Annotated in this window: 53 protein-coding genes, 3 tRNA genes and 2 pseudogenes (2 of these 58 only partly in view); 22 read left to right on the forward strand and 36 right to left on the reverse strand. The window is 54.2% G+C overall.

Going from position 1 to position 57,105, the window contains the following annotated elements; genetic code table 11:
* Positions 1-111, forward strand: partial view of a hypothetical protein gene (locus AC4LF3_RS11705; protein ID WP_100217777.1) — the 3' end only. It extends 396 nt beyond the left edge of the window; 111 of the gene's 507 nt are visible here — the last part of the coding sequence; its start codon lies beyond the left edge, outside the window; its stop codon occupies positions 109-111.
* Positions 112-151: 40 nt separating this feature from the next.
* On the opposite strand, the gene AC4LF3_RS11710 is transcribed toward AC4LF3_RS11705, so the two are convergent.
* The 6 genes from AC4LF3_RS11710 to ttcA form a co-directional block, all read right to left on the reverse strand.
* Positions 152-472: a hypothetical protein gene (locus tag AC4LF3_RS11710; protein ID WP_019366965.1), complete on the reverse strand. Its 321-nt coding sequence runs from the start codon at positions 470-472 to the stop codon at positions 152-154.
* Between the two features lie 70 nt (positions 473-542).
* Entirely contained in the window at positions 543-1,091 is a 549-nt protein-coding gene (locus AC4LF3_RS11715) for a C40 family peptidase (RefSeq protein ID WP_150347142.1), read from the reverse strand.
* Between the two features lie 72 nt (positions 1,092-1,163).
* Entirely contained in the window at positions 1,164-1,781 is a 618-nt protein-coding gene (locus tag AC4LF3_RS11720) for a C40 family peptidase (protein ID WP_371106361.1), read from the reverse strand.
* A 97-nt stretch (positions 1,782-1,878) separates the two neighbouring features.
* The gene (locus AC4LF3_RS11725; RefSeq protein ID WP_010794749.1) at positions 1,879-2,640 is read right to left on the reverse strand and encodes an NAD-dependent protein deacylase; all 762 of its coding nucleotides are present in this window, start codon (positions 2,638-2,640) and stop codon (positions 1,879-1,881) included.
* Entirely contained in the window at positions 2,640-3,311 is a 672-nt protein-coding gene (locus AC4LF3_RS11730; protein ID WP_010794750.1) for a DNA-3-methyladenine glycosylase I, read from the reverse strand. The genes AC4LF3_RS11725 and AC4LF3_RS11730 overlap by 1 nt, the downstream gene beginning before the upstream one ends.
* Before the next feature lie 16 nt (positions 3,312-3,327).
* Positions 3,328-4,152 (reverse strand): tRNA 2-thiocytidine(32) synthetase TtcA, encoded by an 825-nt coding sequence (gene ttcA, locus AC4LF3_RS11735; RefSeq protein WP_010794751.1) that lies wholly within the window; start codon positions 4,150-4,152, stop codon positions 3,328-3,330.
* Between the two features lie 100 nt (positions 4,153-4,252).
* Here ttcA and AC4LF3_RS11740 point away from each other — a divergent pair, with 100 nt between their 5' ends.
* The gene (locus AC4LF3_RS11740; RefSeq protein WP_491835353.1) at positions 4,253-4,864 is read left to right on the forward strand and encodes a DNA-J related domain-containing protein; all 612 of its coding nucleotides are present in this window, start codon (positions 4,253-4,255) and stop codon (positions 4,862-4,864) included.
* 88 nt (positions 4,865-4,952) lie between these two features.
* Positions 4,953-5,453, forward strand: coding sequence for a SprT family zinc-dependent metalloprotease (locus tag AC4LF3_RS11745; RefSeq protein ID WP_491835354.1), 501 nt, complete (start codon positions 4,953-4,955; stop codon positions 5,451-5,453).
* A gap of 51 nt (positions 5,454-5,504) precedes the next feature.
* Here AC4LF3_RS11745 and AC4LF3_RS11750 read toward each other — a convergent pair whose 3' ends face one another.
* A complete protein-coding gene (locus AC4LF3_RS11750) occupies positions 5,505-6,836 on the reverse strand; it encodes a dicarboxylate/amino acid:cation symporter (protein ID WP_010794754.1) in 1,332 nt (443 codons plus the stop codon).
* A 385-nt stretch (positions 6,837-7,221) separates the two neighbouring features.
* Between AC4LF3_RS11750 and AC4LF3_RS11755 the strand changes: the two genes are divergently transcribed.
* Positions 7,222-7,932, forward strand: a complete 711-nt coding sequence (locus tag AC4LF3_RS11755) for a 4'-phosphopantetheinyl transferase family protein (RefSeq protein ID WP_491835355.1) — start codon at positions 7,222-7,224, stop codon at positions 7,930-7,932.
* A gap of 44 nt (positions 7,933-7,976) precedes the next feature.
* On the opposite strand, the gene AC4LF3_RS11760 is transcribed toward AC4LF3_RS11755, so the two are convergent.
* From AC4LF3_RS11760 to AC4LF3_RS11780, 5 genes and pseudogenes are all read right to left on the reverse strand, one after another.
* A complete protein-coding gene (locus AC4LF3_RS11760) occupies positions 7,977-8,273 on the reverse strand; it encodes a hypothetical protein (protein WP_491835356.1) in 297 nt (98 codons plus the stop codon).
* A gap of 111 nt (positions 8,274-8,384) precedes the next feature.
* Positions 8,385-8,996 (reverse strand): tRNA-uridine aminocarboxypropyltransferase, encoded by a 612-nt coding sequence (locus AC4LF3_RS11765; RefSeq protein ID WP_491835357.1) that lies wholly within the window; start codon positions 8,994-8,996, stop codon positions 8,385-8,387.
* A gap of 57 nt (positions 8,997-9,053) precedes the next feature.
* Positions 9,054-10,004, reverse strand: a pseudogene (locus tag AC4LF3_RS11770) (methyl-accepting chemotaxis protein); the annotation flags it as partial.
* Positions 10,005-10,337: 333 nt separating this feature from the next.
* Positions 10,338-10,619 (reverse strand): annotated as a pseudogene (locus tag AC4LF3_RS11775) (PAS domain-containing protein); the annotation flags it as partial.
* Between the two features lie 95 nt (positions 10,620-10,714).
* Complete coding sequence (locus AC4LF3_RS11780; protein WP_019365201.1) at positions 10,715-11,614, reverse strand: LysR family transcriptional regulator; 900 nt, start codon at positions 11,612-11,614, stop codon at positions 10,715-10,717.
* Positions 11,615-11,754: 140 nt separating this feature from the next.
* Here AC4LF3_RS11780 and speB point away from each other — a divergent pair, with 140 nt between their 5' ends.
* The 5 genes from speB (at position 11,755) to AC4LF3_RS11805 (ending at position 18,203) form a co-directional block, all read left to right on the forward strand.
* On the forward strand, positions 11,755-12,705 hold the full coding sequence (speB, locus tag AC4LF3_RS11785; protein WP_074824114.1) for an agmatinase: 951 nt from the start codon (positions 11,755-11,757) through the stop codon (positions 12,703-12,705).
* Between the two features lie 192 nt (positions 12,706-12,897).
* A complete protein-coding gene (locus AC4LF3_RS11790; RefSeq protein ID WP_491835358.1) occupies positions 12,898-14,406 on the forward strand; it encodes a purine-cytosine permease family protein in 1,509 nt (502 codons plus the stop codon).
* 17 nt (positions 14,407-14,423) lie between these two features.
* Positions 14,424-15,149, forward strand: a complete 726-nt coding sequence (locus AC4LF3_RS11795) for an MBL fold metallo-hydrolase (RefSeq protein ID WP_491835359.1) — start codon at positions 14,424-14,426, stop codon at positions 15,147-15,149.
* A 50-nt stretch (positions 15,150-15,199) separates the two neighbouring features.
* On the forward strand, positions 15,200-16,597 hold the full coding sequence (locus AC4LF3_RS11800; protein WP_286786870.1) for a sodium:solute symporter family protein: 1,398 nt from the start codon (positions 15,200-15,202) through the stop codon (positions 16,595-16,597).
* 1 nt (position 16,598) lies between these two features.
* Complete coding sequence (locus AC4LF3_RS11805; protein ID WP_434154654.1) at positions 16,599-18,203, forward strand: 5-guanidino-2-oxopentanoate decarboxylase; 1,605 nt, start codon at positions 16,599-16,601, stop codon at positions 18,201-18,203.
* 22 nt (positions 18,204-18,225) lie between these two features.
* On the opposite strand, the gene AC4LF3_RS11810 is transcribed toward AC4LF3_RS11805, so the two are convergent.
* Genes AC4LF3_RS11810 through AC4LF3_RS11825 form a run of 4 tightly spaced genes read right to left on the reverse strand, consistent with a single transcriptional unit; the run spans position 18,226 to position 21,793 of the window.
* The gene (locus AC4LF3_RS11810; protein ID WP_434134448.1) at positions 18,226-19,407 is read right to left on the reverse strand and encodes a vWA domain-containing protein; all 1,182 of its coding nucleotides are present in this window, start codon (positions 19,405-19,407) and stop codon (positions 18,226-18,228) included.
* Positions 19,408-19,410: 3 nt separating this feature from the next.
* Positions 19,411-19,806, reverse strand: a complete 396-nt coding sequence (locus AC4LF3_RS11815; RefSeq protein ID WP_312272450.1) for a GFA family protein — start codon at positions 19,804-19,806, stop codon at positions 19,411-19,413.
* A 13-nt stretch (positions 19,807-19,819) separates the two neighbouring features.
* Complete coding sequence (locus AC4LF3_RS11820; protein ID WP_434134449.1) at positions 19,820-20,668, reverse strand: AAA family ATPase; 849 nt, start codon at positions 20,666-20,668, stop codon at positions 19,820-19,822.
* Between the two features lie 60 nt (positions 20,669-20,728).
* Positions 20,729-21,793: an AsmA family protein gene (locus AC4LF3_RS11825; RefSeq protein WP_074824089.1), complete on the reverse strand. Its 1,065-nt coding sequence runs from the start codon at positions 21,791-21,793 to the stop codon at positions 20,729-20,731.
* A 127-nt stretch (positions 21,794-21,920) separates the two neighbouring features.
* Between AC4LF3_RS11825 and cysK the strand changes: the two genes are divergently transcribed.
* On the forward strand, positions 21,921-22,895 hold the full coding sequence (gene cysK / locus AC4LF3_RS11830; RefSeq protein WP_491835360.1) for a cysteine synthase A: 975 nt from the start codon (positions 21,921-21,923) through the stop codon (positions 22,893-22,895).
* A gap of 126 nt (positions 22,896-23,021) precedes the next feature.
* Positions 23,022-24,305, forward strand: coding sequence for an NAD(P)/FAD-dependent oxidoreductase (locus AC4LF3_RS11835; protein WP_491835361.1), 1,284 nt, complete (start codon positions 23,022-23,024; stop codon positions 24,303-24,305).
* 48 nt (positions 24,306-24,353) lie between these two features.
* Here the strand turns inward: AC4LF3_RS11835 and AC4LF3_RS11840 are convergent, their stop codons facing one another.
* The 9 genes from AC4LF3_RS11840 to AC4LF3_RS11880 all read right to left on the reverse strand — a co-directional run bounded on the left by AC4LF3_RS11840 (position 24,354) and on the right by AC4LF3_RS11880 (position 33,306).
* Positions 24,354-26,216, reverse strand: a complete 1,863-nt coding sequence (locus AC4LF3_RS11840) for a SurA N-terminal domain-containing protein (RefSeq protein ID WP_491835362.1) — start codon at positions 26,214-26,216, stop codon at positions 24,354-24,356.
* Positions 26,217-26,410: 194 nt separating this feature from the next.
* Positions 26,411-26,683 carry an HU family DNA-binding protein gene (locus AC4LF3_RS11845; protein WP_010794772.1) on the reverse strand — a complete coding sequence of 91 codons (273 nt, stop codon included), beginning with the start codon at positions 26,681-26,683 and terminating at the stop codon, positions 26,411-26,413.
* Between the two features lie 133 nt (positions 26,684-26,816).
* Positions 26,817-29,216 (reverse strand): endopeptidase La, encoded by a 2,400-nt coding sequence (gene lon / locus AC4LF3_RS11850; protein WP_239382810.1) that lies wholly within the window; start codon positions 29,214-29,216, stop codon positions 26,817-26,819.
* Positions 29,217-29,344: 128 nt separating this feature from the next.
* Positions 29,345-30,625: an ATP-dependent Clp protease ATP-binding subunit ClpX gene (gene clpX, locus AC4LF3_RS11855; protein ID WP_010794774.1), complete on the reverse strand. Its 1,281-nt coding sequence runs from the start codon at positions 30,623-30,625 to the stop codon at positions 29,345-29,347.
* Between the two features lie 104 nt (positions 30,626-30,729).
* Positions 30,730-31,371 (reverse strand): ATP-dependent Clp endopeptidase proteolytic subunit ClpP, encoded by a 642-nt coding sequence (clpP, locus tag AC4LF3_RS11860; protein WP_010794775.1) that lies wholly within the window; start codon positions 31,369-31,371, stop codon positions 30,730-30,732.
* Between the two features lie 90 nt (positions 31,372-31,461).
* Positions 31,462-32,772: a trigger factor gene (tig, locus tag AC4LF3_RS11865; protein ID WP_491835363.1), complete on the reverse strand. Its 1,311-nt coding sequence runs from the start codon at positions 32,770-32,772 to the stop codon at positions 31,462-31,464.
* Between the two features lie 215 nt (positions 32,773-32,987).
* Positions 32,988-33,072: transfer RNA gene (locus tag AC4LF3_RS11870), tRNA-Leu, on the reverse strand.
* A 51-nt stretch (positions 33,073-33,123) separates the two neighbouring features.
* Positions 33,124-33,199: transfer RNA gene (locus AC4LF3_RS11875), tRNA-His, on the reverse strand.
* A 30-nt stretch (positions 33,200-33,229) separates the two neighbouring features.
* Positions 33,230-33,306 (reverse strand) — tRNA-Arg (locus AC4LF3_RS11880).
* A gap of 251 nt (positions 33,307-33,557) precedes the next feature.
* Between AC4LF3_RS11880 and folD the strand changes: the two genes are divergently transcribed.
* Complete coding sequence (gene folD, locus AC4LF3_RS11885; protein WP_150347127.1) at positions 33,558-34,415, forward strand: bifunctional methylenetetrahydrofolate dehydrogenase/methenyltetrahydrofolate cyclohydrolase FolD; 858 nt, start codon at positions 33,558-33,560, stop codon at positions 34,413-34,415.
* A 55-nt stretch (positions 34,416-34,470) separates the two neighbouring features.
* Here folD and cysS read toward each other — a convergent pair whose 3' ends face one another.
* Positions 34,471-35,856, reverse strand: coding sequence for a cysteine--tRNA ligase (cysS, locus tag AC4LF3_RS11890; RefSeq protein ID WP_491835364.1), 1,386 nt, complete (start codon positions 35,854-35,856; stop codon positions 34,471-34,473).
* Entirely contained in the window at positions 35,856-37,526 is a 1,671-nt protein-coding gene (locus tag AC4LF3_RS11895; RefSeq protein WP_491835365.1) for a glutamine--tRNA ligase/YqeY domain fusion protein, read from the reverse strand. The genes cysS and AC4LF3_RS11895 overlap by 1 nt, the downstream gene beginning before the upstream one ends.
* Positions 37,527-37,645: 119 nt before the next feature.
* On the opposite strand from AC4LF3_RS11895, the gene AC4LF3_RS11900 reads away from it, so the two are divergent.
* Both AC4LF3_RS11900 and AC4LF3_RS11905 read left to right on the forward strand, forming a co-directional pair.
* Positions 37,646-38,140 (forward strand): peptidylprolyl isomerase, encoded by a 495-nt coding sequence (locus AC4LF3_RS11900; RefSeq protein ID WP_010794780.1) that lies wholly within the window; start codon positions 37,646-37,648, stop codon positions 38,138-38,140.
* Positions 38,137-38,859: a UDP-2,3-diacylglucosamine diphosphatase gene (locus AC4LF3_RS11905; RefSeq protein ID WP_491835366.1), complete on the forward strand. Its 723-nt coding sequence runs from the start codon at positions 38,137-38,139 to the stop codon at positions 38,857-38,859. The genes AC4LF3_RS11900 and AC4LF3_RS11905 overlap by 4 nt, the downstream gene beginning before the upstream one ends.
* Before the next feature lie 23 nt (positions 38,860-38,882).
* Here the strand turns inward: AC4LF3_RS11905 and AC4LF3_RS11910 are convergent, their stop codons facing one another.
* Together AC4LF3_RS11910 and AC4LF3_RS11915 are read right to left on the reverse strand one after the other, a co-directional pair.
* Positions 38,883-39,491: a MiaE family protein gene (locus AC4LF3_RS11910; protein WP_010794782.1), complete on the reverse strand. Its 609-nt coding sequence runs from the start codon at positions 39,489-39,491 to the stop codon at positions 38,883-38,885.
* Between the two features lie 112 nt (positions 39,492-39,603).
* Positions 39,604-40,080, reverse strand: a complete 477-nt coding sequence (locus tag AC4LF3_RS11915; protein ID WP_434134457.1) for a DUF1289 domain-containing protein — start codon at positions 40,078-40,080, stop codon at positions 39,604-39,606.
* Positions 40,081-40,474: 394 nt separating this feature from the next.
* Between AC4LF3_RS11915 and acnB the strand changes: the two genes are divergently transcribed.
* Positions 40,475-43,078 carry a bifunctional aconitate hydratase 2/2-methylisocitrate dehydratase gene (gene acnB, locus AC4LF3_RS11920; RefSeq protein ID WP_491835367.1) on the forward strand — a complete coding sequence of 868 codons (2,604 nt, stop codon included), beginning with the start codon at positions 40,475-40,477 and terminating at the stop codon, positions 43,076-43,078.
* Positions 43,079-43,131: 53 nt separating this feature from the next.
* Here the strand turns inward: acnB and AC4LF3_RS11925 are convergent, their stop codons facing one another.
* Together AC4LF3_RS11925 and AC4LF3_RS11930 are read right to left on the reverse strand one after the other, a co-directional pair.
* On the reverse strand, positions 43,132-43,740 hold the full coding sequence (locus AC4LF3_RS11925) for an START domain-containing protein (RefSeq protein ID WP_010794785.1): 609 nt from the start codon (positions 43,738-43,740) through the stop codon (positions 43,132-43,134).
* 51 nt (positions 43,741-43,791) lie between these two features.
* Positions 43,792-44,046, reverse strand: coding sequence for a YkgJ family cysteine cluster protein (locus AC4LF3_RS11930; protein WP_010794786.1), 255 nt, complete (start codon positions 44,044-44,046; stop codon positions 43,792-43,794).
* 285 nt (positions 44,047-44,331) lie between these two features.
* Here AC4LF3_RS11930 and AC4LF3_RS11935 point away from each other — a divergent pair, with 285 nt between their 5' ends.
* The 3 genes from AC4LF3_RS11935 (at position 44,332) to AC4LF3_RS11945 (ending at position 45,508) form a co-directional block, all read left to right on the forward strand.
* The gene (locus AC4LF3_RS11935) at positions 44,332-44,871 is read left to right on the forward strand and encodes a 3'-5' exonuclease (protein ID WP_491835368.1); all 540 of its coding nucleotides are present in this window, start codon (positions 44,332-44,334) and stop codon (positions 44,869-44,871) included.
* 70 nt (positions 44,872-44,941) lie between these two features.
* Positions 44,942-45,223 (forward strand): pyrimidine/purine nucleoside phosphorylase, encoded by a 282-nt coding sequence (gene ppnP / locus AC4LF3_RS11940; protein ID WP_491835369.1) that lies wholly within the window; start codon positions 44,942-44,944, stop codon positions 45,221-45,223.
* Positions 45,224-45,340: 117 nt separating this feature from the next.
* A complete protein-coding gene (locus AC4LF3_RS11945; protein WP_019365224.1) occupies positions 45,341-45,508 on the forward strand; it encodes a PA1571 family protein in 168 nt (55 codons plus the stop codon).
* On the opposite strand, the gene pdxB is transcribed toward AC4LF3_RS11945, so the two are convergent.
* On the reverse strand, positions 45,509-46,648 hold the full coding sequence (gene pdxB / locus AC4LF3_RS11950; RefSeq protein WP_491835370.1) for a 4-phosphoerythronate dehydrogenase PdxB: 1,140 nt from the start codon (positions 46,646-46,648) through the stop codon (positions 45,509-45,511).
* A gap of 50 nt (positions 46,649-46,698) precedes the next feature.
* Here pdxB and AC4LF3_RS11955 point away from each other — a divergent pair, with 50 nt between their 5' ends.
* Positions 46,699-48,141 carry an MATE family efflux transporter gene (locus AC4LF3_RS11955; protein WP_312601180.1) on the forward strand — a complete coding sequence of 481 codons (1,443 nt, stop codon included), beginning with the start codon at positions 46,699-46,701 and terminating at the stop codon, positions 48,139-48,141.
* A gap of 1 nt (position 48,142) precedes the next feature.
* On the opposite strand, the gene tusA is transcribed toward AC4LF3_RS11955, so the two are convergent.
* Together tusA and rlmM are read right to left on the reverse strand one after the other, a co-directional pair.
* Positions 48,143-48,382: a sulfurtransferase TusA gene (gene tusA / locus AC4LF3_RS11960; RefSeq protein WP_019365227.1), complete on the reverse strand. Its 240-nt coding sequence runs from the start codon at positions 48,380-48,382 to the stop codon at positions 48,143-48,145.
* A gap of 86 nt (positions 48,383-48,468) precedes the next feature.
* The gene (gene rlmM / locus AC4LF3_RS11965; protein ID WP_404627877.1) at positions 48,469-49,524 is read right to left on the reverse strand and encodes a 23S rRNA (cytidine(2498)-2'-O)-methyltransferase RlmM; all 1,056 of its coding nucleotides are present in this window, start codon (positions 49,522-49,524) and stop codon (positions 48,469-48,471) included.
* Between the two features lie 343 nt (positions 49,525-49,867).
* Here rlmM and acnA point away from each other — a divergent pair, with 343 nt between their 5' ends.
* Positions 49,868-52,606: an aconitate hydratase AcnA gene (gene acnA / locus AC4LF3_RS11970; RefSeq protein ID WP_219653569.1), complete on the forward strand. Its 2,739-nt coding sequence runs from the start codon at positions 49,868-49,870 to the stop codon at positions 52,604-52,606.
* A 38-nt stretch (positions 52,607-52,644) separates the two neighbouring features.
* On the opposite strand, the gene AC4LF3_RS11975 is transcribed toward acnA, so the two are convergent.
* Complete coding sequence (locus AC4LF3_RS11975) at positions 52,645-53,301, reverse strand: alpha/beta family hydrolase (protein ID WP_434134465.1); 657 nt, start codon at positions 53,299-53,301, stop codon at positions 52,645-52,647.
* A gap of 185 nt (positions 53,302-53,486) precedes the next feature.
* On the opposite strand from AC4LF3_RS11975, the gene hemN reads away from it, so the two are divergent.
* Entirely contained in the window at positions 53,487-54,869 is a 1,383-nt protein-coding gene (gene hemN, locus AC4LF3_RS11980) for an oxygen-independent coproporphyrinogen III oxidase (protein ID WP_491835371.1), read from the forward strand.
* A gap of 74 nt (positions 54,870-54,943) precedes the next feature.
* Positions 54,944-55,681, forward strand: a complete 738-nt coding sequence (gene fnr / locus AC4LF3_RS11985; protein ID WP_026003866.1) for a fumarate/nitrate reduction transcriptional regulator Fnr — start codon at positions 54,944-54,946, stop codon at positions 55,679-55,681.
* Positions 55,682-55,742: 61 nt separating this feature from the next.
* Here the strand turns inward: fnr and AC4LF3_RS11990 are convergent, their stop codons facing one another.
* On the reverse strand, positions 55,743-57,105 hold the 3' portion of the coding sequence (locus tag AC4LF3_RS11990) for a TonB-dependent siderophore receptor (RefSeq protein WP_491835372.1). Its footprint extends 1,097 nt past the window's final position; only the last 1,363 of its 2,460 coding nucleotides appear in the window; its start codon lies off the right edge, out of view — the gene reads right to left on this strand; its stop codon occupies positions 55,743-55,745.

Here is a 57,105-nt window from a genome sequence, read left to right on the forward strand (position 1 = left end):
AGTGGCTTTGATCCAGCCACCGCAACGGCAGCACCGCCAAGCGCAACTACGGATTATTATCGTCGCGCATTGACAGCCTGTCTGGCTGGACGTGGTTATAGCGTCAATTAAAAGAAGGGAAACAAACTATTCTAGCTAACCCGCCCAAGCGTTACCGTTTGGGTACAAAGCCGTCCGGCTTTCGTGACAGCCACTCCACGAATGCTCGTATCCGCTCATCCTCCATGAGGCGCTCACGGCTGTTGTAGGTGAGTGCTAACGCTTTCTCGTCAAACGTGGCATGAATGTGGTTATGGCATGGACGACATACCCACAGCGTTGCCGTAATACGCTCTATACGATCAAAGCGCTTTTGCACGTAGGGCTTGTCATGCAGAGACTTAGGAATCAGATGATGCCGAGTGAGCGGAGCCTTTCGTCCGCAAAGTTCGCAGGCGTCAGGCTGAGGCGGCAGTCGAATCGCGTCTGGCATGAAAGGGAAGGAAAATGTGTGTTTCCATCAGATTCAACCGATCCACCTAGAGTTCAAAGCGCCTCTGGTATCAGAGGCGCCCGCCAGCGGCACTGCTGGCCAGGTTAGGTGTAACCAGTACACGTTTGGCATCCAGATAGGACTTCTGCCAGTAACGGGTACTAAGGCTGTCTAGTCTTACCGTTCCGCCAGTACTGGGCGCGTGTACGAAGCGCCCTTCACCCACATAGATTCCCGCATGACTGACCTGCTTGCCTCCAGCCGTTGCAAAGAAGACCAGGTCACCGGGCTGCAAGGCCGATTGAGAGATAGAAGGCGCGTTGAGAGTGATCATTTCCCGCGTGGAGCGCGGCAAGCGAATCCCCATGACGTCGCGGTATACGAAATTGATCAGGCCACTGCAATCAAAACCGCTGTCGGGCGTGTTCCCTCCGTAACGGTAAGGCGTCCCAACCAGCCCTATTGCGCGAAACAGAACGTCATCGGCGGCCTGTGAATGGGTATCAAGCTGAACCCTGGAAACAGGCGTTGGCGCAGGAGGAGAAGGCGGCGGAGTGCCAGCACAGGCGGCCAGCAGAATGGTCAGAGCAGTCAGTGCGATACGAGCCAAAGCAGGCATAGGACAATCCATTCACTCTTGCATTCCACCTTGATCGCGCAGCGTTGAACGCGCTACGCGATCAAAGCCTTGTTAGCGCAATATGCGCTTTCCTTCGAGGAAGCTGACCTTCCAGTAATGGTCTTCAAGACTGTCTACACGAACACCGCCACTGCGATGGCTCGAGGAATGAATGAACTTCCCCTCGCCCATGTAAATGGCTGCATGACTGACACGACCGCGGCCGTTGTGATTGAACAGCAGAATGTCGCCTGGCTGCAGGTCGTTCTTGCTGACAACAGGTACATCAAGATTGATGATCTGGCGGGTTGAGCGTGGCAACTGGATACCGGCTTCCTCACGGAAGACATAATTGACGAAGCCACTGCAGTCAAAACCCTTGAGCGAGCTTCCGCCAGTGCGATAAGGCGTACCGACAAGCTCTTCGGCGCGGGTCAGGATGCTATCGGCCAGAGTCGGCATCGGCTGCGTGGAGCCAACCTCATGCTCCCAGCTCAAAGGCTGACGGGAGGCATGACCACCCCCACGGGTAGCTTTGCTGGAAAGCCAATGAATTGGCTGAGCCGATTGCTTGCTTTCAACAGCGGCCGATTGTTCCCGGGTCGGCTTTGAAAGCTGTGCCTGTTCAGGCTTTTGTTGTTGTGGAGCGTTGGCGCAAGCCGCCAACAAAGCAATAAAACTTAGGGGCACGAGGGGTGCTAAGCGAGTCCGTAGCATGGGCACGACCGTGTCGAAATTCAAAAGTTGCGACACTTTGCCGTTTACCCAACGAACAGGCAAGAATTTTTTAATCGGACATGTGACTTAAAATAATCGATAAAACGTCTACGGCCCTTTTTTGGAGCCTGACTGTCACCGATGCACTCAAATCAGTCATGGTTGGATTGATCTCGGCAACAAAACCCCCGTTGTTGAGGGTCTGCAAGGCTGGCTCGATGACATACGGGAAACTGGCGGTAGTGCCTATGAGGAGCACAACGTCATAACCGGTAGCATTCTGCTGCATCAGAGTAGATACCGCTCTGGCAGGTAAGGCCTCCTCAAACAGCACGACGGGCGGTCGTAAAACACCCCCGCAACGGTCACACCGTGGCGGCAGGGAATGACCAATTTTATCAGCAACAGGGATATTGCCTGCCTCGCAGGCCGAGCAAAACAGTGGCCCCATCTCACCATGGATCTCTATGACTCTGTCCATGGGCGACCCGGCTCGCCGGTGAAAACCATCGATATTCTGGGTCAGCACCCAACACTCAGACTTGCGCCGCTGTAACTCGGCTATGGCCTCGTGACCTGCATTGGGTTGAGCGCTAAGACAAGCCCTGCCCAACTCCGCCAGATACTTCCAGCAGACATCCGGACGGTGTCGAAACATCGTACCGGAGAGCGCAGCCTCGATAGGAATACCCTCTTCGGTTTTTCCGTTATACAGCCCATTGAGACCACGATAGGTAGGCAGACCAGAGTCTGCCGAAAGCCCAGCACCTGTTATCACAAGAATCCGCTGAGCGCTTTCAAGCGCCTGGGCCACCTGCCGTATCGTGTCCATCAATGATTTACCGTATGCGCGAGCATGACCGAAAGCTGACACAACGGCCGCTTGCTTTCCGCCTGCCATTGATTGAAGGCGGCCTGCATGGCAGCCCGATCACGCTGACTGGTCGGCTCCTTGTCGATAACGTTTTGAGCCTTGAGCGCAGCCACAACGTCCTGCGTGGCAACGAAAGTGTCCTTGCCCGCCATTCTCAAAAAACGCGGTGCCGAAAGCCCTCCCATCTGGCTACCTCGCCGAGATAAAAGCTGCCAGAGTCCCACAATATCCTCTGAGGGCCAATTCGCCAGAAATTGGCCAAAGTCACCCTGTTCCCGTTGGATATCCAGGATGAACTGCGCATTACGGGGAACGCTTTTCAGCTTCCCCAGATGCCGGATTAGACGCGTGTCCTGCATGAGCCGCTCCAGCCATTCGCCGCCCATCAGGACGACCTTTTCTGGATCAAAGCCAAAGAAAACCTCTTCGAACGCAGGCCACTTGGCGTCTACCAGGCTGTGCTTGAGACCCGCACGAAATATTCGCCGCGTCATCAAGGACAAATAGCGGTCAGCAGTCACTTGGGCGAGCGCTTCGGCTGATGCGGGCTGGGGTAATACCGCTTCAAGGGCTTTGGAAGAGCCGAAGCGGTTCAGGCAAAACTCATGGAGCCAGGCATAGTCACGCATTGGAGAACACAATACCTCAGAGATTCATAACATCCAGAAAACGCGGTGTAGCGTCCTCATCGATGCGCAGGTTCACAAAATCGAACAAATTACGGTCGGCCAGCTGCGAAGGAACTACATTTTGCAGAGCCCTGAACATAATTTCGGTGCGCCCTGGGGTCTTGCGATCCCACTCCTGAAGCATCTCCTTGACTACCTTGCGCTGCAGGTTTTCTTGGGAGCCGCACAGGTTGCATGGAATGATCGGGAACTGCTTGAGCTCTGCGTAGGCTTCGATGTCCTTTTCGCTGCAATACGCGAGCGGACGGATTACGACATTGCGTCCATCGTCTGCCAAAAGTTTAGGCGGCATTGCCTTGAGGGTTCCGCCATGGAACAAATTAAGGAAAAAGGTCTCTACTATGTCGTCCCTGTGATGGCCAAGCGCCATCTTGGTCGCTCCAATTTCGTCGGCATAGGTATAAAGCGTTCCGCGGCGCAGACGCGAGCAAAGCGAGCATGTCGTTTTGCCTTCGGGAATCTTTTCCTTGACGATCGAATAGGTGTCCTTTTCGATAATGTGGTAAGCCACACCGATGGATTCGAGATAGGCCGGCAGTACGTGCTCGGGAAAGCCTGGTTGCTTCTGGTCCATATTGACCGCAACGATCTCGAATTTGATAGGCGCGACCTTTTGCAGGTACAGCAACACATCAAGCATGGTATAGCTGTCTTTACCACCAGACAGGCAGACCATGACCTTGTCGCCATCTTCGATCATGTTGAAATCGGCGATGGCTTCGCCAGCCAGACGTCGCAAACGTTTCTGGAGCTTGTTCTGATTGACAGAAAGGGTGCTCATGGATGAATCCAAATCAGGAAATGCACGAAAAGGACTATTTTACGCGTAAAGCACGGTTTCCCCTACCCTGCTCTGTACAACCCGCTTATCGGTATGGGCTATGACTGCTTTTCAACCAGCCCCGAATGAAACGCTCATTCATCAATTGCATGCATTGCTCAAGGCGGCCCCTGCAGGGTTATCGGAATACGATGTGATCCAGCGCCTCAGGGCGGACCGGTCACCTTTTGTGCCTCAAGAGCCGCTGTTGGATAAACTGGTACTGTTTCGCACGCACTTCGTCTTGTTCAATGCCTTGTATACCCTGCGCGATCGATTATGGGCCAATGCCAGTGCGCACCTTGAGATCCATGCCCTGCGCATTCAGCTACAGGATTATCGCCGAGCAAAACCCGGCCTGATCGTAGCGGATCCTTTGCGCAGCTATTATCTGGATCTCGAACAGCTCGACACGACCACGCTGGAAGACATAGAGGCGCTGCTGGAGAGCTTCTGGACTCGCCAGAATGATGAAGGTGGCATCAAGTCTGCCTTTGCATTGCTGGATCTGGACGAGTCTGCTTCATACTCAGCCATTCGCCATCGGTACCGACAGCTGGTTAGCCGTAACCATCCGGATCGTGGAGGCTGTACCGCAACTCTGCAGTCACTGAATGGGGCAATGGAAGCACTCAGGCGGCATCATTTGCGTAATGAGAGCATCAATCAGTAATTAGCTGTCCGGGCTGCTTGCCGGTAAGCGGCCCACTTAGGCAGCCGATGCGCTTTGACGCATAATAGGCTCGATACGGAGAAAGCGAATGCCTCAAGCCTTACTCGCTCGTGTCGAAGACTGCTATCAGCTGGCCGAGCAATTTTTCAAAAAACCGTTTATTCGCCCCGACGTGAGCCTTCGCCTACGAGGACAGAAAGCCGGGGTTGCCCATCTGCAGGAGAACCGCCTGCGCTTTAACGAGGTGCTCTACAGGCAGAATCAGGAGCATTTTTTAAAGCATACCGTTGCCCACGAAGTGGCCCATCTGGTAGCTCACCAACTATTTGGCAGTCGAATAAGTCCGCACGGCAAAGAGTGGCAACTCATCATGCAGGGGGTATACGGTCTGCCACCAAGCAGATGCCATACCTATACAATTGAGCGTCCGGCACGGAAGGTCTACCTCTATCGGTGCGGCTGTTCGGAAAGCCCTTTTTCCTTTACCGCGCGCCGACATGGACTGGTCAAGAAAGGGTATCGCTACTCCTGCCGTCGCTGTCAGAGTCCGCTGACTTACACAGGGCAAACACGGCTCGACAATGAATGACGAACAAGCAATAAAAAGCCCCGTCTAGGCGGAGCTTTTTATTGGGAGAGATCAAGCCACCTTGTGGGCTTCTTCTTCCTCTATACGCGTCGGGCCATTGGCCAGCTCACGGTGCAGTTGGCCCTCATCCAGCTGGTTACACCATTTGGCAACCACAATGGAGGCGACACCATTACCTACCAGGTTGGTCAGTGCACGAGCTTCGGACATGAAGCGATCGATACCTAGAATCAGGGCCAAACCCGCAACAGGCAAGTGACCTACCGCGGACAAGGTTGCAGCCAGGACGATGAAACCACTACCCGTTACACCTGCCGCACCCTTGGAGGAGATCAGCAGCACGAGCAACAGCGTGATCTGATGCGTGATATCCATATGGGTGTTAGTTGCCTGAGCAATAAACACAGCCGCCATGGTCAGGTAGATGGATGTGCCGTCCAGGTTGAACGAGTAACCGGTGGGAATTACCAGGCCAACCACTGACTTCTGAGCGCCCAGTTTTTCCATCTTGGTCAACATGCGTGGCAGTGCAGACTCGGAGGAAGACGTACCCAGCACGATCAGCAGTTCTTCACGGATGTACTTGATGAACTTGAGAATGCTGAAACCATGGGCACGGCAAATGGCGCCTAGCACGATAAGCACGAACAACACGCAGGTTATGTAGAAGCACAGCATCAACTGGCCGAGCTGAACCAGCGACCCCACACCGTATTTGCCAATCGTGAAGGCCATGGCACCAAAGGCACCGATTGGAGCCAGCTTCATGATGACATTGATGATATTGAAGAATACGTGAGAGATGCGATCGATGAAGTTGAAGATCAGCTCGCCCTTCTCGCCCAAACGATGCAGGGCATAGCCGAACAAGACAGCAAAGAACAGCACCTGAAGAATTTCACCCTGGGCGAACGCATTAACCACCGTCGACGGGATGATGTTCATCAGGAACTCAATGGTGCTCTGCTTTTCACCAGCAGCCGCGTAAGCAGCGATACCCTTGGTATCCAGAGTGGCAGGGTCAACGTTCATGCCAGCGCCCGGCTGGACAACGTTTACAACAATCAGACCAATGATCAGGGCAATGGTCGACACGATTTCAAAATACAGCAGCGCATAACCGCCGGTCTTGCCGACGGCCTTCATGCTCTGCATGCCGGCAATCCCTGTTACAACGGTACAGAAGATGATCGGCGCGATCACCATCTTGATCAGCTTGACGAAACCATCACCTAGCGGCTTCAGGGCAGCACCGGTATCCGGGTAGAAGTGACCAATCAAGATACCGATGGCAATAGCCACCAGAACCTGAACATACAAGGACTTATACAACGGGGGTTTTGCAGCAAGAGGCACTGCGGTTGCTTCAATTTTAGCTGTCATGGGAGTGATTCCATGGTGCTTACGCTCACATCCTTGCGATACGTCAAGCCAATCGCGTTCTGCCCCTCATCCAGGGAGCTTTTGTTGTGGATTAAGGCCATGCCTTGATCTTGCCATATACAATGCAAGCCATGTGCCACCCCAACACAAAAGACAAAACTCCATATTTTTCATAGCGTTAGCTACTGAGAAGCATGAATAAAGAGGTTCAAGAGGCGGATATTCGCCCAAGGTGGCGGTTTTCCCCCTGAGGTATTTGGGGGAAAACCGCCGCAGCAGAGGTTGGCATTGCCGATAAAAAGCTGATCATGCAACACCTGTCTGATGCCAATGACTGACTGTAGCGTCGCTTGGCGGATGAGATACAGCGCGGCAGAATGCTTTCATGACTACTCTCTATCCTGGCGATATTCTTCCAACCTTGTACTGGCCGTTTCCAGTTGAGCGACTGGGCGTGGCTCTATACTCCACGCGCTTTATCCCTACCCTGTTAACCGCCGCGGATTTCGACTGCCTTGACATGGCGCTGCCCCCGTCACTGCTAAAGGCCGTGCCGAAGCGGCAGACCGAATTTCTGGCTGGACGATTGTGCGCACGAGCATCGTTAGCTGAAACAACAGGAGCCGTGCAAACGCCACACGTAGGGAAAGATCATGCACCTATGTGGCCGAGAGGCTTCTGCGGCTCCATTACTCACAGTCACGGCTGGGCAGGAGCAGCAACTGCGGCAACCAGGCACTGGCAAAGTATCGGACTGGACGCCGAGACGCTGCTGGCTCCAGGACGTGCAGCGAGGCTGGCCAGTGAAGTGCTGACGCCCCGTGAACATGAAAGCCCTGATGCTGAAACCGCCTTTTATGTCACTGCAGTCTTTTCGCTCAAGGAGAGCCTCTTCAAGGCGCTTTATCCGCTGACTGGCGTTCGCTTTTATTTCCAGGATGCCGAGCTGGTCGAATGGGATCCATCCGGCTATGCCCGGTTACGTCTCGCCAAGACGCTTTCACCCTGCTGGCAAAAGGGGCGGGAGCTTGAGGCCGTGCATGTGCTTGAAGGGCAGCGCTTTCTGAGCATGATCAGAGTGCCTGCTGGAATCTAATAAAAAGCGGAGCCTAAGCTCCGCTTTTCGTCACGACTTGCCTTTCACATCATCATGCTGCGGGCATCGGCTACAGGTGCCGGTGGAATGGGATCAGGTACGGTGGGCTCGCCAGGCTCAATGGGTTGCGATGGCGGAGAAATAGGCTCAGTCGGAACACCAGGCTCAATAGGCTGGTCTCCACCCATCCATACTGGAATGAAGGCCAGAATGGTTTCGTCCTCTTCCACCTGTCGTACGACTTGGATACTCAAGGTCATGGCTTGCTCTCCTACTCGACCGGTCTTACCGGATTCATCCGGGCTGTAATGGATAGAGCCTAATACGGCCAAGAAATTCATAATTTCCGGTAAGTGGTCGCTTTTGACTGTTTAAAGAGCCCGCACGCTTTGAACGCTTCAGAGCTTCCTTAAAAAGAGCATGCCTAAACGGTATGTCGGGCTCATGACAGCCTAATGATGATGTCTTTTCAGCGCGTGGTTTTTTGCAAATACCTCTTCACCCATTGCCTCGATCTGGCGCTCGATTAACCTCTCGAAAGGCGCAAGCAGCGCATCGAAACGCTTGGGCGTCTCTAATATGTTCAAGGCTGTGACAATCGCTTCGATGGTCGAGACAGCCCCAGCGGCAGGAGCTTTTCGAAGGCGATAACGCGACGAAAGACCGGTCGGCAAGCTGACTCGTGGTAACGCTGCCACGCACGGATTAAGGTACAGCAGCTTGCGTGCCTTTCGCCATGTGCCGTCAGGTATGACAAGCATAGTCTTGCCAGAATGCTCAGCTTTGGCCTTTATATGCTCAAGGCTTTCAGCCTGCTCGTCAGGAAACAACAACCAGGGCGTATACCCTTCCCAACGGGCTTCGAGCCCTTCGAACTGCTCACCAACAAGCAACTCGCTGTTTACCAAACCTAGTGCGGCCAGGCGCGCCGTGTTCAGCGCATGCTGGGTTTCGTCAGGGTACTGCAGGATCAACAGGCGAGCCGCACTGGAAAGCCTGGGAACAAGCGCGCACAAGCAATGGCTTTCAGGACGCTGGCATGCAGCACAACGTGGGCGTGACATATAACCTCTAGGTAGACCAATAGCAGGTAACAGCCATCAGTCTACCTCAAGCGTTGCCTAGCGATTAAAGCGCTCTGCCAGATCACGCAGATAGACTGCCATCTGCTCAAGCTCACCACTGAGCACAGCACCTTGCTGTGACTGTTGAGTGCTGTGATCGGATAACTCGGCAATGCGGGTGATCTGCTGATTGATGTCCTCTGCCACATGGCTCTGCTCTTCTACCGCCGTAGCCATCTGCTGGCTCATGGCCGTGATTCGCATGACCGCCTGGCTGATACCCTCCAGTGCCTCGCGTACAGCTGCCGTGTGTTCTTCACTCTGCCGTGAGGCCTCTTCGCCCTTGGCTGCTGTAGCAACGGCGCGCTGCGCGCCTGAACGCAGGTTCTCGATGATCTGGTGAATCTGCTGGGTAGAATCACGCGTACGTGAAGCCAGCGAGCGCACCTCGTCTGCGACCACGGCAAATCCGCGACCAGCCTCACCTGCTCTCGCCGCTTCAATCGCAGCATTAAGCGCCAGTAGATTGGTCTGCTCGGCAATCGAAGTAATCACATCGGCAACACTGCCGATCGACTGGGTGGAATCGGCAAGCTCACCCACTGCCTGTCCAATTTCACTCACGGCGCCAGCCAGCTGCCTCATGGAGGCTAAACTCTCATCCGCCACGTCACGACCATGCAGGGCCAGCGACTCCGCCTCGCCAGCAGCCTGAGCCGTCTGGTTAACGTTTTGCGAAACCTCCTGAATGGTGGCAGACATTTCGTTGATTGCGGTGGCTGACTGGTCGGTCTCATAGCGCTGACGATCAAGCAACTCGGCTTGAGCCCGCGCAAGACGTAACGACTCTGCCGCCTTGCTCTGCACGTTGTTGCCTGTATCCACCAGGCGAGTCAGTGCCGTTTGCAAACGTGACTCCTGGCTTTGCAAGGCGAGATCCATCTGGCCTGCCGCGCCAAACTGGTTACTATACGTAGGCGCAACGATGGCGCTGGTAAACATCTTCGGATTGGCCTCGAAGATCTTTTCAATGGTCCAGCGCTGACGCTTGAACTGCCAGAAGGTAATGCCTAGTGCACTGGCAACAATCACACCCGCCTGGGCAAGGTCGTTGAAATAGAAATGACCGCCAAAGATAACCGCACCGCTGAAAAGCGTAGGCCATGCAATTTGGACAGAATGCTTGATGGCTTCTGTCACTGGTACTGCACGCTTGCCTTCGCGCAGCCGTGTATACATGACATCGGCCCGTCGGATCTGATCAGCGGTGGGCAGCACACGTACGGACTCATAGCCCACCATCTGGCCATTTTCCCAGATAGGTGTGACGTATGCGTTTACCCAATAATAGTCGCCGTTCTTGCAGCGGTTTTTGACGATACCCATCCAGGCTTTGCCCTGTTTTAGGGTATCCCACATATGGCCGAATACACCCTCAGGCATATCTGGATGACGAACCAGATTATGTGGACTGCCAATAAGCTCTTCTCGTGTAAAACCACTTATTGTGACGAAAGCGTCATTGCAATAAGTAATTTGTCCCTTGAGATTCGTCGTTGAGATAAGACGCTCACTTTCCCTGAATGTACGAGCCTGTTGTGTCACTGGCAGGTTTTTGCGCATGGCGGAGAAGCCTTCTTGATTTCCAAATAATCGGACGTTCACTTAAATGATGGCAAATAGCATTCATGTTAGTTGTCATCATTTTTTAACGTCGATTACTTATCGGCACGCCGCATATGAGCTTTAAGAATTCTTTGAAAAGTCTGTATTAGACTTTCGCGATTACGGCCTCGGCGAAATATGAGCGAAAATGGCGCTTGATAGCCAAACATTGCTGGCTGTAAAGCACGTAATCGCCCTTGATTAACCCACGCATGAACATAATGCTCAGGTAGATAACCTATATAAGCTCCTGAAAGAATTAATATTAACTGAGCCTCCATACTTTCAACTGTTGCCGCACTTTCCTTGAACCCATGCCGAGCCAGTTCGGCCTGACTCCAATAGCCTCTTCGGACCATTCTTTGTTGAGTAATAAGTTCTTCGGGAATATGTCTTTCCTTGAATAAAGGATGGCGGTCGCTGCAATACAACCAATGTTGTTCGCGATAAAGTGGCTGGTACGTTACCCCATTCATTCGCGCAGAAAACGCACCGATGGCTAAGTCCAAACGGTTTTCAAGAATGGCCAGTTGAAGGTCATAAGGACTCATGACCGTCAGATGAATGTGGACTGAGGGGTATTCGCCAGTATAAGCACCGATAACATCCGCCAATGACAAGGCAGGCTCATTGGCTAACGAGTCCAGCATCCCCAGCTTGAGCGTACCGCTCAGCTCGCCCTTGAGCGCGGCTGCATATCGCTCAAAGCCTTCGATCTCTCCCAGGATTCTCAACGTCTCCTGATAAAACATCTCACCCTTGCTGGTCAGCCCAAACCCGCCGCGCCCACGATGACACAAGGTGATGCCCAATTGGCTTTCCAACTGGCTCATATAGGTGCTGATGGCTGACGTTGACAGATTCAGTTCACGCTGTGCCGCCGCAAAGCCCTGGCTCTGGACAACAGTCGCGAAAATTCTGAGTAGACGAATATCGTGCAGCGCATTGGCCATGGACAGGATCCGTTGTCTTATTTTTTTCAGCCTATCCGATAGTTTAGAAATCTCTGAACTGATTTTTTGCACGTGCCGATTTTTCAGGCGCTGTTTCCTTCACACAATCGGGCCATCGTTTCGCAGGCAGGAGATCGATTGTGGAGAAAAAGCTTCATCAACCGCTGGGTGGTAACGAGATGCCACGCTTTGGGGGCATCGCGACCATGCTGCGCTTGCCTCACCTCGAGTCGCCTGCCGGGCTGGACGCCGCCTTCGTTGGTGTGCCATTGGATATTGGAACATCACTGCGCTCCGGCACCCGCTTTGGTCCACGCGAAATTCGGGCCGAATCCGTCATGATCCGCCCCTACAACATGGCAACCGGCGCCGCGCCATTCGATTCGCTCTCGGTGGCCGATATTGGCGATGTAGCCATCAATACCTTTAACCTTCTTGATGCCGTACGGATTATTGAAGAGGCCTATGACGGCATTCTTGAGCACAATGTCATTCCGCTCACCCTTGGAGGTGACCATACGATCACCCTGCCCATTCTCAGAGCCATGAAGAAGAGATATGGCAAGGTTGGGCTGGTTCATGTCGACGCCCATGCCGATGTGAACGATCACATGTTTGGCGAGAAGATTGCCCATGGCACCACCTTTCGCCGGGCAGTTGAAGAAGGCCTGCTGGACTGCAATCGCGTCGCGCAGATCGGACTACGTGCCCAGGGTTATACGGCAGATGATTTCAACTGGAGCCGCGAGCAGGGATTTCGCGTTGTGCAGGCGGAAGAATGCTGGCACACATCGCTCTCCCCTCTGATGGCGGAAGTCCGGGCAAAAGTGCAAGGCGGCCCTGTTTACCTGTCGTTTGACATCGACGGTATTGACCCCGCCTGGGCTCCAGGAACCGGCACCCCTGAAATAGGTGGACTGACCACCATTCAGGCGCTGGAAATTATCCGCGGCTGCCACGGGCTTGATCTAGTGGGAGGCGATCTTGTGGAGGTATCTCCCCCATACGACACTACAGGCAACACCTCTTTACTGGGCGCCAATCTGCTTTATGAAATGCTGTGTGTACTGCCTGGGGTGGTACGCCGATAGCCGCTGTAACGATAAATAAATCCGAGGAGTCCGCAAAGACTCCCGTTTGAGGCAGGTCCAGAACTTGCCTCAGGCAATTAGCCTTCCGGCCTTGCCGTACTGCCGAACACCAACCCGCGGGCCCAGCGCCTACGGGGATAACAAAAGAAGCCATCGCTCAGTGCAGTGGCCTATAACCGTGTCGAGGCGACCATGGATAACCCTAACGGTATCACCCGTATCGAAACCTTTGGCGTCGAAAAAATTCCGGACGCCGAGCGCAATGCCACTCCTTTCGATTTGTTTCGTATGATTTTTGGTGGAGCGAATACCTTCGCTACCGCCGTGCTGGGCAGTTTTCCTATTCTTTTTGGCTTATCTTTCGAGGCAGGCGTCTGGTCGATTCTTCTGGGCGTCATGACCGGCGCGGTTATCCTTGCGCCCATGGGCTTATTTGGCCCTATAAACGGCACGAACAATGCCGTCTCGTCCGGGGCTCATTTCGGTGTACATGGTCGCATTGTAGGCTCGTTCCTTTCCCTGCTGACCGCTATCGCGTTCTTTTCACTTTCCGTATGGAGTTCAGGCGATGCCCTGATCGGAGGTGCCAAGCGCCTGATCGGTCTTCCTGAAACAGACCTGACGCTCGGACTGGCCTACGGCGTATTTGCCATACTGGTTTTGACGGTCTGCCTGTATGGCTTCCGCTTCCTGCTCTGGGTGAACAAGGTCGCGGTCGTTAGCGCCAGCGTGCTGTTCATGCTGGGAATCGCAGCCTTTGCAGGGCCGTTCGACGCAAGTTATGCCGGCACGCTCAATCCCGGCACAGAAGGCTTTTGGGCAGCGTTCATAGGCTCGGCGCTGGTTGCCATGAGTAACCCGGTCTCCTTCGGCGCCTTCCTGGGTGACTGGGCACGCTATATTCCTCGCCAGACATCTAAGCTGCACATCATGCTGGCCGTAGTGCTTTCTCAGGTCGCAACGCTGATTCCCTTCCTGTTCGGTCTGGCCACGGCCAGCATCGTGGCTGTAAAAGCCCCTCAGTACATCGCTGAGAATAACTATGTAGGTGGCTTGTTAGCCATTTCCCCCAGTTGGTTCTTTTTGCCCGTCTGCCTGATTGCCACCATTGGTGGAATGTCTACCGGCACCACCTCGCTCTATGGAACAGGACTGGACATGTCCAGCGTCTTCCCTCGTGTACTGACGCGAGTACGTGCCACGCTCCTCATTGGTGTTGCGGCCATTGTATTCATCTTTATCGGCCGCTTCGCCGCCAATCTGGTTCAGAGCGTGTCGACATTTGCAGTGCTGATCATTACCTGCACCAGCCCCTGGATGATCATCATGATCATCGGACTGATCAATCGGCGTGGTTTTTACTGCCCTGAAGATCTACAGGTCTTTACTCGCGGCAAACGTGGAGGACGCTACTGGTTCCACCACGGCTGGAACTGGCGGGGCCTGGGCGCCTGGATTCCCAGCGCGGTGGTTGGGTTGCTATTCGTCAACCTGCCCGGTCAGTTCGTAGGCCCCTTAGGCGAGCTGGCAGGCGGAATCGATATCAGCCTGCCTATCACGCTAGGCATGGCCGCCCTGCTCTACAGCCTGCTGCTCCGGTTTTTTCCAGAACCGATCGAAGTCTATGGCCCTGCCCGGCTCAACGCATCTGCAACACGCGGTGGTCCTGCACTGATCCGTTCCAACGCCAGCCTATCCTGATTTCTGGAGTGACACCCATGAACATTGTCAGCCGAGATCAGTGGTTCGAGGTAAAGCGTGGCGCCGATGGGATCAGTCTGATCCACGAACCTTACATTCGGCCCTTTTATCGCTGCAACCTCTGGCACATTCAAGGACGAGAGCGTGATGTTTTGATCGATAGCGGCTCGGGTGTCGTCAGCTTGCGGGAGCAACTTCCCTGGCTGACCGAGCGTCCCTTGATGGCCGTGGCAAGCCATACGCATTTCGATCATATCGCTGGGCATCATGAGTTCGATGAGCGCCTGGCGCACCCTGCTGAAGCCGATATTCTCGCCCATCCCACCCGCGAGAATACCCTGGCGGCCGGGTATGTCACGGACGCCATGTTCGAGGCATACCCTGACTGCCCGCTGTGCTATGCCGAATACTGCGTCAAAGCTGCTCCAGCGACTCGCCTGATCGAGGAAGGCGACATTCTTGACCTCGGCGATCGCCACCTGGAGATCCTGCATACACCCGGGCATTCGCCTGGCGGCATCAGCCTATGGGAAGCCGCCACCGCAACGCTATTCAGCGGCGACATTATCTACGACGGGCCGCTGGTCGAGGATGCCTACCACTCGAATCTGGAGGCCTATGCCTTAAGTCTGGAGCGACTTCGACAAATGCCTATCCGCACGGTACACGGCGGGCATTTCCCCAGTTTTTCCGGTGAACGCCTGCGGCACCTGATCGACGGCTGGCTCAAGGCACATGCCTGAAGCCTCTCGTTGCCCGGCTCCTCATTCAACTGAATCTAAAGGAGGCCTTCATGGCCCTGGATATCCTTGTGGTCCTCGCCTATGTAGCTGCCATGCTTTTACTAGGCTGGATCGGCATGCGCCGCGCTAAATCCCATGATGAGTTTCTAGTGGCGGGTCGCAACCTGGGACCCACATTTTATATGGGCACTATGGCGGCTACTGTATTGGGCGGCGCCAGCACGGTAGGTACAGTGCGCCTGGGCTATGTACACGGTATCTCCGGGTTCTGGCTGTGTGCGGCCCTGGGGCTTGGCATCATTATCCTGAATCTGTTTTTGGCCAAACCGCTCCTCAAACTTCGCATCTTTACCGTGACTCAGGTACTGGAGCGGCGTTACAACACAACCGCACGCCAAGCCAGCGCCGTCATCATGGTAGCCTATGCACTTATGCTGGCAGCGACCTCGACCATTGCCATCGGTACAGTCATGCAGGTGCTTTTTGGCATTCCCTTCTGGCTGGCCGTCGTGATCGGCGGCGGCGTGGTAGTGGTATATTCCGCAATTGGAGGGATGTGGTCCCTGACACTGACGGATATCGTCCAGTTCGTCATAAAGACCGTAGGCCTGATGTTCATCCTCCTGCCGATCTGCCTGTATAGGATTGGCGGCTGGGATGAACTCGTTGCCAAGCTGCCTGCCTCCAGCTTCAGCTTTACCGCCATTGGCTGGAGCACGATCGTGACGTACTTCGTCATCTATTTCTTTGGCGTCCTGATCGGACAGGATATCTGGCAGCGGGTATTTACTGCCCGAAATGAGCGCGTCGCCCGCTATGCAGGTACTACCGCAGGCATTTATTGCGTGTTGTACGGACTAGGTGGAGCCCTGATTGGCATGACAGCCAAGGTGCTCTTACCGGATCTGGACAATGCCAACAATGCCTTTGCCGCAATCGTTCAGGCAGCCCTGCCGGATGGCATCCGGGGCCTGGTGATCGCTGCCGCTCTGGCTGCCATGATGTCTACCGCCAGCGCGGCCCTGCTAGCTGCTTCCACAGTTTTAACGGAAGACCTGATCCCGGTATTACGTCAGGGAAGGCCGCTGACCAATCTCTCGCTCAACCGTCTGTTTACCTTGCTCGTCGGACTCATCGTATTGGGTATTGCCCTGGCAGTAGACGATGTACTCAACGCGCTGACGTGCGCCTATAACCTGCTGGTTGGCGGCATGTTGATTCCCCTGATCGGCGCCATCTATTGGAAGCGAGCAACCACACCTGCCGCGATCACCAGCATGTTGTTGGGCTGTCTGACGGCACTGATCTTCATGTTCAAGGATGGCCTGGAAGCCAACACGCCCATTTATTTCAGTCTGGCGGTCAGTCTGAGCAGCTTCGTATTGCTGAGCCTTTTGGCTCGCTCCGCTCAACATGCCCTGGCAACAACCGCGCCTGAGGAGATTTAGCATGGTTACCTGCGGCCAATTTCTGGTTCGACAACTTGAAGCCTGGGGCGTGGATACGGTATTTGGCATTCCCGGTGTTCATACCGTTGAGCTTTACCGAGGCTTACCAGACAGCAGCATTCGCCATATCACGCCTCGCCATGAGCAAGGTGCAGGCTTCATGGCGGACGGTTACGCTCGCGCCAGCGGCAAGCCCGGGGTCTGCTTTGTCATTACCGGCCCCGGCGTAACCAATATCCTGACTGCCATGGCTCAAGCCTATGCAGACTCCATCCCCATGCTGGTCATTTCAAGCGTAACTACGCGGGCCCGCCTGGGGCGGAACGGTGGCTATCTGCATGAGCTGACCGATCAGCGCGCCATGACCGCCGGGGTGACAGCCTTCAGTCATACGCTGCTGGATGTCGACCAGCTGCCTGCGGTCCTGACCCAAGCCTTTGCAGTATTCGAAAGCCAAAGGCCTCGACCTGTACACATTGAACTTCCCCTCGACGTCATTACCGCGCCCGCCGATCACTTGTCCCTTGTATGCCAACCCTGCTTCAGCCGCCCGGCACCTGACCCGCAGCAGCTCGACCTGGCCGCCAAGCGACTCGGAAACGCCAAACATCCATTGGTACTACTGGGAGGCGGCTGTATTGCCGCAGCCAGCGAAGCCAGGATTCTTGTCGATAGACTCGCAGCGCCTGCCGCTACCACTATTAATGCCAAAGGAGTACTGCCTGACCACCATCCACTGGCATTGGGGTGCAACCAGTCATTGCCCGCCGTCAGGCAACTGGCAAAAGAGGCGGATGTCATTCTGGCTATCGGGACAGAATTGGGCGAGACGGATTACGACGTGGTTTTCGATGGTGGATTCGAACTGAGTGGTGACCTGATCCGAATCGATATAGACCCTGATCAACTTACCCGTAACTACCAGCCCTGGCTGGGTATTGTCTCGGATGCAAGGACGGCTATCCAAGAGCTTCTGAACAGATTGCCTCCTGGCATTTTTCAAGCAACCGGTAGCGGTCGCGAGCGTGTGACCAAGGCCCGGCGTGAGCTAGCCGACACACTGGCACCACTCAGCCACTTCCGTACACTGTTCGATACGCTTAGCCGAGCCTGTCCCGATGCCTGTTATGTAGGTGATTCAACACAGCCGGTTTATGCAGGTAACCATATCATCGAGCTGTGCTCGCCACGTCGCTGGTTCAATGCCTCTACGGGCTACGGCACCTTGGGCTATGCCTTGCCAGCCGCCATTGGAGCCAAGCTGGCCTGTCCAGATCGGCCGGTTATCTGTCTGATCGGTGACGGCGGTATCCAATTTACCCTGCCGGAGCTGGCCAGCGCCGTAGAGGCGCGTGTCGGAATCATCGTTCTCTTGTGGAATAACCAGGGATACGGTGAGATCAAGCGATACATGAAGCAGCGCACCATTACACCGCTGGGTGTAGACATTTATACACCCGACTTTATAACGCTAGCTCAAGGCTTTGGCTGCGCAGCCGCAAAAGCCTCTGATCATCAACATCTGGAACAGCTACTCCTCGATGCGCCACCCGATAGGCCCTTCCTGATAGAAATTACCGAGGCCCCTCCTTTCGCTCCAGACTAATAGAAGGCTTGCCCTGCAAGCCTCACCCACGTGCGAGGTAACGCATCCCCTCTTCCAAGCCTTCAAGGGTCAATGGGTACATATGCCCCTCAACCAATTCCTGGATGATCTGAATAGAGGATGTGTACTCCCAAACCCGCTGCGGATAGGGATTAAGCCAGATGATCTTTCGAAATTTGGCCTTGAATCGCTCCATCCAGACTGAGCCTGCTTCTTCATTCCAGTGCTCCACACTACCGCCGGGCTGAAGTACCTCGTAGGGCGCCATGGACGCATCGCCAACAAATACCACTTTGTAGTCCTCGCCATAGCGATGCAATAGATCAAGCGTAGACGTCAGCTCGCTCATCCGGCGCTGGTTGTCCTTCCAGACTGATTCATAGATGAAGTTATGGAAGTAGAAATATTCCAAATGCTTGAATTCAGTGCGGCAGGCTGAAAACAGTTCCTCACAGACCTGCACATGCATGTCCATCGACCCGCCGATATCCAGCAACAGCAAAAGCTTGACCGCATTGTGGCGCTCGGGCCGCATCTGGATATTCAGCAGTCCAGCATCGCGGGCGGTATGATCGATAGTGCCTTCGATATCAAACTCTTCCGCTGCCCCCTCCCGGGCAAACTTACGTAGACGCCGAAGAGCAACATTGATATTCCGACGCCCGAGCTCCGCCTGATCGTCCAGGTTACGGTACTCACGTTGCTCCCAGACCTTGACGGCCTTTCCCTGCCTTTCACCTGCCTCGCCGACACGAATGCCTTCAGGGTTATACCCCCCTGAGCCGAAGGGGCTGGTGCCGCCCGTACCAATCCACTTGTTGCCTCCTGCATGCTTACTTTTTTGCTCGGCCAAACGCTGCTTGAAGGTTTCAATGAGCTTGTCCAGACCACCCAATGACTGAATCTGCGCACGCTCCTCGGGCGTTAGTGAACGCTCAAAGGCTTTACGCAACCACTCATCCGGGACCAATACTTCCAGCGCCTCGTCGAGTGATTGAAGCCCGTCAAAATACGCTGAAAATGCCCTGTCGAAGCGATCAAAATGACGTTCGTCCTTGACCAGGGTAGTACGTGCCAGAAAGTAAAAGGCGTCCATGTCTGCAAACACGACACCTGTCAGTAGCGCTTCATGCAGATCCAGTAACTCTCGCAGGGAAACGGGAATTCGAGCAGAACGCAACTCATGAAAAAGACTCAGCAGCATCGGCTATTCCCGGCTGGAGAACGATGAGTCATGACGCACCGGCGCTTGATACCACGACGGCTGGGTCTCGGTAAAAATCTCATCGACAGGCAAGGCACCAAGCGCGGAATCCAATGATCCTAGCGCCAACCCCAGCGTATCCCGGCCATCCCGCAAGAACTGTAGATTCGACCCGCACCGCCGGCAGAACGTACGAACCACCTCTGGAGACGAACGGTAGGCTGCAACATCTGCTTCACCGGTCGTGAAACGAAAGCTTTTCTTAGACACAGTCGTATACGTAGCAAAGGCCGCACCATGGGCCTTGCGGCACATCGAGCAGTGGCAGTGGGTGGCTTTTTCAAGGGAAGTATCGACCTCATAAGTCACCGCACCGCATAGACAGCTACCCTTGAGCATAGGACCCCCTTGATTATCGATAGCCGTTTCGCCGCGTCATGAAAGCCAGGCGCTCAAGCAGCTGAACATCCTGCTCGTTTTTGACCAAGGCCCCGGCAAGCGGCGGAATAGCCTTGCGAGGGTCTCGTTCACGCAGAACAGACTCACCGACATCATCGGCCATCAACAGCTTCAACCAATCGACCAGCTCTGACGTGGAAGGCTTTTTCTTGAGCCCAGGCACCTGACGGATATCAAAGAACACCTCCAGCGCCTCATTGACCAGCGTCTGGCTGATATTCGGAAAATGCACTTCCACAATACGCTTTAACGTATCGTGGTCAGGAAACGCAATGTAATGGAAGAAGCAGCGACGCAGAAAGGCATCAGGTAGCTCCTTCTCGTTATTGGACGTAATGATAATGATGGGACGATGCTGGGCACGAACCGTTTCGCCTGTTTCATATACATAGAACTCCATGCGATCCAGTTCTTGCAGCAGATCGTTTGGAAACTCAATGTCCGCCTTGTCGATCTCGTCAATCAACAGAACGACCCGCTCCTGCGCATCAAATGCCTCCCAAAGCTTGCCTTTCTTAATGTAGTTGGCAACATCATGAACCTTGTCGATACCCAACTGGGAATCGCGCAGCCGGCTGACGGCATCGTATTCGTACAGCCCTTGATGCGCTTTCGTAGTGGACTTGATATGCCAGGTGATCAATTGTGTACCAAGAGCCTGCGCCAGCTGCTCAGCCAACAGCGTCTTGCCAGTACCAGGCTCCCCTTTTATCAGCAGCGGACGCTGCAAGGTGATGGCTGCGTTTACAGCCAATTGGAGATCAGCGGTTGCTACGTAATCCGCCGTACCTTCAAATTTCATGGGCAACCCTCGGGATTGATCAACAGGACGTGATAATAGGCATAAAGCACAGGCGATACACTAACCCCGATCCTCATACTGAGCGCTGAATGCCTGAATGAAAGCATTCCGCAGGATGGAAAAGAACGCCTGTAGAGGACTGATATCCTGCTGCTTGACGCTGCCCTGCAATTCAACTCGAGTCGCGAACTGATCCTTGCGCTGATTTTTCAAAAGGGTTTGACTTCCTCCTACCACGGCTTCCCACAGCCCGCGGAAAAATCCTTTGTCTTTATTCTCTACATCCTGACGCCAATCGAAGACGTCGACATTCTTGAACAAGGGTTTGATGTAGCCGCTGAGCTGTCCATTATCAGCCCTGGCATCAATGACCAGATCACCACTACCGGACTTGAAGTCAAACTTGCCATACGCCTTGGCAAAGTCATTTATTTTGGGCAGGTCTACCTGCGTTACCCTCAGCCGAAACAGGAAGTCACTAAAGTCGCTGAAGGGGTCGAATTCTGCCGAGGTTTCCAGCGGTGCATTATCCAGCACAGTGGCCTTGCCTTCGAAACGTGCCACCCGCTTGCCTTGCGCATCGGCGGCATTGGTCAGGTTGTAAAGGCTGGCGTTTACCTGGGTCGCCTGCAGATTGACGGGGGGTGACGAATTGAAATTACGGAAACTGAGCTTGCCATCCTCTACACGCACCTCATTTAAGGTGATCGAGATGATCTTCTCCAGCTGAGCACGCCAGTCCGTACCCTCACCTGTCTGGGAGGACTGCGGATCATCGCCGCCGTCGACAAAGTTAAGTTCGGGGCGCTCGAAAATAATCCGCCCGACAATGGCGTGATCTTCCCATAACGCTCTTCCGCTCACGGCAATGTCGATGCTGGGCGCGTCCAGAAACGGTACGGGCACCTTGCCTGTCACCTTTTCGATCTTGAGTCCATCGATACGGTAGGCGCCCCGCCACCACGCCAGATCGACATCGGCAATATGTCCCCGATAATCGCCCATGTCCGCTAACTTGGTATTGAGGTAATGTCGTATGACATAAGGCATGGCGAGCTGCACGACAACCAACAGGGCAACTATGCTCAAGATGACAAGTGCAGGCGTTTTATAGCGCAGTTTCATGACTCGGTTCCCTCTGGCATGTCTTTCATGGACCGACCATGCCAGTGGCAGTTTCCTTGGACTGGACGCCTTGACGCCATAGCCTTAGGCTGAACTCATATTTGTTGACCCATGCAGGGATCTTTAGATGAGCCGAATTTTCGCTGATAACGCACAATCCATTGGTAACACACCTCTGGTTTACATCAATCGCCTTGGGCCAAAAGGGGTAACCATTCTGGCCAAGATCGAAGGCCGTAACCCGGGCTATTCAGTGAAATGCCGAATCGGCGCCAACCTTATCTGGGATGCCGAGGCCAACGGCAAGCTCAAGCCCGGCATGACCCTGATCGAACCTACGTCCGGCAATACCGGCATTGGTCTCGCTTATGTTGCAGCAGCCCGTGGATACAAGCTCATCCTGACCATGCCCGCCTCGATGAGCCTGGAGCGTCGCAAGGTTCTCAAGGCACTAGGTGCCGAGCTGGTACTGACAGAGCCCGCCAAAGGTATGAAGGGCGCGATTGAAAAAGCCAAAGAAATTGCGGAAAGCGATCCTTCTCGCTACTTCATGCCCCAGCAATTCGAAAACCCGGCCAACCCGGCCATTCATGAAAAAACCACTGGCCCGGAAATCTGGAACGACACCGATGGCGCGGTGGATGTCCTGGTGGCGGGTGTTGGTACCGGCGGCACACTAACCGGTATTTCCCGCTTTATCAAAAACACCAAGGGCAAGCCTATCCTGTCAGTAGCGGTAGAGCCCGAGAGTTCGCCTGTTATCACCCAGACCATGGCCGGCCAGGAAGTCAAACCCAGCCCTCACAAGATCCAGGGGATCGGCGCTGGCTTCGTACCGAAAAATCTGGATCTTTCCATGGTGGATCGAGTGGAACGCATCAGTGACGATGAGTCAAAGACCATGGCCCAACGGCTTATGCGTGAGGAAGGCATCCTCTGTGGCATCTCGTGTGGAGCCGCCATGGCGGCGGCCGTGCGTCTTGCCCGTGAACCCGCCATGCAGGGAAAGACAATCGTTGTCATCCTGCCTGACTCCGGTGAACGCTATCTGTCCACCATGCTGTTTGACGGCTTGTTCAGCGAACAGGAAACCGTCCAGTAACCTCATTCGGCCCGCCACCGGCGGGCCTTTTCGTTTCTCCCTGCCCTACTTTCGGCTGCTAGAACGGCACTGGCAGCTGAGCTACTATCGCGTTAGAGCGTAAAAAATTTCACACAGGGAATGAATATGCCGAACACATCCTATCCGAACTCCTACTATGCGGCCTCTGCTCATCCTGCGCCCAAGCGCCCCATGCTTGAAGGTGAACGCATTGCTGACGTTTGTATTGTCGGCGCTGGCTATACCGGTCTTTCCACTGCCATTGCACTGCTTGAGCGAGGCTACAGCGTTGTAATTCTCGAGGCCGCCAGGGTAGGTTTTGGTGCATCCGGCCGCAACGGCGGCCAGATCGTCAACAGTTATAGCCGGGATATTGATGTTATCGAGCGAACCTTGCCTGCCCGTGAAGCGCAACTGATCGGTCAAATGGCCTTCGAAGGCGGACGTATCATCAGAGAACGAGTCAACCGTTATGGTATTCAGTGCGACCTGAAGAACGGTGGCGTTTTCGCGGCTTTCAACGCCCGACAGATGCAACATCTGGAAGCTCAGCAAGCCCTTTGGGCTCGCCATGGGCACCATGAACTAGAAATGCTGGATAAAAGAGCCATTGAGCAAGTCGTAGGCACCCATCGATATGCCGGGGGTATGCTGGATCGTAGCGGCGGTCATATCCACCCCCTTAATCTCGCTCTAGGAGAGGCAGACGCCGTTGAGTCATTGGGCGGGACTATTTACGAACAGACACCTGCCGTACGCATCGAGCGTGGCCCTAAGCCTGTTGTACATACTCCACAAGGTTGTGTAAGAGCGACGTATGTTGTGGTAGCCGGTAATGCTTATCTGGGTAATCTCATTCCAGAGCTGGCAGCCAAATCCATGCCTTGTGGAACGCAAGTGATTGCAACCGAACCCCTCTCTGAGGAAACGGCAAAACGATTACTTCCTCAAGACTATTGTGTCGAGGATTGCAACTACCTTCTAGATTATTATCGCCTCTCGGCTGATCGTCGACTCATATATGGCGGTGGCGTTATATACGGCGCACGTGATCCTGCCGATGTGGAAAAAATCATACGCCCTAAGATGGCAAAAACCTTTCCAGAACTGGCCAACGTCAGGATTGATTATGCCTGGACCGGTAATTTCCTATTGACTCTGTCCCGCCTCCCTCAGGTAGGCCGCCTGGGCGACAATATCTATTATTCGCAAGGTTGCAGCGGACATGGCGTTACGTTTACCCATCTGATCGGTACCGTGCTTGGTGAGGCACTGGCAGGGCACGCTGAGCGCTTTGATGCATTCGCCCGGCTACCCCACTACCCCTTCCCTGGCGGTCGTCTTTTCCGCGTTCCATTTACCGCCCTGGGCGCCTGGTACTACGATATTCGCGACAAATTTAATGTCTAAACAAGAAACCCCGCCGAAGCGGGGTTTCTTTTACTTACCTGTCAGAAATCAAAGATTCTTGATTTCTGCCTTGGACTCCAATGCACGGCGGTAAGCCGCAAAGTCCTCTTGGCCACTGCGTGAAGAGAGGAAACGGCGATACATAGCCTTTTCTTCGTCAGTAAAGGTGCCCTGCGGAACGCTGACACCCGTCAAGCGAATAACCATGTAGGTCCCATCAGCCAGATTGACTCCTGCATAAGTCGGCTTGGAATTGTCTCCAGGCTTATTCATGCGGAACACCTGTTGGAGTACTACCGGGTCAACGCCCTCCTGATTACGTGTAGCAGCCTCGACGACTTTCCAGTCCTTGATCGTATTGGCCTTGCCTGCCTTCAGGTCAGCAATCAACGTCTCGCCCTGCTGACGAGCAGTCTCAGCTATCTTCTGCTTGGTCAGCGTGCTGCGGATATTGTCTTTGACATCATCAAAGCTCTGCTGAGCAGGCTTGCGATGCTCCTTAACGCGCAGGATGACAGCCGTTTCATCGTCCAACTGGATAGCATTGCTATTGGCACCATCCTCCAGCACTTCGGGACTGAAAGCAGCCTGGACAACCTGACGATTGGCAATAACCCCTTCTTCGCCGCCCTCACGTCCGAATGGCTTGCTGGTTTGCACTTTCAAGCCTTGCTCTTGAGCAGGCTGACTAAGATCTGAAGCTTCAAACGCTGCGCTTTCAAGATTGCGGATAGCATCTACAAAAAGGCGATCAGCCTCGCGAGCCTTGAGCTCAGCCTCAAGACGCGGCTTCATGCTCTCCAACGAAGGTACTTTGGCTTCCTGAACGCCAAGCAGCTTGATCAGATGCCATCCAAATGTCGAATGTACGGGAGCAGAAACGTCTTCCTTGTTCAAACCATACAAGGCTTCTTCAAAGGCAGGGTCATACACCCCTCGCCCAGCATAACCGAGCTCACCGCCCTTGTTGGCCGAACCAGGATCCTGAGAGAACTTCTTGGCTAGCGCAGCAAAATCCTCGCCCTTGTCCAGACGAGCCTTGATTTCATCAATCTTGGCCTTGGCCTGCTCGTCATTCACCTTGTCGTTCACTTCAATCAGGATATGAGCGGCGTTACGCTGTTCGGAAAGGTTAGCGGTTTCCGACTGATAAAGGGCCTGAAGGTCTTCTTGCTTGACCTGCGCCTTATCGGCAAAAGCGCTTTTCTTTAGCTCGATATAATCAATGACCACCTGATCAGGCGTCATGAATTCGCTACGATGATCGTCATAGTAGCCTTGTAATTCATCATTGGTGACTGCAACTTTCGAAGCATCCGCTTTAACCACATGGGTTGCGAAGTCTCGAGTTTGCCGTTCCAAAGCTGCGAATGCATTCAATTCGGCATCGGTTACAAAACCGGTACCTGCAATACCCGCCCTGAGTTGCCCCATGAGCATCTCCTGCTTCAGCATCTCGCGAAACTGAAGACGTGAGTAACCCATCTGGGCAATGGTCTGGTCAAAACGCTGGGCATTGAATTGCCCATCAACCTGGAACTCAGGTGTTTGAAGTATGAGCTGGTCCAAAGCCGCTTCAGAAAAAGCAAACTTGTTCGACTTGGCATCCTGAAGCAATAGCTCGCGCTCGATCAGGGCCTTTAGAGCCGCGTCGCGTAACCGTTTTTCATCCAGAAGAGCAGGATCGAAATTAGGGCCCAGACGCTGCGCCAGAGAGCGACGTTGCATCTCCACAGCCTGATTGAGATCGGTCTGGCGTATTTCCTCACCATTTACCAGTGCTACGGCACCTTGGTGGCTACCGGCGCGAATGATCGCCTCGAATCCGGTCAATGCCATCAGCAAGATAATGACGCCAATGATGACCTTGGCTATCCAGCCTTGTGAATGTTCCCTGATGTTCTGCAGCATGCGCCCCCCAAAACGGCTGCATCTGGCCAAAGGCTAGGCAGCATGGGTGAATTGCGAATAGAGAAAAGGCGCATCAGAGGATGCGCCTTCTGTTAAACGGGGCTTTGGCGAGTCTTCGTGCGGAATGAACCAAACGGTATCACGTGCTAGAACTCAACAGACAGACGTCTATTGAAACCAAAACCCTTAAGCACTCAGTTCACAGCATCCTTGAGCGCTTTGCCGGGCTTGAAACCAGGGATCTTGGCAGCTTCGATTTCGATCGGCTTGCCAGTCTGCGGATTGCGGCCAGTGCGTGCTGCACGCTCTTTGACAGCGAAAGTGCCGAAACCGACAAGCACAACCGGATCACCGCTCTTCAGGGCACCAGTGATAGATTCGATCACTGCGTCCAAAGCGCGCCCAGCTACAGCTTTCGGGATATCAGCAGATGCAGCAACGGCATCGATCAGTTCCGACTTGTTCACTCTAAGTCCCCTTGTTCATTTCTGATAAGAATATATTACGTGTGTAGGCAAAAATGGATGCTGTGAGGCATGCCTGACACTTGAAGAGCCGCTTTATATCAAGGGCTCAAAAAAAGTGTCAAGGAAGCTCTGGCTAGTGCGTGCTGATTCTATCTTTTGAATCCTGCTCGCGCTTTTCTTCATTCGTGACTATTTCAGGAGCCGCATCTGGCAAGGGCTCCGGCGCATATTGCAGCGCAACCTGAAGGACCTCGTCAATCCATTTGACAGGCTTAATCACCAAATCGGCCTTAATATTGTCTGGAATGTCGCGCAGATCGCGTACATTCTCCTCCGGAATGACCACCGTACGGATTCCCCCACGATGTGCCGCCAGTAATTTCTCCTTCAAACCACCAATGGCCAGTACCTGGCCACGCAGCGTAATCTCACCTGTCATGGCTACATCAGCACGCACTGGGATCCGGGTAGCAGCCGACACCAGCGCGGTGCACATACCGATACCAGCACTTGGACCATCTTTGGGTGTAGCGCCTTCTGGTACGTGAATGTGGATATCGTGCTTCTCATGGAAGTCCTTGGGAATACCAAGGCTCTTACCACGGCTACGCACAACCGTCAGTGCTGCAGTAATGGATTCCGCCATTACATCGCCCAGCGAACCGGTTTTGATCAACTGCCCTTTCCCCGGCACAACAGCCGCTTCAATAGTCAGAAGCTCGCCGCCAACCTGCGTCCAGGCTAGCCCTGTGACCTGGCCGATCTGGTCCTGCTGTTCAGCCAAACCATAACGGAACTTACGTACACCCAGGTAGTGCTCGAGGCTTTCACTGGTGACAGCAGCCTGTTGAGCCGCTTTTTCCTTGGCGTGCTCCTTGACAATCTTGCGGCAAACCTTGGCAACCTGACGTTCAAGGCTACGTACCCCCGCCTCGCGGGTGTAGTAACGCACCATGTCTCTTAGAGCAGCCTCGTCAAAGGTCACTTCGGTCTTCTTCAAACCGTTTGCCTTGACCTGCTTGGGTATCAGGTACTTGGTAGCGATATTGACCTTTTCGTCTTCCGTATAGCCAGGCAGACGAATCACTTCCATACGATCCAGCAACGGTGCCGGAATATTCATGGAGTTGGCCGTACAAAGAAACATAACATCCGACAGATCGTAATCAACTTCCAGATAGTGATCATTGAAATTGTGGTTCTGTTCTGGATCCAGCACCTCGAGCAGAGCGGAGGCCGGATCACCACGCATGTCGTTACCCATCTTGTCGATTTCATCGAGCAGGAACAATGGGTTACGCACGCCAACCTTGGTCATCTTTTGAATCAAACGACCAGGCATGGAGCCGATATACGTACGACGATGGCCACGAATCTCAGCCTCATCACGCACACCACCCAGGGCCATACGAACGAACTTGCGGCCAGTGGAGCGCGCGATGGACTCAGCTAGAGACGTCTTACCTACCCCAGGCGGACCAACTAGGCACAATACCGGGCCACGTACTTTCTTGACTCGTTTCTGGACAGCGAGATACTCCAGAATCCGATCTTTGACTTCCTCAAGACCGTAGTGATCTTCATCAAGAATGTCCTCGGCCTTGCTCAGATCCAAACGGACCTTGCTTTCCGCCTTCCATGGGACATTCACAAGCCAGTCAATGTAGGAACGTACTACTGTGGCCTCGGCAGACATGGGAGACATCTGCTTGAGCTTGTTCAGCTCCGCATTGGCCTTGGCCAATGCTTCCTTGGTCAGACCGGCATTGTCGATGCGCTTTTTCAGGTCATCGATTTCACTGTGGCCTTCGTCGATGTCGCCCAGCTCTTTCTGAATGGCCTTCATCTGCTCATTCAGATAATACTCGCGCTGGCTACGCTCCATCTGCTTCTTGACGCGACCACGGATCCGCTTCTCGACCTGCAACAGATCGATTTCTGCGTCCAGCAACGCCAGAACGTGCTCGACTCGCTCAGCAAGATCTACGATCTCAAGGATTTCCTGCTTCTGCTCAAGCTTAAGCGCCATATGGGCTGCCATCGTATCGACCAGGCGACCTGGATCGTCGATACCATTAAGTGAAGACAGCACCTCTGCTGGCACTTTCTTGCCCAGCTGGACATATTGCTCGAACTGGCTCATCAGGCTACGAACAAAGACTTCCGACTCGCGATCTGCCGCTTCGGTATCCTCGATCAGCTGAACCTCAGCGCGAGAATAACCCTTGGCCTCAACAAAACGCTCAATGTTGCCACGCTGCTCACCCTCTACCAGCACTTTAACAGTGCCGTCGGGAAGTTTGAGCAGTTGCAAGACAGTGGCGACGGTACCCATGCGGTACAGGCCATCGGAGTCTGGATCATCGTCGGTAGGATTCTTTTGCGCAAGCAGTAGGATCTGCTTGTCGCTGGCCATGGCAGCTTCCAGGGCCTCAACAGATTTTTCACGCCCAACAAAGAGCGGAATTACCATGTGCGGATACACCACTACATCACGCAGTGGCAAAAGAGGCAATTCAATCGTTTTATTCATGGTTTCAGCTCTTGGCATTCGACTGGCCGCATAGAAACGACCGTATGGCATGTTTTTCTAACATGCGGCCTAATCGATCAGAAAACAAGGCTAACTAATGCGAAGGGCCCCGCAGGGCCCCTTTTTATTTATGCATCCGGTGCCGCTTTGACCGGGTCGTTGTTTTCGTAAATCAACAACGGTTGGGAAGTACCCTCAATGACGCTCTCATCGATGACGACTTTGCTGACCTCCTTCTGAGAAGGAATCTCATACATCGTATCGAGCAGAACGCCCTCGAGTATGGACCGTAGACCACGTGCGCCTGTTTTACGTTCCAATGCCTTGCGGGCCACTGCCTTCAAAGCGTCTGGACGGAACTCGAGATCCACCTCTTCCATTTCGAAGAGTTTGCCATACTGCTTGGTCAGTGCATTCTTGGGCTCGGTCAGAATCTGCATGAGCGCCGCTTCGTCAAGTTCATCTAGCGTTGCGATTACAGGCAAACGACCAACGAACTCTGGGATAAGACCAAACTTGACCAGATCTTCAGGCTCGGCATCACGAAGTGACTCACCGATTTTCTTGCCCAATTCCTGGCTACGGACTTCGGCATTGAAACCAATTCCGCCCGCCTTGGTAGAACGGCTCTGGATGACCTTTTCCAATCCGGCAAATGCACCGCCACAGATAAACAGGATGTTACGCGTATCCACCTGCAGGAACTCCTGCTGAGGATGCTTGCGTCCGCCCTGCGGGGGTACTGAGGCTACCGTACCTTCAATCAGCTTGAGCAGAGCCTGCTGCACGCCCTCACCCGATACATCTCGAGTAATAGAGGGGTTATCAGACTTGCGCGAAATCTTGTCGATCTCATCGATATAGACGATGCCCATCTGGGCTTTTTCAACATCGTAATCGCACTTCTGCAAAAGCTTCTGAATAATATTTTCAACGTCCTCACCCACGTAACCTGCTTCGGTTAACGTAGTGGCGTCCGCAATGGTAAACGGTACGTTCAACAGACGTGCCAGCGTTTCAGCCAGCAAAGTCTTACCGGAACCTGTCGGCCCGATAAGCAGAATATTACTCTTGCCCAACTCAACGTCATCTTTCTTCTCACGCTGGTTGAGACGCTTGTAGTGGTTGTATACCGCTACAGCCAATACTTTCTTGGCACGTTCCTGACCAATCACGTACTGATCAAGAATCGTACTGATTTCTTTAGGTGCTGGAAGTTTATGTGCACTGTTTTCGGCCTGGGCTTCCTGTACTTCCTCACGGATGATGTCATTGCACAGGTCGACACATTCATCGCAAATAAAGACTGAGGGACCGGCAATCAACTTACGCACTTCATGCTGGCTCTTGCCGCAGAAAGAGCAATACAACAGCTTGCCGTTGTCGTCACCGTTGCGAGTATCTGTCATTCGATCAATCCAATCGGGTTACTTACAGGAACAAGATGAAGGCAAATCTATGCATTTTCAAGCCTGCCACTCAGTAATCATGACTTAGTGGCAGGCTTGCCGGCTCAAGCGGGAATATTGCGCTTTTCCAACACCTTGTCGATCAAGCCGTATTTCACAGCCTCATCACCGCTCATGAAGTTATCGCGATCGGTATCACGGGCGATAACATCCATGGGTTGACCCGTATGATGGGCCAACACTTTGTTTAGACGCTCACGGATCGTCAAAATTTCACGCGCGTGAATTTCGATGTCCGATGCCTGACCCTGGAAGCCACCCAAGGGCTGGTGGATCATCATACGAGAGTGAGGCAGACAGTAGCGTTTGCCGGCAGTACCACCTGCCAGTAGCAAGGCACCCATACTGCACGCCTGGCCTACGCAGATTGTCGAGACATCTGGCTTAATGAACTGCATGGTGTCATAGATAGACATACCAGCTGTCACCGAACCACCAGGTGAGTTGATGTAGAGGTGAATATCCTTGTCAGGGTTCTCCGCTTCCAGAAACAGAAGCTGAGCGACCACCAGGTTGGCCATATAGTCTTCGACCTGGCCTACCAGGAAAATCACCCGCTCCTTGAGCAGACGCGAGTAGATATCATACGCGCGCTCGCCACGAGCAGATTGTTCGACCACCATGGGCACCAGGCCGCCAGCGGCTTGAACTTCGGGCATTGTTTGCATGAACGAATTGCGGGACATGTCCTGCGATCACTCCCTATCAGGATGGTCTTGCCTTAAGACGCATAAGCCAGCACGAGGCTGGCTTATGTGATTCGAGGCGGGTAAAGATCAGGCTGCTTGCGGGGCCTCGGCCGGTTTGACCGCGTCCTCGTAGGAAACCTGCTTATCGGTCACTTTAGCCTTTTCAAGAACAGTATCTACGACTTGTTCTTCGAGTACAACCGAACGCACTTCGTTCAATTGCTGCTCGTTCTGGTAGTACCAGGCAACGACCTGCTCAGGCTCCTGGTAGGCAGAGGCCATTTCCTCGATCAGTGCACGTACACGCTCGTCGTCAGGCTTGAGCTCGAACTGCTTGACCATTTCCGCAATGATCAGACCCAGAACAACACGGCGCTTAGCCTGCTCGGTAAACAGCTCAGCCGGCAGTTGATCGGGCTTGATGTTGCCACCGAACTGCTGAACAGCCTGAACACGCAGACGATCAACTTCGCTGTTGATCAGAGCGGCTGGAACTTCGATCGGGTTAGCAGCAATAAGGCCATCCATAACTTGGTTCTTGACCTTGTTCTTGATCGCCTGACGCAGCTCACGGTCCATGTTCTTGCGAACTTCAGCACGGAAGCCTTCCAGAGTAGACTCCTGAACGCCGAACTGAGCAAAGAACTCCTCGTTCATTTCAGGTAGCTGCGGGGCAGAAACCTTGGTTACCTTCACAGTGAACTCGGCAGTCTTGCCAGCCAGATCCAGGTTCTGATAATCCTCCGGGAAGGTCAGATTAAGCACACGCTCTTCGCCCGCCTTTGCACCCACCAGGCCTTCCTCGAAGCCCGGAATCATGCGGCCGGAGCCCAGCACCAGCTGTGTACCGTTTGCAGAGCCGCCCTGGAAGGCTTCACCGTCGATCTTGCCTACGAAATCGATAGTGACCTGATCATCGTTGGCCGCTTCGCGGTCGACTTCCTCATAACGAGTGTTCTGCTTACGCAAAATCTCAAGCATGTTATCCAGATCGCTATCAGCGACTTCGGACTGCAGACGCTCAACCTGAATGTCTTCCAGGCCTTTCACTTTAAACTCAGGGAATACTTCGAATGTAGCGACGTATTCAAGGTCTTTGCCTTTTTCGTAAGCCTTGGGCTCAACAGAAGGCGCACCTGCCGGGTTCAGTTTTTCCTGAACGATGGCTTCGTAGAATGTTTCTTGAATCAGATCACCAAAGGCTTCCTGACGAGCGCTGGCTTCGTAGCGCTGACGAATGACACTCATCGGCACCTTACCAGGACGGAAACCAGGCACTTTAACGCGGCGAGCAGTTTGCTGCAGACGCTTGGCGACTTCGGTCTCGATACGCTCGGCCGGCACGCCTACGGTCATTCGGCGCTCAAGAGCGGAGGTGCTTTCAACAGAAACTTGCATGGATAATCCTCATGGCACAGACATAGGCCGGCCGTTCCGGCCCCCAGAAACAGGGCAAGCATTCTAGAGGTAGAGGATACGGAAGTCATCCTGCATAAAGCAGGTATTGGTCACCAAGCATGAAAAAAGCCTGCAACCCCTCTCGCTCATACCCGAAACATGCCAGCCATTTTCAAGGCAAAAAAAAACCGACATCGCTGTCGGCTTTTTCACTATGGTGCGGACGGAGAGACTCGAACTCTCACACCTTGCGGCGCTGGAACCTAAATCCAGTGTGTCTACCAATTCCACCACATCCGCGTAACACTTAAAACGAACATCAGGCATTAATAATGCCTGATGTTCTCAATATGGGGTGGACGATGGGAATCGAACCCACGACACCAGGAGCCACAATCCTGTGCTCTACCAACTGAGCTACGCCCACCATATTGCATTGCTTGCGCCGAACCGCCAATGGCGCGCCCGGCAGGACTCGAACCTGCGACCATCCGCTTAGAAGGCGGATGCTCTATCCAGCTGAGCTACGGGCGCTTTATTGCGCAGCAACCGTTGCTTACGAAACAGCCTCCTAAGAAGCTGAGCCGGCTCGCATCGCCTTCTCATTTCGTTTCAGGCTGTGCTCGGCAAGCGGGGCGTATATTACGAATGACTCGACCACTCGTCAACAATTTTTTTAAAAAAATTAAGAAGATAGGTTAACTACCCTTTCACCAAGGCTTCTTCCTTTAGTGCGTACATGCGAAAATAAGCATCCTTCTTCCATTAGCAAGACCTATCTGCATATGACTGCTCAACTGATCGACGGTAAAGCGATCGCCGCTTCTCTCCGCCAAGAAATTGCCCAACGCGTTGCCCAGCGGCGTCAACACGGGTTACGCGCCCCTGGCCTGGCAGTCATTCTGGTAGGTGACGACCCAGCTTCCACGGTATACGTTACTCACAAAAGAAAGGACTGCGAGGAAGTAGGCTTTGTATCCAGGGCGTACGACCTTCCCAGCACCACCACACAGCAGGAGTTGGAAGCGCTGATTGACTCACTGAACGCAGATGCTGCAGTTGACGGCATCCTGCTTCAGCTTCCCCTACCCGCTCACCTTGATGCTTCCAATCTGCTTGAGCGCATCAGTCCCGACAAGGATGTTGATGGTTTCCATCCGTTCAATATAGGTCGACTCGCTCAACGCATCCCCCTGCTCCGCCCCTGTACGCCCAAGGGCATCATGCGTCTGCTGGAAAGTACAGGGGCAGACCTGTACGGCATGAATGCAGTGGTGGTAGGCGCCTCCAACATTGTCGGTCGCCCCATGGCGCTGGAGCTACTCTTGGGCGGCTGTACAGTAACAGTTACTCATCGTTTCACCCGTGATCTGGCCGCTCATGTCAGCCAGGCCGACCTGGTGGTAGTGGCGGCAGGCAAACCAGGCCTGGTGAAGGGCGAGTGGATCAAGAAAGGCGCTATCGTCATTGACGTAGGCATCAACCGCCAGGCAGATGGAAAACTGGTTGGCGATGTCGAATATGAAACAGCTTTGGAACGCGCCAGCTGGATCACGCCTGTTCCTGGCGGTGTTGGCCCCATGACGCGTGCCTGCCTGCTGGAGAACACGCTCTATGCAGCTGAACAGCTGCATGCCGAATAAAAATATCTCCCCATAAAAAAGGCCGCTAATGCGGCCTTTTTTATATCAGGTGAACTCAGTTGGCCAAACGCCACGTCGTTCCATCTTTACCATCCTCAAGCACGACACCCATGGCTGTCAGCTCATCGCGAATACGATCCGACTCAGCCCAGTTCTTTGCTGCTCGCGCATCCAGACGTGCCTGAATCAGGCTCTCCACGGCCGCTTCGTCAACCTTGCCCTCCGCACCTGCGCGTAGATACTCATCCGGCTCCAGCTGTAGAACACCCAGCACTTCAGCCATCTGCTTGAGTCGAGAGGCAAGGCCAGCGGCAGCTTGAATATCCTGGTCTCGCAGACGATTGACCTCACGGACCATTTCAAACAGGACCGCACAGGCCTCTGGCGTGTTGAAGTCGTCATCCATTGCGGCCGCGAAACGCTCCACATAGGGCTCACCGCCAGCAGGCGATGCCTGCGGTAGACCTTTCAAGGCGTGATAGAAGCGATCCAACGCGCCGCGTGCTTCACGGAGGCTCTCTTCAGAATAATTGATCGGGCTGCGGTAATGACTGGAAACCAGCAGATAACGAACGACTTCCGGGTGGTATTTCTCCAGCACTTCGCGAATAGTGAAGAAGTTGCCCAGGGACTTGGACATCTTTTCGCCATCTACCCGCACAGCCCCAGCATGCATCCAGGATGCCGCATATGTTTTTCCCGTAGCGGCCTCACTCTGAGCAATTTCGTTCTCGTGGTGGGGGAAAACCAGGTCAGGGCCACCACCGTGAATATCAAACGTTTCACCCAGGCAGCACGTAGACATGACCGAGCATTCAATATGCCAACCGGGACGACCCGCCCCCCATGGTGACTCCCAGCTGGGCTCACCCGGCTTGGCAGCCTTCCACAAGACAAAGTCCAGAGGATCTTCCTTGGACTCATCTACCTCAATACGGGCCCCAATCCGGAGATCTTCAATCTTTTTGCGTGACAGTTTGCCGTATCCCGCAAAACGTCCTACACGGTAATACACATCTCCGTTTCCAGGCGCATAGGCATAACCTTTGTCTATCAAGGTCTGGATCATAGTGAACATGCCAGGAATATGATCAGTCGCACAGGGCTCAACGTCTGGACGCTGAACACCCAGCCGGGTTTCATCCTGATGCATCGCTTCGATCATACGTCCAGTCAGGTCTTTGAACGTTTCGCCATTTTCCTGCGCACGGCGAATGATCTTGTCGTCAATATCTGTAATGTTGCGTACGTAGGTCAGGTTGTAACCTGACTTGCGCAGCCATCGAGCCACGACGTCAAATGCCACCATCACACGTGCATGACCAATATGACAGAAGTCATAGACTGTCATACCGCACACGTACATACGAACATTATTGCCCTCGAGCGGCTTGAACGTTTCCTTGGTCTTGGTGAGCGTGTTGTAGATCGCAAGTGGCATTATTGCCCCCAGGAGTCGCGTAAGGTGACGGTACGATTGAAGACCGGAGCACCCGGCTTTGAGTCTTTCAGATCGACACAGAAGTAACCTTCACGCTCGAACTGAAAACGGTCCTCTGGCTGGGCCTGCGCAAGCGATGGCTCAGCACGGCACCCAGTCAGCACCTGCAGCGATTCCGGATTGATATTATCCAGGAAGGTCTGCCCCTCTTCCGCTTTCTCAGGCTGCGGCGAACGGAACAGACGATCGTACAGGCGAACCTCACACTCAACACTGCCTTCGGCAGGCACCCAGTGAATGACACCCTTTACCTTGCGGCCTTCAGGGTTCTTCCCGAGGGTTTCAGGATCATACGAGCAACGCAGTTCGACGATATTGTCCGCCTCATCCTTAATAACCTCATCGGCGCGAACAACATAACTTCCCCGTAGACGAACTTCGCCATTTGGCTCAAGGCGCTTGTATCCCTTGGGCGGATCGATCATGAAGTCATCGCGGTCGATGTAGAGCTCACGTGTAAACGGTAGCGTACGCATCCCCATATCTTCCTTCGGGTGACGTGGCAGCTCCAACTGCTCCACTTTGCCCTCAGGATAGTTGGTGATGACAACCTTGAGCGGCCGCAGTACGCACATGGCCCGAGGCGCATTTCGGTCCAGATCTTCCCGGATGCTGAACTCAAGCATAGCGATATCGACTACACCATTGGAGCGAGCAACGCCTACCATCTCGCAGAAATTACGAATGGAGGCCGGTGTATAACCGCGACGGCGATAGCCAGACAGCGTAGACATGCGCGGATCATCCCAGCCGTTTACATGCCGCTCATCAACCAGCTGCTTCAGCTTACGCTTACTGGTTACGGTGTAGTTCAAATTCAGGCGGGCGAACTCGTACTGACGCGGTTGCGCCGGTACAGGCAGATTTGCCAGGAACCACTCGTACAGCGGACGATGATCCTCGAATTCGAGTGTGCAAATAGAGTGAGTGATTCCCTCGATTGCATCCGACTGGCCATGCGTGAAGTCATAGCTCGGGTAGATGCACCACTTGTCACCCGTCTGGTGATGATGGGCGTGGCGGATACGATACAAAATCGGATCGCGCAAATTCATGTTTGGCGAGGCCATGTCGATTTTGGCACGTAGCGCCTTTTCACCATCCTTGAACTCGCCCGCCTTCATGCGTGCAAAGAGATCCAGGTTTTCTTCAACGGAGCGGTCACGGAAAGGACTGTTTTTGCCCGGCTCGGTCAATGTGCCACGATACTCACGCGCCTGCTCAGGCGTGAGATCATCAACATAGGCTTTACCCGTCTTGATCAGGTGTATCGCCCAGTCATAGAGCTGATCGAAATAATTGGAGGCATAGCGCTCCTCACCTGCCCATTTGAAGCCCAGCCACTCGACATCACTTTTGATGCCATCGATGTACTCCTGATCTTCCTTGGCTGGGTTCGTATCGTCAAAGCGCAGATTGCACTCGCCGCCAAACTCTTGAGCCAGCCCGAAGTTCAGGCAAATCGACTTGGCGTGGCCAATGTGGAGATAACCGTTAGGCTCTGGCGGAAAGCGTGTCACAATCTTTGTGTGCTTGCCGGCATCCAGATCAGCCTGGACGATTTGACGAAGAAAATTCGCTGGAGTAGCGGGAGTTTCTGGCTTGCTCATGGGGTCCTTAATAATGTGTTGTTCGGCTTAAGGGTAGGCCGACTAAATCAAAGTCCGTATCATAGCCGAACCCGTCAAGACCCTGACAAACTTCCTATCTGACCACGGACATAAATTCCATGATCAAATTGCATACAAACCACGGCGTCATCACTCTTGAACTGTTTGAAGATAAGGCTCCTGAAACAGCAGCCAACTTCAAAGAGTATGTAAAGAGCGGTCACTATGACGGCACTATCTTTCATCGCGTGATCAATGGCTTCATGGTCCAGGGCGGCGGTTTTGAGCCTGGCATGAAGCAAAAGTCCACCCGTGCACCGATCAAGAACGAAGCGAACAACGGTGTTTCCAACCGCAATGGCACGGTTGCCATGGCACGTACCATGGACCCGCACTCAGCGTCCGCACAGTTCTTCATCAACGTGTCGGATAATACCTTCCTGGACCACACCGCCCCGACTACACAAGGCTGGGGTTATGCTGTATTCGGTCAGGTTGTTGAAGGCATGGATGTCGTCAATGCCATCAAGGGTGTTGCTACTACATCTCGCGCCGGCCATCAGGATGTACCGGCTGAGGATGTCATTATCGAGCGTGCTGAGATCGTTGAGTGATACTGCTGATCTCTGATCTGCATCTTGAACCTGAACGCCCGGATATTTCCCGGGCGTTTTTGCGTTTTCTTGAGACAGAAGCTGTTCACGCCGATGCCTTGTATATTCTAGGCGACTTTTTTGAGGTATGGATCGGCGATGACGCCATGGATGAGTTTCAAAAAGGCATCGCACGAGCCCTAAAGACCTTATCTCAAGGCGGCACACGTATTTTTCTGATGCATGGCAATCGCGATTTCTTGATCGGAAAGGATTTTTGCCGACTGGCAGGATGTACCCTACTGGCCGACCCGACCGTTATCGAAGCCGAAGGCAAGCGCCTTCTGCTGATGCATGGCGACAGTCTGTGCACACGGGACGAAGCCTACATGCGATTACGCCGCTGGCTTCGCAATCCGGTTTCATTGTGGATCCTGCACCATCTTCCTCTAAAGAAGCGTCGCGAGTTGGCCAGGAAATTACGCAACGAGAGCAAGGTGCAGACCCGGCAAAAAGCCATGGATATTGTAGACGTCACACCTGAAGAGGTTGAGGGCATCATGCGGCGCACCCGCACTCAGACCCTGATTCACGGGCACACACATCGTCCTGCCACACATGAATTCATGCTTGATGACAGCGCTGCAACGCGAATTGTGTTGGGTGACTGGGACCGTTACGGCTGGGTCCTGAAGATTTCCCGTGACCGACTGGAGCAGGAACGCTTCGAGCTGGCGTGATACGGCTCGAAGCGTAATGGCTATTACGCTGCGCGCGGCACACCGCTATGAAAGCGCATCTCCGTATCCGCTGAGGCAATAAGCTCGGCTTCTAGCGCTCTGATCTCCTGAATCTTGGCGGTCACATCCTGCTCGTCACCATATAGATAGGCCAGCTTCAGGTAATCCTGATAATGACGCGCTTCCGACTTGAGCAGTCCGCTGTAAAACTTGCTCAATTCTTCATCCAGATGCGGAGCAATTGCAGAGAAGCGCTCGCATGAACGGCACTCGATAAAGGCTCCTACGACAAGCGAGTCCGTTAGTCGGTACGGCTCATGATTACGGCACAGCTTACGCATGGCACCGGCATAGCGGGCCGACGTTACGTTTTCATGCGCAATGCCACGCTTCTTCATGATTTGGAGCACCTGCTCGAAATGCCGCAACTCTTCACGGGCAATCCGTGACATCTTGTTTACCAGATCCAGCTTATTGCTGTAAGTAAACAGGTAATGAAACGCAGCGCCCGCTGCTTTCTTTTCATTATTGGCATGATCGATCAAGAGGGTAGGAAGATCCTGCAAAGCAGCTTCCACCCAAGCTTCCGGCGTTTTACAGGCCAGGAATTCGTCCATTTCGGGCAACAACATAAGGCAAATCCTTTAATCAACAGGCGGCTAACCATCTGTTCCAGAATCAAGGGAAGCACATCCGCCTGAAGCGATTGCACTGGAATATGAGGTGATTATACGGTGCGCGGTGTCAGACTCGAACGTCCATTCCTTCAAGCAGAAAACGTGGCGCAATGTAACGTTCATAGTGAGCTTCGGAGAGGATGAAAAACTCCTGGTCGATGGCATCACGCAGCTCCATCAACGGGCGCTCCCTGAATTCAGGAAAAATATGTATGCCATAAGCATCGACCTGCTGAATATAGCGCGCGCCGCGTGAAATCAGCTGATACGCCCAGCAATATTCGGACTGCTCAGGAATGAAGCGAATCTTCCGTTGCTGTAGCTGTTCCTTCAGGCGTAGCGGATCAAACACCTCGAGCTTTGCAGAAACCACCTGGGTCAGGAGCACCTCGAGCCGGGCCCAGACAGCTCGCTTTTCCTCATCGTTATACGCATTCCAGTTCACGATCTCGTGATGAAATCGCTTGCAGCCCCGGCAAACCTGGTCGCCGAATACCGTTGAGCAAAGTCCGACGCAGGGCGTCTTTATGCGCTGGTTGGACATAGTCGTTCCGATCAAGCAAAAGCCTATTTTAGCCTTTCGTCTAACCAAGGTCAGCGTCGTTTAGTCGCATGTTCAGCTTAACTTTAGCGAAACCTTGGAGTAGAATCCGTACGCCCTAAGGGGCGCCATGTCCGATACGAAGCTGTTTTCAAAGCGTCACGAACACAATTATCCGGCAGGTTCCCGGTCAGCGTGCAGCGTACTCATCACACGTCTGCATTCTGACCCACGTGTAATACCGCTGGCGTAAAACTTTGAAAACAGCTTCGCACCGGAGCCTGAATGACGTCGCATTGGCTCCTGTCTCTTGCTAGCGATTGCTATTTCGTTATTCGGGCTCATGGGGTCGCCAGATCCCGGACGTCATTACTGGACCACTGATGAGGGTCATATTGTGCTTGAAGCCTATCGTAAACACGTAGAAGAGCGTGCCGCGCAGGGTATCGTTGCCCAGCCGCTTAACGCCGAACAGACTGCAGGTTTGGTCGAACTTCTGAAAAACCCGCCGGCCGGCGAAGAAGAATTTCTCGTTGACCTGATCACCAATCGTGTACCGCCGGGCGTTGACGAAGCCGCCTATGTCAAGGCTGGCTTCCTTTCTGCTGTCGCCAAAGGCGAAACCAGCTCCCCGCTGATCTCCAAGCAGCGCGCGGTCGAGCTTCTGGGAACCATGCAGGGTGGCTATAACATCGCCACGCTGGTCGAACTGCTGGATGACGCCGAGCTTGGCACCATAGCCGCCGGACAACTCAAGCATACGCTTCTGATGTTCGATGCCTTCCATGATGTCGCCGAAAAAGCCAAGGCAGGCAATGCCAACGCTCAGTCCGTTCTGCAATCCTGGGCAGACGGTGAATGGTTCAAGGCTCGCCCGGCTGTTCCGGAAAAGGTCACCCTGACCGTTTTCAAGGTACCCGGCGAAACCAACACTGACGATCTCTCCCCCGCGCCTGACGCTTGGTCGCGTCCTGACATCCCGCTGCACGCCCTGGCCATGCTGAAGATGGCCCGTGACGGTATCGTACCGGAGCAGCAAGGCAGCATCGGCCCGCTGAAGCAGATCGAAGAAGTTCGCGCCAAAGGCTTCCCGGTTGCCTATGTGGGTGACGTGGTAGGCACGGGTTCTTCCCGCAAATCCGCTACCAACTCGGTACTGTGGTTCTTCGGTGACGACATCCCCTACGTTCCAAACAAGCGCGCTGGCGGCTTCTGCTTTGGTAGCAAGATTGCTCCGATCTTCTATAACACCATGGAAGATGCGGGCGCTCTGCCAATCGAGTTCGACGTTTCCGCGCTGGAAATGGGCGACGTGATCGACGTCTATCCTTATGCAGGCAAAGTGACCCGTCACGGTAGCGACGATGTGGTTGCCACGTTTGAGCTGAAAACGCCGGTTCTGCTGGATGAGGTTCGTGCAGGTGGTCGTATTCCGCTGATCGTGGGCCGTGGCTTGACTGAAAAAGCTCGCGCCGAACTCGGCCTGGAACACTCCGACCTGTTCAAGAAGCCCGAGCAGCCTGTTGATACCGGTAAGGGTTATACCCTGGCTCAGAAGATGGTTGGCAAGGCCTGTGGCGTGGCCGGCGTTCGTCCGGGCACCTACTGCGAGCCGAAGATGACTACTGTCGGCTCCCAGGACACGACCGGCCCGATGACTCGCGACGAGCTGAAAGACCTGGCATGCCTGGGCTTTTCCGCTGACCTCGTGATGCAGTCCTTCTGCCACACAGCCGCCTATCCCAAGCCAATCGATGTCAAGACTCACCACACCCTGCCGGATTTCATCCGTACCCGTGGCGGTGTTTCTCTACGTCCGGGCGATGGCATCATCCACAGCTGGCTGAACCGCATGCTGCTGCCGGATACCGTTGGCACTGGCGGCGACTCCCACACCCGCTTCCCGATTGGCATCTCCTTCCCAGCAGGTTCCGGCCTGGTAGCGTTCGCCGCTGCAACAGGCGTTATGCCGCTGGATATGCCCGAGTCGGTACTGGTTCGCTTCAAAGGCAAGATGCAGCCGGGAATCACGCTACGTGATCTCGTGCATGCCATCCCCTACTATGCGATCCAGAAAGGTCTGCTGACCGTCGAGAAGAAAGGCAAGAAGAACATCTTCTCTGGCCGCATCCTCGAGATCGAAGGCCTGCCGGATCTGACCGTAGAGCAAGCCTTCGAGCTGTCCGATGCCTCGGCCGAGCGTTCCGCTGCTGGCTGCACCATCAAGCTCTCGAAGGAATCCATTGCCGAGTATCTGCGGTCCAACATCACGCTGCTGCGCTGGATGATCAGCGAAGGCTACGGTGATGCCCGTACGCTGGAGCGCCGTGCTCAGGCGATGGAAGCCTGGCTGGCCAATCCAGAGCTGATGGAAGCTGATGCCGATGCCGAGTACACCGAAGTCATCGAAATCGATCTGGCTGAAGTGACCGAGCCGATCCTGTGCGCGCCAAACGACCCGGACGATGCTCGCCTGTTGTCTCAAGTGGCTGGCGACAAGATCGATGAAGTCTTCATCGGCTCCTGCATGACCAACATCGGCCACTTCCGCGCGGCTGGCAAGCTGCTCGACAAGGTCAAGGGCGCCATTCCGACCCGCCTGTGGCTGTCCCCGCCAACCAAGATGGACCAGCATCAGCTGACCGAGGAAGGCTATTACGGCATCTATGGCAAGGCTGGCGCTCGCATGGAGATGCCAGGCTGCTCACTGTGCATGGGTAACCAGGCACGTGTGGCCTCCAACTCGACTGTAGTCTCGACGTCGACTCGTAACTTCCCGAACCGTCTGGGCGATGGTGCCAATGTGTACCTGGCCTCTGCGGAGCTGGCGGCCGTTGCCTCCATCCTGGGCAAGCTCCCGTCGACAGAAGAGTACATGCAGTACGCCAAGGACATCGACAGCATGGCGTCGGATGTCTACCGCTACCTGAGCTTCGATCAGATTGCCGAGTTCCGCGAAAGCGCAGCCAAGGCTAAGATCGATGCGGTTGAGATCGCTTGATCTGATTGGTAGATAAAAAGCGCCCCGGCTAACCCGGGGCGTTTTTATGTGGGTTAACGGCTCTCCGCCGCCTTACGAAGACCTTGCAAGGTGTTGAACGGCGCATCAACGACAAAGCTATTAGCCAACCAAGACGGTATGCTTCCGCCCGGTTCGCTTTGGGCTTCGTACGTCACCTCCACAGATCCTGTCGCCTTTGGCAGCACCTGCCATTTACCGTCGAAACTGCTGACTCGCACGTAGCCGTCTGCAGGAGGTGTGTAAGTGGGCTCCCCTTTTAAATGACGAACGAAACCTCCATTGCCGGCTTGCTCCGTTGTGATATGTAGCACCACATCACGCGCCGTGACCGGCCAGGGCATTTCAATGCGCATATAGGTCCAGGTGTCCTGCCCCTGCTGCTTGAGCACCTTGAGCTGCTGGCAACGATAGAGCCACTTGCAGGAGCTGGCGGTATCCTCCTGAAGTTGCTCGATACGCTCAGGAGTAGCCTTAATCGTAACAACACCACGGTAGGCCTTGTATTTAGACCCCTCCACGCTACGGGTGTAGACCTTTACCCCATCTTCATCCTTTGCAAGTTTCCATTCCTCGGCGTAGGCGCCAGAACACAATGTCGCGAACAGAGCCGTTAAAACAGTTGTTTTAAAAAAAGTACGCATTGAACCTTCCTTTTCTTGTTATGAGCATAAAGCGTGTATGGTGGGGTTGAATCAGGCGGCAGTCACATCTTCCAGATACGCTATCAGCATAAGTGCCTCGTCACGGCTGTCACCACAGACAAAAGGCTCTGCCGAAAAGGCGCTGCACACCGGCGGTCGTTCCGGCTTTCCGAACAACTCACATAAATCGGTTTCGCTTAGATGTGCACATCGCACACCTGCAGGCTTGCCCTGTGGCATCGCAGGCAATGGCGTGGAAATAGAAGGCGCAATGCAACATGCACCACAGCCGGCACGGCATTCCATAACGTATAGACCTGAGTAGTAGATACAAAAAGCATAAGGGGGATTGGCCCCAACGCCAAGCGTCACTCAAACGTTTGTCCAAGCGGCTAATACCTGGCGTCCAACTTAATAGTCGGCACCGGCATGGATTCAGTCACACCCTTCGTCAGAAGAGCCTCAAAATGTGCGTAGCTCTGTGTTTAAGCCTGAAACTTGCCTATCTTGATACAGGTCTCTGCCTGTGGGCGCCGGTCCGTTACCAGGATGCCTTGTCCTCTTACTTACAAAAAGCTCTTTGGAGGCACGATGAAGCATTGGCTGGTCATCGATCTGGAAGCGACCACTGATGAAGGCGGATGGCCTGTCGAGGAGATGGAGATCATCGAGATCGGCGCCGTGTTGATCGATAGTACCGGACAAGAGCTTGATCACTTTCAGAGCTATGTAAGGCCCCTGCATCGACCTCTGCTGACCGCGTTCTGCAAATCGCTTACGCACATTACCCAAGACGATGTAGATAGCGCAGCGCCCTTGTATACGGTCTGGCAACACTTTGAGCAATGGCTGAGTAGCCATGAAGCGCATTTGGCGGGCTGGTGCAGCTGGGGTGACTATGATCGCCGTCAGCTACAGCGTGATTGGCGTGAGCACAGAATCAGCACACTCCTGGCACGCACTCCCCACATGAATCTCAAGCAGCGCTTTGCGAAGTCCAGGCAACTACCCCGCCCTGTCAGCCTGGGCTCGGCCCTGAGCCTTGCCGGGTACTGCTTTCATGGTCAGCCGCACAGGGCCTTGGAGGACGCGCGTAACACGGCAAGGCTACTGCCTATAACCGTGCACTAATGGCTTAGTGGCGGCAGCGTAAAGGTTTCGGCATACTGGCTTGACGTTTAAAACAATCCTAAGGAAAGCCATGTTCAAGGTTAACGAATATTTTGACGGCACCGTTAAATCCATCGCCTTCAATCTGAGCAGTAAGCCAGCCACCATTGGCGTCATGGCGCCAGGTGAATACGAATTCGGAACGAGCCAATTGGAAATCATGAACGTGGTAGCAGGTGCCCTGACGGTCAAACTACCTGGCAGTGATGCTTGGGAAATTTTTGAGGCAGGCCAGAAATTCACCGTTCCGGCCAACAGCAAATTCCAGCTCAAAGTCAGCGTGGAAACGGCTTATCTTTGCGAATACCACTGACAGGCCAGGTGCATAGCGAACGCTATGCACCCTTGCGGCACTTTTGGACGCTCTAGGTTGTCATATCTTCTTAACCTGTCTTGGCTAGGTTGGACTCATATGGCAAAGGAGACTGAAATGACCGTTCAGAACACTTCTCAGCACACAACCTCCGATCATGCTCAACGCCTGGGTGGCGCCCTCATCGATGAAAAGGGTCGCGAGATCCCGATTACCGAGGCCATGATTCAAAAGGCATGTCGTGAGCCAGACGACTCTCTCAAGACGCCTACACACCCTGAGTAATTACAGACATGTAGCGCCTAGTGCCTCTACGATTCGGGAAGTTGCCGGGCTTGCATCGGTATAAACGCGAAGTCCGGTAATTTCCCGACGTTGGGGATAATGCTTTCTAAGCAGATCAAACCCGTTACGCCGCGTTTGAGTATCACCTTTGAGTGATAATCGAAAAGCGGCGTCATCATTGCGCGGATCATAAACGGCCCGACACAAAAGTCTCAGTGCCTGTTCAGGCGTAGCGCTGGCCGAAAGCTCGATCTTCGATAGCCACTGTTCAGGTAGAAAGTCCTCCAAGGCTTTTTCTGGCCGCTGTTCCTGCCAGGCGCAAAAGGCAGCGTAAATCATTGCAGTACCGCGCCACTTGCCCTCAAGACTATGGCCAGCAATATGAGGTGTCGCCAAGCGGCATCGCTTGGCCAGCTCGACATCGACCTCAGGCTCACTCTCCCAGACATCCAGAACAACTTCCAGATCGGCACCTTCAACTAGACATTTACGAAGCGCCTGATTGTCGATAACTTCCCCGCGGCACGCATTGATGAGCCATGTTCCAGCTTTCAATTCAGCCAGGCGCTCAGCATCAAAAAGGCGATACGTCGCGTCAGGCCCGGAACGTACCAGCGGTGCGTGCAGAGAAATGACATCACATTTCTTCATCACGATTTCAAGCGAGACAAAATCATCTGGTGCGGATAGTGCACGTGGTGGATCACACACCAGCACATTCAGGTTCAACCCTTTCAGCACCTCCACCAGACGGCCACCAACCTGTCCGGCGCCTACAACCCCATAGGTGCGCTCACTCAGCGAGACTCCGCGGGCGTCGCTCAAGGCAAGAAGCGCACCCAGAACGTAATCGACAACGCCGCGTGCATTGCACCCCGGCGCACTGCTCCAGGCAATGCCAGCCGATTCCAGATAATCAATGTCCAGATGGTCCGTACCGATGGTGCACGTCCCCACGAAACGGACCGGTGAGCCTTCCAGCAATGCCCGAGTTACAGGTGTTATGGACCGTACGATGAGAACATCAGCCTCGCCCACGGCAGCCCTGTCCATGGCGCGGCCCGGCATTCGCCTGATCGATCCAAAGGCACCAAAGAATTCATCCAGAAGGGGGATATTTTCATCTGCGAGGATGCGCATCTTGAACTCCAATCAGCGAGACATACATTTTATCAGGCCCAAGACGTGTGATGGATTTCTCGGCATCCGAAAAGCGTCGTACACTGACTAACTTTCCCTCACCTGATAATCTCGTGGACACAAGACCTACCCGGCGGCAGCGGATCCGTCATGAGCTAACGGCCCTGCTCGCACTGGCAGCGCCTATTATCATTGCGCAGTTGTCGCACTCTGCCATGGGGTTCGTCGATGCCGTCATGGCTGGGCGTGTCGGTCCGTTGGACCTGGCAGCCGTTGCGCTAGGCAATTCCGTCTGGGTGCCGGTCTTTCTTCTGATGACCGGAACGCTGCTGGCCACTACGCCAAACGTGGCGCAGCATCATGGCGCCAGGCAACCGGAGAAGATTGGTCCGCTTGTTCGACAGGCGCTCTGGTTGGCCGTGGTCATCGGCTTGATAGCCAGCGCTCTTTTATGCTCAGCGAAGCCTTTACTGATTGCCATGCATGTCAGTCCGGAGCTGATTCAGCCAACCATGACCTATCTGCATGGCATCGCCATGGGTATCCCCGCGGTTGCACTGTATTACGTGCTGCGCTGCTTCAGCGACGGGCTTGGACGCACCCGGCCCAGCATGATCATTGGTCTGGTTGGTCTGACACTCAACGTTCCGCTAAATGATCTGTTCATCCATGGTCGCCTTGGCTTGCCAGCGATGGGCGGTCCAGGTTGCGGATTTGCCAGTGGCGTGGCGATGTGGTTGATGTTCCTGGGCATGTTCGCATGGGTGCGACGCGCCAAGATCTACCAGGCATGCGGTATCTTCAGCCGCTTCGACGCTCCCCAATGGCCAGTGATTCGTCGCCTGCTCTCTGTGGGTGCGCCTATTGGAATCGCGGTATTTGCGGAGTCCAGCATCTTCTCGGTCATTGCCCTGTTGATCGGTGAGCTAGGCGCAACGGTGGTAGCAGGCCATCAGATTGCTCTTAACTTTGCCTCACTCACCTTCATGATCCCCTTGTCGATCGGCATGGCTATCACTGTACGGGTTGGACAGTCCCTGGGACGCGGCGAGCCTCGGCAAGCGCGGTTTTCGGCAGGCACGGGAGTGGCCGTTGGCCTATCCTGGGCCTGTATTTCTGCCAGTATAATGCTGCTTTTCCGCGCACCGATCGCAACGCTTTATACGCAGGACCCGGCTGTGGTGAGCCTGGCGGCGTCGCTGATTGTATTTGCCGCTCTCTTCCAGTTTTCAGATGCGGTACAGGTGACAGCGGCCGGGGGACTCAGGGGGTATCAGGATACACGGGCCACAATGGTGATCACACTGCTCGCCTATTGGGGTATAGGTCTGCCAGTAGGTTATGTACTAGGCCTGACCGATTGGGTTGGGCAGGCCCGCGGACCGGCGGGCCTTTGGCAAGGTCTGGTAGTGGGGCTTACCTGTGCAGCGGTATTGCTTGCCATACGCCTTGCACGTAGCGCACGCCGCCGGATAAGAAATGCAGCCCACTAGGTTATTCGACTTTCTTGCGTATCCAATAAAGGTACTTGCCGCCCTCTTCCTCCTTCTGCACCAGCTCATGTCCTAGAAACATGCAGAATTTGGGGATGTCCCGCTGCGTAGAGGGATCAGTTGCAATGACCTTGAGCAGGCTACCACCTGCCAGGTCTCGCACCTTGTTGTGCAGCATCATGACAGGTTCAGGGCAATTCAGCCCGCTGGCGTCAAGTGTCGCGTCAACGGTAAGAGTCATGCTTTTCTCCATTCGGTAGCAACTGCGCCTTTGACATAGGCACTGGCTGCATCAGTACGTTTCGAACCGTAAATGTTCTGCTTTGGTTATTTCAAGCGACGGAGGTGACAGGTGACCTCTTCGCGATCGTGGTAGAGCTGTTTGCAAGCGATCGCAACCGATATTCCTTTGCTATCGAAATAGCTTTTCAATCGATCCAGAATGCGCCTGACTTCAGCATAGCGCTGCTTCATTGGCAGCTTCAGGTTCACGACTGCCTCCTTGCACCAGCGCTCGCCGATCCAGCTTTCCATGAGCGCGGCCGTACGAGCCGGCTTCTCAACGATATCGCATACCATCCAGTCGACCTCCTTACGTGGACGAAAGGCATAGCCATCGACCTGCAGGTGCTCGATAAGGCCTGACTCCATCAGGGATTCTGCCATCGGCCCGTTATCTACGGCGGTCACGAGCATATCCCGGTTGACCAGTTGCCATGTCCAGCCTCCAGGTGCTGCCCCCAGGTCTACGGCGTGCATACCCGAGGCAAGGCGCTCATCCCACTGCGCACGAGGAATAAACTGATGCCAGGCCTCTTCCAGTTTAAGCGTAGAGCGGCTGGGCGCTTCACGGGGAAACTTGAGTCGGGGTATACCCATCGGCCAAAACGCAGCGTTACGCGGCTCGGCCACGCCAATGAACACATCCGTTCCTGTTCGAAAGGTCAATTGCAGCCGTGGCAAGGCAGGGTCTTCCTTGAGACGGCCCGCCTTGGTCAGTGCAGCCCTCAGGGGCTTTTCGAATTTCTTGCAGAATGTCGACAGCGCTTTGCCGTCGTTGGTATCCAATACCTCGAACCACAGGCTCCCGCAGACCGGATAGCTCTGTAGCTCCTGCAGGATGGCTCCTACACGGTCCTGCTCAGGTAACGTGACAAAACCTGTGCCTCGCGCCCATTGGCGCGGAAAGATCAGGTCGGCAAAGCGCAGGCGCTTCATGAGGCGATCTGCACCCTCTGCCTCACTGCAAATGAACTCGGCAAAGGCGCTGGCTGGCTTGCCCCGCGCGTAGCCTGAAATTTCCAGCTGTGCAGCCAGATCGCTAAGCTCGGCACACACCTCGCCTTCAAAACCAGGTCGGCAATGTAACAACAACGTATTCATCAAAACTCCAGCCCTGTGACGCGCCTTGCAATAAGCTGCGCACTATACCCGAGCCAGCCGGATTGAGCGGAACAGGGAACGTAAAAGCCGTCAATCGGTCCAGTATTGGAGATACAAGCGCAAGACGACGCTTGGTCGACAGGCTGGCGCCGGATGTCCGCCGCTGTTGATACCGATCAGGCCCCATTGATGCTCGGCCCAGAATCTTCGTGCCGAGAGGCAGTGTTGGCAGGCTTTTCGGTATTTCCTCGGAGTGGGCCTGAGCCGGGATTAGCGAAGGTCACGTCGTCTTGCACAAGGCCGAACCGTCGTGCCGTCCCAAGCCGAGAGGAGATTCATCGTCATGCCTGCACTGGATAGTCTGAAATGTCGTCGTACCCTAGAGGTCGATGGCCGTACGTATCACTACTATAGCCTTCCCGAAGCCGCCAAGAGCCTGGGTGATATTTCGCGCTTGCCTGTATCGCTAAAGGTCCTGCTCGAAAATCTGCTGCGCTGGGAAGACAATAAAACCGTTTACCGTGAAGACCTGCAGGCACTGGTTGACTGGCTCAAGGAACGCACTTCCGACCGCGAGATTCAATACCGTCCGGCGCGCGTTCTGATGCAGGACTTTACCGGGGTACCCGCAGTCGTGGACTTGGCAGCCATGCGTGATGCCATGGCCAAGGCAGGAGGCGATCCTGAAAAAATCAATCCCCTCTCCCCTGTCGATCTGGTGATTGACCACTCGGTGATGGTCGACCGTTACGCCTCCGAACACGCCTATGAGGAAAACGTAGCCATTGAAATGCAGCGCAACGGTGAACGTTACGAATTCTTGCGCTGGGGTCAACAAGCTTTCGACAACTTCAGCGTAGTGCCACCGGGCACCGGCATCTGTCACCAGGTGAACCTTGAATACCTGGGCCGTACAGTTTGGACTCGCGAAGAAAACGGCGAGACTTACGCTTTCCCGGATACCCTGGTAGGCACCGACTCGCATACGACAATGATCAACGGCCTGGGTGTACTAGGCTGGGGCGTAGGCGGCATTGAGGCTGAGGCCGCCATGCTGGGCCAGCCGGTATCCATGCTCATACCTGAGGTCATCGGCTTCAAGCTTACAGGCAAGCTGCGCGAAGGCATTACCGCTACTGACCTGGTGCTGACCGTAACCCAGATGCTGCGCAAGAAAGGCGTAGTGGGTAAGTTCGTTGAGTTCTATGGAGACGGATTGGCTGATTTGCCACTGGCAGACCGCGCTACCATCGGCAACATGGCTCCGGAATACGGCGCCACTTGCGGCTTCTTCCCGGTTGACCAGGTCACTGTGGACTTCCTGCGCTTCTCGGGCCGCCCCGAAGAAACAGTCAAGCTGGTTGAGGCCTACGCCAAAGCTCAGGGTATGTGGCGTGAGGCCGGTGACGAACCAAGCTTTACCGACACCCTGCATCTGGACTTGGGCGATGTCGAATCCAGCCTGGCAGGCCCCAAGCGTCCGCAGGATCGTGTTTCGCTATCCAAGGTCAGCGAAGCATTTGATCAGTTTATGAGTCTGCAACTCAAGCCTACTGCGCCCAAGGGTAATGGACATCCCGTTACACCCGGTGGGCTGGACGACTCGGTTAAAGGCGAACCCAAGGCGGACGGCATCGAGTATGAGCTTGATGGCCAGAAATACCGCTTACAAAACGGCGCAGTTGTAATTGCCGCCATTACCTCCTGTACCAACACCTCCAACCCCAGCGTCATGATGGCTGCCGGTCTACTGGCGAAAAAAGCCGTTGAAAAAGGGCTGGAGCGCAAACCCTGGGTCAAGAGTTCATTGGCGCCTGGCTCCAAGGTCGTAACCGAATACTATAAGGCTGCTGGCCTTATGACTTCGCTAGACAAGTTGGGCTTTAACCTTGTGGGATACGGTTGCACCACCTGCATCGGCAATTCCGGGCCGCTGCTCGAACCGATTGAAAAAGCGATTCAGGAAGGCGATCTGACCGTGGCATCAGTGCTCTCGGGCAACCGCAACTTCGAAGGCCGCGTACATCCCTTTGTCAAAACGAACTGGCTGGCTTCACCACCACTGGTAGTCGCTTATGCCTTGGCAGGCAGCGTCAAGGTTGATCTGTCTAAAGATCCTTTGGGTACAGACAAGAACGGCCAGCCGGTCTATCTGAAGGATATCTGGCCCACCCAACAGGAAGTGGCTGACGCCATCGAGAAAGTCAACTCGGCGATGTTCCGCAAGGAATACGCAGCGGTCTTCGAGGGCGATGAGAACTGGAAGGCCATTCAGGTTCCAGCTTCCAAAACCTATACCTGGAGAAACGATTCGACCTATATCCAGAATCCCCCCTTCTTCGAGAACATTGGCGGCAACCCACCTCGTGTATCAGATATTCATGATGCGCGAATTCTCGCCTTACTGGGCGACTCAGTCACAACAGACCATATCTCCCCAGCTGGTAATATCAAAAAGGATAGCCCGGCGGGCCGCTACCTTACCGAACATGGTGTTGCCTATGAGGACTTCAACTCGTACGGCTCCCGCCGTGGCAACCATGAAGTCATGATGCGCGGCACTTTTGCCAACATTCGTATCCGTAACGAAATGCTGGGTGGCGAGGAAGGTGGCAATACGCTGCATGTTCCAACCGGTGAGAAAATGGCCATCTATGACGCTGCCATGCGGTATCAGATAGATAGCACTCCACTGGTCATTATTGCAGGCAAGGAATATGGCACAGGTTCATCCCGTGATTGGGCAGCCAAGGGAACCAACCTGCTCGGTGTCAAGGCAGTGATTACCGAAAGCTTCGAGCGTATCCACCGCTCCAACCTGGTAGGCATGGGCGTCCTTCCGCTTCAGTTCCAGAACGGAGTGGATCGCAAGTCGCTAGGTCTAACCGGTAAGGAGAAAATCAGCATTTTCGGACTGGATGGCGTCGAACTGCGGCCACGTATGCCACTGACCATGGAAATCACTCGTGAAGATGGCAGCATGGAAACGGTAGAGCTTCTCTGCCGAATCGATACCCTCAACGAAGTGGAATACTTCAAGGCGGGTGGCATTCTGCACTATGTATTGCGCAGCCTGATGTAAGCGCTCCCACAAACAAGCCCGCCGCAGTGCGGGCTTTTTTATGCCCGATGGGCGGCCAAAAAGCGCACTACCGATAACGCACTCTTCTCAATGCTTTGTGAATGACTCAAGCCTGAGCGTTTGAGTGGCTTAAGGTCATGGTTGGCTGTCGGTACCCACTCGATTCGGACCTGGTCAGACAGTGTGTAATGCTCAACCGTCTCCCGATCTCCCAGAGCATCACGCTCGCCCTGGATGATCAACGTAGGCGTTTGCAAATCAACGAGATGGTCGACCCGCGGCTTTTCCGGGCGGCCTGCCGCATAGAATGGATACCCAAGGCATACCAATGCGCTGACCCGCTCCTCATCAGCGACCAGGCTGGCCATTCGGCCTCCCATTGATTTGCCGCCGATGGCAAGCGGTTCTGGGGTTGTTTGCCTGACCAGATCAATGACCTGCTTCCAAGTAGCAAGCAACTGCGCCTTAGGAGATGGAGGCCTTTTCTTTCCTGAGATTCGTCTCTCAGCCATATAAGGAAATTCAAACCGTACTACTTCGATACGCTGGGCTACCAGCGCCCTGGTCATTTGATCCATGAACGGACTATCCATGGGAGCCCCTGCTCCATGCGCCAGAACAAGCGTGGCAATTTTTTGATCGCACCTGCTCCAAAGAAGCGAAACTTCCTTCTGATTGACGTGGTTGTCTTGCACGAATCCTCCTAATGAATCTAATAGCACTCTTTATGGGCTGGTATTACATACAAAATTAGCTCAACAGAATCCATCGTACCTTTTATCGCCTCTCTGGCCTTCACGTTGTCGCTATTGATGTAGGTCAAGATGCCACTACCTACTTGCTTCTAGACTCTGCTTCATAGTTTTACGGGAGTATGGTCATGCTCGACGCCATCGATTGGAAACCAGAATTAATCCAGCGCTACGACATGGCAGGGCCTCGCTATACCTCTTATCCAACTGCAGTGCAGTTTCATGATCAGATAGGTGCGTTCGATCTGATGCATGCACTAAGGGATAGCCGCACTGCCAAGCGGCCGCTGTCGCTGTATGTCCATGTGCCCTTCTGCGCACATATTTGCTACTACTGCGCCTGTAATAAAGTCATTACCAAGGACCGCAGCCGCAGCGTGCCTTATCTGGCCAGCCTGACAAGGGAAATTCAGCTGATCAGTCGTCATGTAGGCGCAGACCAGAAGGTAGAGCAATTGCATTTTGGCGGCGGCACGCCGACCTTTCTCAACCCTGAACAGCTACGGCAGCTGATGTCCGAGCTGCGTCAGCGCTTCAGCCTGCTGGATGATGACTCTGGGGATTATTCGATCGAGATCGATCCACGCGAAGCGGACTGGGCCACGATAGGCCTGTTGCGTGAGCTGGGTTTCAATCGGGTTAGCCTCGGTGTCCAAGACATCGATACGAATGTGCAGTTGGCTGTGAATCGCCTGCAAAGCCTCAACGAGACGCGGGCCATCATCGATGCAGCCCGTACGCTCAGTTATCGTTCAATCAATATCGACCTGATTTATGGTCTTCCCCGGCAAACGCCGGAAAGCTTCGCCAAAACCGTCGAGGCAGTAATTGATCTGCAACCGCATCGCTTGTCTGTATTCAATTACGCGCACCTCCCCACCCGTTTTCCACCACAGCGGCGGATTGAGGCTGCTGAGCTGCCAAGCCCCGCACAAAAGCTGGAGATGCTTCAAAGGACAACTGAGCAGCTAATGGCTGCCGGTTATCGTTACATCGGGATGGACCACTTCGCCCTGCCCGACGACGAATTGGCGATTGCTCAGGAAGATGGTTCGCTGCAGCGTAACTTTCAGGGCTATACGACCCATGGCCATTGTGACCTGATTGGGCTGGGGGTATCGGCCATTAGCCAGATAAATGAGCTTTACTCTCAAAACACAGTGGATATTTCCGAATACCAGACTAGTCTGGATAACGGTCAACTTGCTGTACGCCGGGGTTTGCACTGTGAACGGGACGACTTGATTCGTCGCGCGGTAATCCAGCAGCTAATTTGTCACTTCCAGCTCGACTTTGCTGAAACAGGCCGAGCACTGGGAATTGATTTCAAGGATTACTTTGCCGATGTCATGCCTGACCTTGAGCGTATGGCGACTGATGAGCTTATTCGCCTGGATGAAAAAGGCATTGATATCTTGCCGGCCGGGAGGTTACTCGTGCGATCAGTTTGTATGTTGTTTGATCGTTATTTGCCCCAACAGAACACACAACGGTTTTCACGGGTCATCTAATAAATTCACTAACAGCTTTCATCATCATGCGTGCAGTAATACCCTTGGCTTACTAATGGAATAAATCGAAAGCCATGTCCGAGACTTTGAAAATGCGTGTCACCTCGCCGCAAGCCCACTGTAAAGATTGCAGCCTGGCACCCTTATGCTTGCCATTGTCGTTGAACCTTGAGGATCTGGATGAGCTTGATCGGATTGTCAAGCGCGGCCGTCCACTCAAGAAAGGCGACTATCTGTTCCGACAGGGTGACAGTTTTGGCTCCGTCTTTGCCGTCCGCTCAGGCGCGCTTAAAACCTTTAGCGTGACCGATAACGGTGAAGAGCAAATTACCGGCTTTCACCTACCCAGCGAGCTGGTTGGCTTGTCCGGTATGGATACGGAGCTGCATCCGGTTTCTGCACAGGCGCTGGAAACCACATCGGTATGCGAGATCCCCTTCGAGCATCTTGATGAGCTGGCCGATCAGCTTCCCCAACTGCGTCGCCAGCTGATGCGTGTGATGAGCCGCGAGATTCGGGATGATCAGCAGATGATGCTGCTCTTGTCCAAAAAAAGCGCAGACGAGCGTATCGCGACGTTTCTTGTGAATCTGTCTGCACGTTTCCGCGCTCGTGGCTTCTCCGCCCAGCAGTTCCGCCTGTCCATGTCCCGTAATGAGATCGGTAACTATCTGGGCCTTGCAGTGGAGACAGTTTCTCGTGTGTTCACGCGCTTCCAGCAGAGCGGCATCATCGAGGCCGAAGGCAAGGAAGTGCATATCCTCGACTCGATTCAGCTCTGCGCCCTGGCGGGCGGCCAGCTGGAAGGTTGAAACAAAGCGGGCGGCCCTGAAGCCGCCCGTTTTGCTTGAAAAGCTTTATCGCTTTTGATCGTTAGAACTTGTAACTGACCGTGGCGGTGACGTTACGCTCTTCGCCGTAATAGCAATACAACAGGCTATTACATGCAGCGACGTATTTTTTATCGGTTAGGTTATTGGCGTTGACACGTACATCTACACCTTTGAGACCCATATTACTCAAGTCATAACCCACTGACGCATCAAACAGGGTGTATCCAGGAACGCGTTCGGTATTAGCTGGATCTGCCCAACTCTTACTAACTGCCCGTACCCCCGCTCCCAGGCTCAAGCCCTGGAGCGATCCCTCCTTGAATGAGTAGTCTCCCCAGACAGATGCCATATGACGAGGGGCCACGTTAGGCGTATTGCCTTCTGTACCGTCATCCGACTTAATGTATTCGACATCAGCAAACGTATAGCTCCCTAGTACACGGAAGCTATCAGTCACCTGCATGTGAGCTTCCAACTCTACGCCTTGGGAGCGTACCTTTCCTACCGGGCGATAATATTGTTCATTCGCCAGTTTGGTCGCCAGGTTTTCTTGGGTAATGTGGAAGACTGATGCCGTAAAGATATTGTCCGTACCCGGCGGCTGATACTTGATGCCAGCCTCCCACTGCTTGCCCTCAGTAGCCTTGAGCGGATCGCCGTTCTGGTCAGTAAAAGAGTTGGGATTGAAAGACTCTGAATAGCTAATGTAGGGCGCGATACCATTGTCGAAAAGATACAGTGCACCCACCCGCGGAGTAACCTTATTCTCCTTGTAGGTGTTTTTGCCTGCACCGTATAGCTCATCCTCGGAAGAGGTCTCTACCCAATCCTTGCGCAGACCGAGCGAAAACCGCCATTTATCCAGGTCAATCAAGTCCTGCATGTACAGGCCAGTCTGCTCCATCCGACGCAGATCGCTGGTTTGCCATGTTTCCGCAACGCCCGGATTACCATAGACAGGGTCGAACGCATCAATGTTAGAAGCGGACCCGCCTGCGTAGTCGACCTTGGCCTTACGACGCTGATAATCCAACCCCATCAAAAGCGTATGCTTGGCTGACCCGGTATTAAATTCAGCCTGCGCCATGTTATCTACAATCCAGGCATGCAGACGCTCCTTGCCTTCAGTGGTTGCGCGCGCTAACTCGTTGGATCCTATGCTGGCCCAACCCGCAGCATAAGCCTGCCGCATATCCACCTTGCCATCCAGATAGCGGAAGTTCTGCCGTGCCGACCAGACATCATTGAAACGATGCTCAAACTGATAACCCACCATCTGCTGGGTACGTTCGAACTTGTCGAAATCGGAGTCGCCCTCAAAGAAATGCTTTGAGATGTATTGTCCATTGTGGCGATAGAGTGTGCCGTCTGCCGGAAGGCCGCCGTGGTAACCGCCTTCGGGG

The sequence above is a fragment of the Pseudomonas sp. C2.3V genome, assembly GCF_058536325.1.

What these genes read in the sequence shown, in the direction of transcription:
- AC4LF3_RS11710 (WP_019366965.1), bottom strand. Translation starts at nt 472, where the DNA reads ATGCCAGACGCGATTCGACTGCCGCCTCAGCCTGACGCCTGCGAACTT.
- AC4LF3_RS11715 (WP_150347142.1), bottom strand. Translation starts at nt 1,091, where the DNA reads ATGCCTGCTTTGGCTCGTATCGCACTGACTGCTCTGACCATTCTGCTG.
- AC4LF3_RS11725 (WP_010794749.1), bottom strand. Translation starts at nt 2,640, where the DNA reads ATGGACACGATACGGCAGGTGGCCCAGGCGCTTGAAAGCGCTCAGCGG.
- AC4LF3_RS11730 (WP_010794750.1), bottom strand. Translation starts at nt 3,311, where the DNA reads ATGCGTGACTATGCCTGGCTCCATGAGTTTTGCCTGAACCGCTTCGGC.
- ttcA (WP_010794751.1), bottom strand. Translation starts at nt 4,152, where the DNA reads ATGAGCACCCTTTCTGTCAATCAGAACAAGCTCCAGAAACGTTTGCGA.
- AC4LF3_RS11740 (WP_491835353.1), top strand. Translation starts at nt 4,253, where the DNA reads ATGACTGCTTTTCAACCAGCCCCGAATGAAACGCTCATTCATCAATTG.
- AC4LF3_RS11745 (WP_491835354.1), top strand. Translation starts at nt 4,953, where the DNA reads ATGCCTCAAGCCTTACTCGCTCGTGTCGAAGACTGCTATCAGCTGGCC.
- AC4LF3_RS11750 (WP_010794754.1), bottom strand. Translation starts at nt 6,836, where the DNA reads ATGACAGCTAAAATTGAAGCAACCGCAGTGCCTCTTGCTGCAAAACCC.
- AC4LF3_RS11755 (WP_491835355.1), top strand. Translation starts at nt 7,222, where the DNA reads ATGACTACTCTCTATCCTGGCGATATTCTTCCAACCTTGTACTGGCCG.
- AC4LF3_RS11760 (WP_491835356.1), bottom strand. Translation starts at nt 8,273, where the DNA reads ATGAATTTCTTGGCCGTATTAGGCTCTATCCATTACAGCCCGGATGAA.
- AC4LF3_RS11765 (WP_491835357.1), bottom strand. Translation starts at nt 8,996, where the DNA reads ATGTCACGCCCACGTTGTGCTGCATGCCAGCGTCCTGAAAGCCATTGC.
- AC4LF3_RS11780 (WP_019365201.1), bottom strand. Translation starts at nt 11,614, where the DNA reads ATGGCCAATGCGCTGCACGATATTCGTCTACTCAGAATTTTCGCGACT.
- AC4LF3_RS11790 (WP_491835358.1), top strand. Translation starts at nt 12,898, where the DNA reads ATGGATAACCCTAACGGTATCACCCGTATCGAAACCTTTGGCGTCGAA.
- AC4LF3_RS11795 (WP_491835359.1), top strand. Translation starts at nt 14,424, where the DNA reads ATGAACATTGTCAGCCGAGATCAGTGGTTCGAGGTAAAGCGTGGCGCC.
- AC4LF3_RS11800 (WP_286786870.1), top strand. Translation starts at nt 15,200, where the DNA reads ATGGCCCTGGATATCCTTGTGGTCCTCGCCTATGTAGCTGCCATGCTT.
- AC4LF3_RS11805 (WP_434154654.1), top strand. Translation starts at nt 16,599, where the DNA reads ATGGTTACCTGCGGCCAATTTCTGGTTCGACAACTTGAAGCCTGGGGC.
- AC4LF3_RS11810 (WP_434134448.1), bottom strand. Translation starts at nt 19,407, where the DNA reads ATGCTGCTGAGTCTTTTTCATGAGTTGCGTTCTGCTCGAATTCCCGTT.
- AC4LF3_RS11815 (WP_312272450.1), bottom strand. Translation starts at nt 19,806, where the DNA reads ATGCTCAAGGGTAGCTGTCTATGCGGTGCGGTGACTTATGAGGTCGAT.
- AC4LF3_RS11820 (WP_434134449.1), bottom strand. Translation starts at nt 20,668, where the DNA reads ATGAAATTTGAAGGTACGGCGGATTACGTAGCAACCGCTGATCTCCAA.
- AC4LF3_RS11825 (WP_074824089.1), bottom strand. Translation starts at nt 21,793, where the DNA reads ATGAAACTGCGCTATAAAACGCCTGCACTTGTCATCTTGAGCATAGTT.
- cysK (WP_491835360.1), top strand. Translation starts at nt 21,921, where the DNA reads ATGAGCCGAATTTTCGCTGATAACGCACAATCCATTGGTAACACACCT.
- AC4LF3_RS11835 (WP_491835361.1), top strand. Translation starts at nt 23,022, where the DNA reads ATGCCGAACACATCCTATCCGAACTCCTACTATGCGGCCTCTGCTCAT.
- AC4LF3_RS11840 (WP_491835362.1), bottom strand. Translation starts at nt 26,216, where the DNA reads ATGCTGCAGAACATCAGGGAACATTCACAAGGCTGGATAGCCAAGGTC.
- lon (WP_239382810.1), bottom strand. Translation starts at nt 29,216, where the DNA reads ATGAATAAAACGATTGAATTGCCTCTTTTGCCACTGCGTGATGTAGTG.
- clpX (WP_010794774.1), bottom strand. Translation starts at nt 30,625, where the DNA reads ATGACAGATACTCGCAACGGTGACGACAACGGCAAGCTGTTGTATTGC.
- clpP (WP_010794775.1), bottom strand. Translation starts at nt 31,371, where the DNA reads ATGTCCCGCAATTCGTTCATGCAAACAATGCCCGAAGTTCAAGCCGCT.
- tig (WP_491835363.1), bottom strand. Translation starts at nt 32,772, where the DNA reads ATGCAAGTTTCTGTTGAAAGCACCTCCGCTCTTGAGCGCCGAATGACC.
- folD (WP_150347127.1), top strand. Translation starts at nt 33,558, where the DNA reads ATGACTGCTCAACTGATCGACGGTAAAGCGATCGCCGCTTCTCTCCGC.
- cysS (WP_491835364.1), bottom strand. Translation starts at nt 35,856, where the DNA reads ATGCCACTTGCGATCTACAACACGCTCACCAAGACCAAGGAAACGTTC.
- AC4LF3_RS11895 (WP_491835365.1), bottom strand. Translation starts at nt 37,526, where the DNA reads ATGAGCAAGCCAGAAACTCCCGCTACTCCAGCGAATTTTCTTCGTCAA.
- AC4LF3_RS11900 (WP_010794780.1), top strand. Translation starts at nt 37,646, where the DNA reads ATGATCAAATTGCATACAAACCACGGCGTCATCACTCTTGAACTGTTT.
- AC4LF3_RS11910 (WP_010794782.1), bottom strand. Translation starts at nt 39,491, where the DNA reads ATGTTGTTGCCCGAAATGGACGAATTCCTGGCCTGTAAAACGCCGGAA.
- AC4LF3_RS11915 (WP_434134457.1), bottom strand. Translation starts at nt 40,080, where the DNA reads ATGTCCAACCAGCGCATAAAGACGCCCTGCGTCGGACTTTGCTCAACG.
- AC4LF3_RS11925 (WP_010794785.1), bottom strand. Translation starts at nt 43,740, where the DNA reads ATGCGTACTTTTTTTAAAACAACTGTTTTAACGGCTCTGTTCGCGACA.
- AC4LF3_RS11930 (WP_010794786.1), bottom strand. Translation starts at nt 44,046, where the DNA reads ATGGAATGCCGTGCCGGCTGTGGTGCATGTTGCATTGCGCCTTCTATT.
- AC4LF3_RS11935 (WP_491835368.1), top strand. Translation starts at nt 44,332, where the DNA reads ATGAAGCATTGGCTGGTCATCGATCTGGAAGCGACCACTGATGAAGGC.
- ppnP (WP_491835369.1), top strand. Translation starts at nt 44,942, where the DNA reads ATGTTCAAGGTTAACGAATATTTTGACGGCACCGTTAAATCCATCGCC.
- AC4LF3_RS11945 (WP_019365224.1), top strand. Translation starts at nt 45,341, where the DNA reads ATGACCGTTCAGAACACTTCTCAGCACACAACCTCCGATCATGCTCAA.
- pdxB (WP_491835370.1), bottom strand. Translation starts at nt 46,648, where the DNA reads ATGCGCATCCTCGCAGATGAAAATATCCCCCTTCTGGATGAATTCTTT.
- AC4LF3_RS11955 (WP_312601180.1), top strand. Translation starts at nt 46,699, where the DNA reads ATGGATTTCTCGGCATCCGAAAAGCGTCGTACACTGACTAACTTTCCC.
- tusA (WP_019365227.1), bottom strand. Translation starts at nt 48,382, where the DNA reads ATGACTCTTACCGTTGACGCGACACTTGACGCCAGCGGGCTGAATTGC.
- rlmM (WP_404627877.1), bottom strand. Translation starts at nt 49,524, where the DNA reads ATGAATACGTTGTTGTTACATTGCCGACCTGGTTTTGAAGGCGAGGTG.
- acnA (WP_219653569.1), top strand. Translation starts at nt 49,868, where the DNA reads ATGCCTGCACTGGATAGTCTGAAATGTCGTCGTACCCTAGAGGTCGAT.
- hemN (WP_491835371.1), top strand. Translation starts at nt 53,487, where the DNA reads ATGCTCGACGCCATCGATTGGAAACCAGAATTAATCCAGCGCTACGAC.
- fnr (WP_026003866.1), top strand. Translation starts at nt 54,944, where the DNA reads ATGTCCGAGACTTTGAAAATGCGTGTCACCTCGCCGCAAGCCCACTGT.